The sequence below is a fragment of the Neobacillus rhizophilus genome, assembly GCF_018343535.1.
GTDB classification, from domain to species: domain Bacteria; phylum Bacillota; class Bacilli; order Bacillales; family Cytobacillaceae; genus Neobacillus; species Neobacillus rhizophilus.
On sequence record NZ_JAGYPF010000004.1, the window covers coordinates 837,721 to 895,391 of the forward strand.

Annotated in this window: 48 protein-coding genes (2 of these 48 only partly in view); 42 read left to right on the plus strand and 6 right to left on the minus strand. The window is 41.9% G+C overall.

Annotated elements, in window-relative coordinates:
• The 13 genes from KHA99_RS22230 to KHA99_RS22290 form a co-directional block, all read left to right on the plus strand.
• Positions 1-872, plus strand: partial view of an SMP-30/gluconolactonase/LRE family protein gene (locus KHA99_RS22230; RefSeq protein ID WP_213119645.1) — the 3' portion only. The gene continues 7 nt to the left of window position 1, outside the view; only the last 872 of its 879 coding nucleotides appear in the window; its start codon lies off the left edge, out of view; the stop codon is at positions 870-872.
• 338 nt (positions 873-1,210) lie between these two features.
• Positions 1,211-2,617, plus strand: a complete 1,407-nt coding sequence (locus KHA99_RS22235; protein ID WP_249366819.1) for an ABC transporter substrate-binding protein — start codon at positions 1,211-1,213, stop codon at positions 2,615-2,617.
• 23 nt (positions 2,618-2,640) lie between these two features.
• A complete protein-coding gene (locus KHA99_RS22240) occupies positions 2,641-3,867 on the plus strand; it encodes an ABC transporter substrate-binding protein (RefSeq protein WP_213119647.1) in 1,227 nt (408 codons plus the stop codon).
• A gap of 74 nt (positions 3,868-3,941) precedes the next feature.
• Entirely contained in the window at positions 3,942-4,811 is an 870-nt protein-coding gene (locus KHA99_RS22245) for a branched-chain amino acid ABC transporter permease (RefSeq protein WP_213119648.1), read from the plus strand.
• Between the two features lie 5 nt (positions 4,812-4,816).
• A complete protein-coding gene (locus tag KHA99_RS22250; RefSeq protein WP_213119649.1) occupies positions 4,817-5,767 on the plus strand; it encodes a branched-chain amino acid ABC transporter permease in 951 nt (316 codons plus the stop codon).
• A 10-nt stretch (positions 5,768-5,777) separates the two neighbouring features.
• Positions 5,778-6,554 (plus strand): ABC transporter ATP-binding protein, encoded by a 777-nt coding sequence (locus KHA99_RS22255; protein ID WP_213119650.1) that lies wholly within the window; start codon positions 5,778-5,780, stop codon positions 6,552-6,554.
• Entirely contained in the window at positions 6,541-7,269 is a 729-nt protein-coding gene (locus KHA99_RS22260) for an ABC transporter ATP-binding protein (RefSeq protein ID WP_213119651.1), read from the plus strand. The genes KHA99_RS22255 and KHA99_RS22260 overlap by 14 nt, the downstream gene beginning before the upstream one ends.
• Positions 7,270-7,297: 28 nt before the next feature.
• Positions 7,298-7,639, plus strand: a complete 342-nt coding sequence (locus KHA99_RS22265; RefSeq protein WP_213119652.1) for a pyridoxamine 5'-phosphate oxidase family protein — start codon at positions 7,298-7,300, stop codon at positions 7,637-7,639.
• Between the two features lie 37 nt (positions 7,640-7,676).
• Positions 7,677-8,177: a flavin reductase family protein gene (locus tag KHA99_RS22270; RefSeq protein WP_213119653.1), complete on the plus strand. Its 501-nt coding sequence runs from the start codon at positions 7,677-7,679 to the stop codon at positions 8,175-8,177.
• A gap of 81 nt (positions 8,178-8,258) precedes the next feature.
• The gene (locus KHA99_RS22275; RefSeq protein WP_307852133.1) at positions 8,259-8,561 is read left to right on the plus strand and encodes a hypothetical protein; all 303 of its coding nucleotides are present in this window, start codon (positions 8,259-8,261) and stop codon (positions 8,559-8,561) included.
• A 25-nt stretch (positions 8,562-8,586) separates the two neighbouring features.
• Positions 8,587-9,354: an SDR family NAD(P)-dependent oxidoreductase gene (locus tag KHA99_RS22280; protein ID WP_213119654.1), complete on the plus strand. Its 768-nt coding sequence runs from the start codon at positions 8,587-8,589 to the stop codon at positions 9,352-9,354.
• Positions 9,355-9,564: 210 nt separating this feature from the next.
• Positions 9,565-10,818 carry an NAD-dependent succinate-semialdehyde dehydrogenase gene (locus KHA99_RS22285; RefSeq protein ID WP_307852141.1) on the plus strand — a complete coding sequence of 418 codons (1,254 nt, stop codon included), beginning with the start codon at positions 9,565-9,567 and terminating at the stop codon, positions 10,816-10,818.
• A 67-nt stretch (positions 10,819-10,885) separates the two neighbouring features.
• Complete coding sequence (locus KHA99_RS22290; protein WP_213119655.1) at positions 10,886-12,106, plus strand: ABC transporter substrate-binding protein; 1,221 nt, start codon at positions 10,886-10,888, stop codon at positions 12,104-12,106.
• Positions 12,107-12,112: 6 nt separating this feature from the next.
• Here the strand turns inward: KHA99_RS22290 and KHA99_RS22295 are convergent, their stop codons facing one another.
• A complete protein-coding gene (locus KHA99_RS22295) occupies positions 12,113-12,385 on the minus strand; it encodes a hypothetical protein (RefSeq protein ID WP_213119656.1) in 273 nt (90 codons plus the stop codon).
• A 423-nt stretch (positions 12,386-12,808) separates the two neighbouring features.
• Entirely contained in the window at positions 12,809-13,375 is a 567-nt protein-coding gene (locus KHA99_RS22300; RefSeq protein ID WP_249366820.1) for an acetylglutamate kinase, read from the minus strand.
• 296 nt (positions 13,376-13,671) lie between these two features.
• On the opposite strand from KHA99_RS22300, the gene KHA99_RS22305 reads away from it, so the two are divergent.
• The 10 genes from KHA99_RS22305 to KHA99_RS22350 all read left to right on the plus strand — a co-directional run bounded on the left by KHA99_RS22305 (position 13,672) and on the right by KHA99_RS22350 (position 25,089).
• Positions 13,672-14,160, plus strand: coding sequence for a GNAT family N-acetyltransferase (locus KHA99_RS22305; RefSeq protein ID WP_213119657.1), 489 nt, complete (start codon positions 13,672-13,674; stop codon positions 14,158-14,160).
• Positions 14,161-14,278: 118 nt separating this feature from the next.
• A complete protein-coding gene (locus tag KHA99_RS22310; protein ID WP_213119658.1) occupies positions 14,279-15,457 on the plus strand; it encodes a macrolide family glycosyltransferase in 1,179 nt (392 codons plus the stop codon).
• Between the two features lie 89 nt (positions 15,458-15,546).
• Positions 15,547-17,853, plus strand: coding sequence for an RNA polymerase recycling motor HelD (gene helD / locus KHA99_RS22315; protein WP_213119659.1), 2,307 nt, complete (start codon positions 15,547-15,549; stop codon positions 17,851-17,853).
• Positions 17,854-18,070: 217 nt separating this feature from the next.
• Positions 18,071-19,105 (plus strand): alpha/beta hydrolase, encoded by a 1,035-nt coding sequence (locus tag KHA99_RS22320; RefSeq protein ID WP_213119660.1) that lies wholly within the window; start codon positions 18,071-18,073, stop codon positions 19,103-19,105.
• 42 nt (positions 19,106-19,147) lie between these two features.
• Positions 19,148-19,612 (plus strand): DinB family protein, encoded by a 465-nt coding sequence (locus KHA99_RS22325; protein WP_213119661.1) that lies wholly within the window; start codon positions 19,148-19,150, stop codon positions 19,610-19,612.
• A gap of 566 nt (positions 19,613-20,178) precedes the next feature.
• Entirely contained in the window at positions 20,179-20,625 is a 447-nt protein-coding gene (locus KHA99_RS22330; protein ID WP_213119662.1) for a hypothetical protein, read from the plus strand.
• Between the two features lie 2 nt (positions 20,626-20,627).
• Positions 20,628-20,852 carry a helix-turn-helix transcriptional regulator gene (locus tag KHA99_RS22335; protein WP_213119663.1) on the plus strand — a complete coding sequence of 75 codons (225 nt, stop codon included), beginning with the start codon at positions 20,628-20,630 and terminating at the stop codon, positions 20,850-20,852.
• A 60-nt stretch (positions 20,853-20,912) separates the two neighbouring features.
• Complete coding sequence (locus KHA99_RS22340) at positions 20,913-21,635, plus strand: DUF4386 domain-containing protein (RefSeq protein ID WP_213119664.1); 723 nt, start codon at positions 20,913-20,915, stop codon at positions 21,633-21,635.
• 633 nt (positions 21,636-22,268) lie between these two features.
• A complete protein-coding gene (locus tag KHA99_RS22345; RefSeq protein WP_213119665.1) occupies positions 22,269-23,237 on the plus strand; it encodes an NAD(P)-dependent alcohol dehydrogenase in 969 nt (322 codons plus the stop codon).
• Positions 23,238-23,415: 178 nt separating this feature from the next.
• On the plus strand, positions 23,416-25,089 hold the full coding sequence (locus KHA99_RS22350; RefSeq protein WP_213119666.1) for a thiamine pyrophosphate-binding protein: 1,674 nt from the start codon (positions 23,416-23,418) through the stop codon (positions 25,087-25,089).
• Positions 25,090-25,247: 158 nt separating this feature from the next.
• Here the strand turns inward: KHA99_RS22350 and KHA99_RS22355 are convergent, their stop codons facing one another.
• Complete coding sequence (locus KHA99_RS22355) at positions 25,248-25,874, minus strand: DUF2238 domain-containing protein (protein ID WP_213119667.1); 627 nt, start codon at positions 25,872-25,874, stop codon at positions 25,248-25,250.
• Between the two features lie 155 nt (positions 25,875-26,029).
• Positions 26,030-26,308 carry a hypothetical protein gene (locus KHA99_RS22360; RefSeq protein ID WP_213119668.1) on the minus strand — a complete coding sequence of 93 codons (279 nt, stop codon included), beginning with the start codon at positions 26,306-26,308 and terminating at the stop codon, positions 26,030-26,032.
• A gap of 192 nt (positions 26,309-26,500) precedes the next feature.
• On the opposite strand from KHA99_RS22360, the gene KHA99_RS22365 reads away from it, so the two are divergent.
• Positions 26,501-26,770 carry a hypothetical protein gene (locus KHA99_RS22365; RefSeq protein WP_213119669.1) on the plus strand — a complete coding sequence of 90 codons (270 nt, stop codon included), beginning with the start codon at positions 26,501-26,503 and terminating at the stop codon, positions 26,768-26,770.
• A 113-nt stretch (positions 26,771-26,883) separates the two neighbouring features.
• Here KHA99_RS22365 and KHA99_RS22370 read toward each other — a convergent pair whose 3' ends face one another.
• A complete protein-coding gene (locus tag KHA99_RS22370; protein WP_213119670.1) occupies positions 26,884-27,195 on the minus strand; it encodes a hypothetical protein in 312 nt (103 codons plus the stop codon).
• A gap of 303 nt (positions 27,196-27,498) precedes the next feature.
• On the opposite strand from KHA99_RS22370, the gene KHA99_RS22375 reads away from it, so the two are divergent.
• From KHA99_RS22375 to KHA99_RS22455, 17 genes are all read left to right on the plus strand, one after another.
• Positions 27,499-27,882, plus strand: coding sequence for a VOC family protein (locus tag KHA99_RS22375; protein ID WP_213119803.1), 384 nt, complete (start codon positions 27,499-27,501; stop codon positions 27,880-27,882).
• 179 nt (positions 27,883-28,061) lie between these two features.
• Entirely contained in the window at positions 28,062-28,706 is a 645-nt protein-coding gene (locus tag KHA99_RS22380; protein ID WP_213119671.1) for a TetR/AcrR family transcriptional regulator, read from the plus strand.
• Positions 28,707-28,909: 203 nt separating this feature from the next.
• Positions 28,910-29,830 (plus strand): NAD(P)H-dependent flavin oxidoreductase, encoded by a 921-nt coding sequence (locus KHA99_RS22385; RefSeq protein ID WP_213119672.1) that lies wholly within the window; start codon positions 28,910-28,912, stop codon positions 29,828-29,830.
• A 62-nt stretch (positions 29,831-29,892) separates the two neighbouring features.
• A complete protein-coding gene (locus tag KHA99_RS22390) occupies positions 29,893-31,488 on the plus strand; it encodes an acyl-CoA carboxylase subunit beta (RefSeq protein WP_213119673.1) in 1,596 nt (531 codons plus the stop codon).
• Between the two features lie 141 nt (positions 31,489-31,629).
• Positions 31,630-33,183: a class I adenylate-forming enzyme family protein gene (locus tag KHA99_RS22395; protein WP_213119674.1), complete on the plus strand. Its 1,554-nt coding sequence runs from the start codon at positions 31,630-31,632 to the stop codon at positions 33,181-33,183.
• 33 nt (positions 33,184-33,216) lie between these two features.
• Positions 33,217-33,447, plus strand: coding sequence for a hypothetical protein (locus tag KHA99_RS22400; protein WP_213119675.1), 231 nt, complete (start codon positions 33,217-33,219; stop codon positions 33,445-33,447).
• A gap of 17 nt (positions 33,448-33,464) precedes the next feature.
• Positions 33,465-34,955, plus strand: coding sequence for a sodium:solute symporter family protein (locus tag KHA99_RS22405; RefSeq protein ID WP_213119676.1), 1,491 nt, complete (start codon positions 33,465-33,467; stop codon positions 34,953-34,955).
• A gap of 89 nt (positions 34,956-35,044) precedes the next feature.
• Positions 35,045-35,503 carry a hypothetical protein gene (locus tag KHA99_RS22410; protein WP_213119677.1) on the plus strand — a complete coding sequence of 153 codons (459 nt, stop codon included), beginning with the start codon at positions 35,045-35,047 and terminating at the stop codon, positions 35,501-35,503.
• 25 nt (positions 35,504-35,528) lie between these two features.
• Positions 35,529-37,085, plus strand: coding sequence for a class I adenylate-forming enzyme family protein (locus KHA99_RS22415; RefSeq protein WP_213119678.1), 1,557 nt, complete (start codon positions 35,529-35,531; stop codon positions 37,083-37,085).
• A 40-nt stretch (positions 37,086-37,125) separates the two neighbouring features.
• Positions 37,126-38,682 carry a long-chain-fatty-acid--CoA ligase gene (locus KHA99_RS22420; RefSeq protein ID WP_213119679.1) on the plus strand — a complete coding sequence of 519 codons (1,557 nt, stop codon included), beginning with the start codon at positions 37,126-37,128 and terminating at the stop codon, positions 38,680-38,682.
• Between the two features lie 40 nt (positions 38,683-38,722).
• Entirely contained in the window at positions 38,723-39,892 is a 1,170-nt protein-coding gene (locus KHA99_RS22425; protein WP_213119680.1) for a CaiB/BaiF CoA transferase family protein, read from the plus strand.
• 172 nt (positions 39,893-40,064) lie between these two features.
• Positions 40,065-41,237 carry a DUF2515 family protein gene (locus KHA99_RS22430; protein WP_213119681.1) on the plus strand — a complete coding sequence of 391 codons (1,173 nt, stop codon included), beginning with the start codon at positions 40,065-40,067 and terminating at the stop codon, positions 41,235-41,237.
• Positions 41,238-41,277: 40 nt separating this feature from the next.
• Positions 41,278-44,772 carry a DUF6603 domain-containing protein gene (locus KHA99_RS22435; RefSeq protein ID WP_213119682.1) on the plus strand — a complete coding sequence of 1,165 codons (3,495 nt, stop codon included), beginning with the start codon at positions 41,278-41,280 and terminating at the stop codon, positions 44,770-44,772.
• The gene (locus KHA99_RS22440; protein WP_213119683.1) at positions 44,769-47,504 is read left to right on the plus strand and encodes a hypothetical protein; all 2,736 of its coding nucleotides are present in this window, start codon (positions 44,769-44,771) and stop codon (positions 47,502-47,504) included. Before KHA99_RS22435 ends, KHA99_RS22440 begins: the two co-directional genes overlap by 4 nt.
• A 111-nt stretch (positions 47,505-47,615) precedes the next feature.
• Complete coding sequence (locus tag KHA99_RS22445; RefSeq protein WP_213119684.1) at positions 47,616-53,447, plus strand: FG-GAP repeat domain-containing protein; 5,832 nt, start codon at positions 47,616-47,618, stop codon at positions 53,445-53,447.
• 36 nt (positions 53,448-53,483) lie between these two features.
• Entirely contained in the window at positions 53,484-55,304 is a 1,821-nt protein-coding gene (locus KHA99_RS22450) for a hypothetical protein (RefSeq protein ID WP_213119685.1), read from the plus strand.
• 250 nt (positions 55,305-55,554) lie between these two features.
• Positions 55,555-56,319 (plus strand): SDR family NAD(P)-dependent oxidoreductase, encoded by a 765-nt coding sequence (locus KHA99_RS22455; protein ID WP_213119686.1) that lies wholly within the window; start codon positions 55,555-55,557, stop codon positions 56,317-56,319.
• 216 nt (positions 56,320-56,535) lie between these two features.
• On the opposite strand, the gene KHA99_RS22460 is transcribed toward KHA99_RS22455, so the two are convergent.
• A complete protein-coding gene (locus tag KHA99_RS22460) occupies positions 56,536-57,459 on the minus strand; it encodes a LysR family transcriptional regulator (protein WP_213119687.1) in 924 nt (307 codons plus the stop codon).
• Positions 57,460-57,611: 152 nt separating this feature from the next.
• Here KHA99_RS22460 and KHA99_RS22465 point away from each other — a divergent pair, with 152 nt between their 5' ends.
• A protein-coding gene (locus tag KHA99_RS22465) for a class I adenylate-forming enzyme family protein (protein WP_213119688.1) crosses the window boundary here: on the plus strand, positions 57,612-57,671 show its beginning. It continues 1,506 nt past the right edge of the window; 60 of the gene's 1,566 nt are visible here — the first part of the coding sequence; the start codon lies at positions 57,612-57,614; the stop codon falls past the right edge of the window.

Below are 57,671 nucleotides of genomic sequence, written 5' to 3' on the forward strand. Positions count from 1 at the left end.
AAACAACGGTCCTCTTAGAAAATATCTACTTTGGGGAGGGGCCAAGGTGGAAGGACGGTCAGCTTTGGCTATCTGATATCTTTGATAACAGTGTTCTTAAGGTAGATGTTTCCTCTGGTTCAACCAACAAAATATGCGAGGTTGATGGTGAACCATCGGGGCTGGGCTGGCTGGCTGATGGAAGGCTGCTAGTTGTCTCAATGAAAAATAAAAAGGTGATGCGCTTAGAAGATGACGGCTCTCTTGTTGAGCATGCTGACCTATCTGGTATTGCTGATCATGATACTAATGACATGGTTGTTGATAAAACCGGACGTGCATATGTAGGGAATTTTGGCTTTAATTTACAAGCATTTATTAAGGAACATGGCAGGGAAGCTGCCTTAGCTCCAAATGCTAGTTTGCCTACAGCTAAGCTCGCTTGTATTTCACCTGATGGAAACGTTAGTGTAGCGGCGGACGATTTGGTATTTCCAAATGGTTGTGTTTTGACAGATGAAGGTTCAACTCTTGTTGTTGCGGAGACTTTTGGACGACGGCTGACAGCTTTTGACGTGGCATCTGATGGAAGACTTTCTGGTAAACGAATCTGGGCTGACCTCGGCGACGTAACGCCGGATGGAATATGTCTAGATGCTGCAGGAGCCATTTGGGTTGCTGATTCGGGATCAAATAGGGCTGTTCGAGTAGCAGAGGGTGGTGAGGTACTAGCAAGAGTCGAAACAAGTCAACGGTGTTTTGCGGTAGCATTAGGCGGCAGGGATGGCCGTACACTTTATTGCTGTACAGCGCCAAGTTCTGTGGCTTCGGACCTGCTTCATGCACGACAGGGAAAAATCGAACAAATTCAAGTGGAAGTACCCGCCTACTAGTGATGTTTACCAGTTGTTCATTCAGGGACTAAATGGAAATTAGTAAATAGTTTTATTGACATGTTCGATACCTCCTTGAAACAAGAACATTTTCTTAAAGATAAAGTGTAAGAGATTTCAAGGAGGCTCATGTTTTATTTTTCATCGAGAGAAATGACAAAGCAGGTTTTCTACGCTAGGGGGATTCCAAAGTAATGTATAATAGTAGATTTCACTTTTTCCCAATCATGTTCCTCTTATTATCTTTGATGTTAGTTATCGCAGGTTGTTCCTCAAATTCAGACAAAAAACCTTCCAATACCGTAAATAGTTCACCCAAAAAAGGTGGAGAAGCCGTATTGGCGTATAACAATGGATATAGTAGCTTAGACCCGATGACATCATCTTCTGGTAGTGATCAGGCCATTCTTTGGCCAATCTTTGACACATTAATTACCTTTACCCCTGATTTGCAGCCAAAGCCAGGTTTAGCTAAATCATGGGAGTTCACTGACGATCAGACACTTACCCTTCACCTTCAAGAAGGTGTTAAATTCCATGACGGAACCAGCTTTGACGCTGAAGCGGTGAAGTTTAATATCGTGCGAATGAATTCAAAGGATTCCAAGACATCAGATTTGAAAAATGTTGAAAATGTTGAGGTTGTCGATCCGTCGACGGTTAAACTTCATTTAAAACAGCCAGATTCCTCTTTAATACTGGCATTATCGGATCGAGGAGGTATGATGGTTTCACCGACAGCTGTTAAAGAGAAGGGAGAAAATTTCTCTCAAAATCCAGTAGGCGCAGGTCCTTATAAGCTAGTCAAACAAGTTCCTAATGGTGAAGTCGTTTATGAGGCATTTGAGAATTATTGGCAAGAAGGATTACCGTATCTCGACAAAATAACGGTAAAAATCATGCCGGAGGAAAATACACGAATAAATTCCCTAAAATCAGGAGAAGTAGATTTTGCATTCGATATTAGCCCGGGCAATGTCAAAACTTTAAAAAATAACCCCAATATTGAAATGACAGAGATTTTACCACTTTTAGGCACAAAAATGTATATTAATTCATCCATGGAACCTTTTAATAATAAAGCAGTCAGACTAGCAGTTCAACACGGGATTAATCGTGAAGCGCTCATTTCTGCGCTTAACTTTGGCAGCGGAGAGCCTGCAGCGCAAGCGTTTCCAAGTGACTATTGGGCAGCCGATTCCTCCATGAAAATTGAATATGATCCGGAAATGTCCAAGAAACTCTTGCAGGAAGCAGGTCTAAAGAATGTTTCCTTCACCATGAATCATTTTGCAAAATCCTATGAAACTAGATTAGCCGAAGCGATAAAGAGTCAATTAAAAGATATTGGGATTGAAGTGAAGCTTCAACCTTTGGAAATTACAGCAGCGGCTGCAAGCTTTTATTCTGAAAAGGAGGTTCCTGCCTATTTAGCAAGCTGGTCAGGTAGAGCTGATCCACAAATGACAGTCAGCGGACTATATTCGAAAAATAGTTTCTTTAAACCAGGTGGTCATAGCAGACCAGATTTAGAAGAACTAATTTCAAAAGCTGCTTCCACCTATGATCAGGATCAACGAGCGGAGCTGTATAAAGAGATTAGTAGAATCGCCGTTTTAGAAGAAGCGGAATCAATACCACTCTTTTTTACGCCAATGGTTGCTGCAATGAACAAACAAATAAAAGGGTATGAACACAATAAATTAGGTAAGCCCATTTTTTCAACACTTTGGTTAGAGGAATAAAAATCTAAAAAGGGGGTTTCATGATGAGAAAATGGTTGGTGAATAGTTTAATTATGATCATTTGTCTTGTATTGGCAGCTTGCGGCGGAACCAATAGTTCCACCACATCAACAAAAAATGCTAAAGAAAAGTCTTCAGTTAAAAATTCTCAAGGGGTAACGGATGACGAAATTCTGATTGGGGGCTGGGTACCACAATCTGGCCCAGCAGCACAATGGGGGATATTAGCAGAGGTTTACCAGTCTTATTTTAATAAAGTAAATGCAGATGGCGGCGTTAACGGAAGGAAACTTAAATATATTGCCATTGATGATGAATATCAGCCTTCCAAAACTGTCGCAGCAGCGAAGAAATTAGTGGAACAGGAAAAAGTCTTTGCAATCTTGGGAACCACTGGGACAGCCCATAATAAAGCGGTCAAGCCCTATTTGACCCAAAAAGGAATCCCTGTTGTCGCAGTTGCTAGCGGAGATAGCGCCTTTGTTAAACCAGCAGTAAAAAATTACTTCGCTTTGCAAACTAACTATGATATTGAAGCGCGGATTTTTTCAACCTATGCAAATAAAGAACTTAAGGCAAAATCAGTAGGGATCTTTTATCAAAATGATGATTACGGAATTGTTTATAGAGATGCAGCCGTGGAGGAATTGAACAAACTTGGAATAAAAGTTGCTGCACAGGAATCCTACAATCCTACAGACGTTGATTTCAGCGCACAAGCACTATCAATGAAAAAAGCAAGTCCAGATGTTGTGTTTTTATTTGCCTCTCCTAAACCCGCAGCTTCCTTCTTAAAAGAATTTGACAAAATTGGTGGTTCCGCCGAAAGAATGCTGACTTATACTAGTGCGGATTCAACCATGATTGATTTAGCTGGTGCAGATGTTATGGAAGGGGTCTTATCAACAACCTGGGTAAAATCTTTAAAAGATAAAGACAATCCTTTAATAAAGGAATATGTTGATCAAATTTCAAAAGACATTCCCAAACAGGATCCAAATTCCGTTTTTATGCGATCAGCTTGGGCTTATGCACAGGTGTTGGTGGAAGGCTTAAAACGCAGCGGTGATAATCTTACATGGGAAAACTTTATTAAACAAATGGAGACCTTGAAGGATTGGGACGGTTCACTAGCCTATAACGTTACCTATACCTCTGATTATCGGTATGGCCAAACGTCGGTGAAAATCAGCCAATTTAAAGGTGGCGAATTAGTAGATATTTCAGATGTTATTAAATACGAACCATAAGAATGCGATTTGGACAACAATAACAGATATTGTTGTCCAGCCAAATTAATCTACAGGAAGGTTGTGAATGACATTTGGCAGGACAGATTATAATAGGCGGTTTAGCTGCAGGAAGCTTATATGCCTTGGCCGCCTTGGGGCTTATCCTAATCTTTAAAACCTCTGATATTGTTAACTTTGCTCAGGGTGAAATGGCCATGCTCATCACGTTTATAAGTTTCACGTTCTTAACCGTTACTAAACTTCCGTATTTTGTTTCGTTTCTGTTATCTTTAGTGATTGCGTTTATTTTTGGGATGGCTGTTGAACGTATATTTATGCGCCCTGTCCAAAAGGCGCCAATTCTAAATCAAATCATTTTAACGTTTGGGTTGTATATGGTATTTCGCGGAGTAGCTGGAATCATTTGGGGTTATACCCCTGTCGGCTTTCCAGAGGCTTTGCCTAATAAACACTTTAATTACGTAGGTATAACGATAACGATAAATCAGATTTTCATTTTTGTTGTCACTACCATCCTGATGCTTGGATTCTATTTATTCTTTAAACATACAAAAATCGGGTTAGCCATGCGTGCGTCCTCTCAAAATATTGCTACTGCGAAATTAATGGGTATTGGGGTTTCCTCTGTATTTACAAGAACTTGGGGAATAAGTGCCATATTAGGTGGTATTGCTGGAATTCTAATCGCTCCTGTTACCTTTTTAGATCCAAATATGATGGGGGAGGTTGGCATTAAAGCCTTCGCAGCTGCGATACTTGGAGGGTTCACAAGCTTACCTGGAGCCATCGTTGGAGGCTTATTAATTGGAGTTTTCGAAGGATTAATTGCAGGTTATGTATCGTCAGAGCTGAAATCAGTGTTTGTTTTTGCGTTAATTATATTGGTTTTATATGTTAAGCCTACCGGTATTCTAGGTGAAAAGATCACGAAAAAGGTGTGACGAAGATGAAAATAAAGCGACTTCAAATACTATTTATCAGCATTTTATTACTGGGATATCCTTTATTAGTTGGTTTCTCTAGTTACTTCATTTATGTAGCAGGTTTGTTTATTATTTATGCCATTATGGCCATGTCTCTCAATTTACTTACAGGATTCGGGGGTCAGATTTCAATTGGACACGCGGCATTTTTAGCGATTGGTGCGTATACCACAGCTATTTTAACTTTGAAGTTAGGACTTCCTTTTTGGTTGAACCTGCCATTATCAGGTGTGATAACAGCCATTGTCGGGTTTCTTATTGGTCTGCCGGCAGTGCGTCTAAGCGGTCACTTTTTAGCTATTGCCACTTTAGCTTTTGGTCTAGCGATTCCAGAAATCATGTTGAAGTGGGAAGGTTTAACAGGGGGATTTGCAGGATTGTTCATCGAAAAGCCTAGTTTATTTTCATCTGATACAAGTTTCTATTATTTTACGACCGTGATAGCCCTCATAATCACATGGTTAATTTTGAATCTTTTAAAAGGAAATTTTGGCAGGGCCTTTGTTGCTATTAGGGAAAGTGAGATTGCTGCCGAGGCAATGGGAGTAAATGTATCATTATACAAAACATTAATGTTTTCAATAAGTGCTTTTTTTACAGGGATAGCGGGAAGTCTCTATGCCTATTTTGTTGGTTTCATCAGTCCGCATGATTTTAATATGAATATATCACTTATAGTGTTGGCGATGATTGTTTTAGGCGGGTTGGCGTCGATCACTGGTTCTATTTTAGGTGCGTTTATTTTAACAATTATTCCTCAAGTTGCTGACCGTTTTCCGGGCTTTACAATTACCATTACGGGCGCGGCTTTAATTCTCACCATCTTATTTTTGCCGAACGGTCTTATCAGTCTATTTAACTATAAATGGAAACGGAAAAAAACAGAAAATAAACAATTATCATTGGAGGGGTGAATGATGAATCATGTTATTGGAACTTAAAAAGGTAACTGTGTCTTTCGGGGGCTTAACGGCGGTTAATAATCTAGATCTTCAAGTTGATGAGGGAATGATCTTTGCCATTATTGGACCGAATGGAGCAGGGAAAACTACAATATTAAATTGCATCAGCCGCTTCTACACACCATGCTCGGGCCAGATTAGTTTTAAAGGAGAGAATTTATTAACAAAAAAAACACACAAAGTTTTAGCATCTGGGATTTCGAGGAGCTTCCAAAATGTTGAATTATTTTCAAAAATGACTGTTTTGGATAACTTGTTGGTCGGACTTCATCCTTCTTTAAAAAGCAGTTTGTTATCAAATGCTTTTAAAACAAAAAAAAATAAACAAGAGGAAGAAGCAGCGAAAGAAATTGCATTTGAAATTTTAGAGCTATTTGATCTGAAACACCATGCCAATGAAGAAGTTAGAAATTTACCTTTTGGTATTCAAAAAATGATAGACATTGGTAGGGCTATTATTTCAAAGCCCAAGTTACTGCTGCTAGATGAACCTGTTGCTGGTATGAACATTGAAGAAACCAAAAAGAATGCTGAATTAATTACGCGTCTGAGAGATGAATTCGGGATTACGATTTTGATGATTGAACACGACATGTCATTAGTCATGAATATTTCTGATCGAATTGCTGTTATGGATTTCGGAAAAAAGATTGCCGAAGGTACGGTAACGGAGGTCCAAAATAATCCAAAAGTCATTGAAGCATATTTGGGTGAGGTGCAAGAAGATGTTGGAACTTAAACAAATTTCTGCGTTTTATGGGAATATTCAAGCATTGGACCGAATTTCTATACAGATTCCTGAAGGATCCATTGTTACATTATTAGGAGCAAATGGTGCGGGAAAATCTTCTACACTTAAAGTTATCTCTCAATTGCTGCCAATTAAAAGTGGCACTATGGTCTATAAAAATGAAGATATAAGTAACTTGGAGCCAAATGAAATCGTAAAACGGAGAATCATTCATTGTCCAGAAAATAGGCAGGTTTTTCCGAAACTTACAGTCGAAGAAAATCTAATCATTGGTTCCTATTTACGTAGGGATAAAGATCAAATAAAGAAGGATCTGAGTGATATCTTTTCTTACTTTCCCATCTTAAAAGAAAGATTAAAACAGTATGCATCAACATTAAGTGGCGGAGAACAACAAATGTTAGCCATCGGGCGGGCTTTAATGGGTAATCCAAAAGTTCTCCTATTGGATGAACCATCACTTGGGCTTGCTCCAATAATTGTGAATCAAATCTTTGAGATCATCCAAGAAATTAATCGGAAAGGCACTTCAATCCTTTTAGTGGAACAAAATGCGAATCTGGCTCTTCGCATTGCTGATTATGGGTACATTCTAGAAAATGGAAGAATTGGTTTAGAAGGAAGAGCTGAATTCCTGCGGAATAATGATGAAATCAGCAAGTATTATTTAGGTGGAAAATCACACGCTGCAAATCTGTATTGAGTGGGGAAAAATGAAAGGAGAAACACACATGAAAGAAATATCAAACGAATCCCTAAAGAAAACGTTAAGTTCCTCTGATCATAGAGTGTATATAACTTGTGTTGGAGAAGAGGGATACCCAAATGTAACAGTGCGCAAAGTAAAATTGGTAGAAGATACTAAAATAGAGTATTCCGATAATGCCAATAGCCGAACTGTACAATTAATGATGAAAAGTCCGAAGGTAGTGGTTACAGTAATAAATACGGATGACCCCTTTCATGGATATAAGATCAAGGGAAATGCTAGTTTCCACCAAATTGAAGAGCACGATAATACGAATAAAGTCATGAAGATTTCGATTACATTATCAGATGGTTTTTTGTATTAAATTATCTGAATATTTTGTATCTTGGAGGAGAGATAGTATGACTAGTTCAAATAAAAAAGATATATTCAAAGAAATTATGAGAAATTATCCAACAGGAGTGACAATCGTAACAACAATAAACCCTTCTAATCACCAACCAGTCGGACTTACAATCAATTCATTTACCTCGGTCTCATTAGATCCAACCTTGGTTTTATTCTGTGTTGATAAAGCATCTTCATCCTTAAGTTCATTTAGAGACTCAGGAAAATTCGCAATTCACGTGTTGGCCAGTGATCAAGTAAAAGTGTGTAATGTGTTTGCAAGTAAAAATACGAATAAGTTTGATCTCGCGAATTATAAAATTTCTGATAGGGGCTTACCTATTGTAGAATCTGCGTTAGGTGTTATGGAGTGCAAGTTAATTAACGAAATCGAGGCAGGGGATCATTTTATCTTTGTAGGAGAAGTTGAACATATTTCATTATGTCAAAAAGAGCCTTTGTTATATTTCCGTGGGAAAACAGGAGCAATTTCTAACGAATGGGTTTGTAGTTAATCGGCGTTACACTTCTACCCTTTTAATTCTTATACGTAAAGGAACAAATCTAATAAACTGCTTTTGTGAGGAGAATTGATTGTGACGGTTGAATCCAATGAAATTCACTATACTGATTACTCCTTTCAAAAATTATGCGAAATGAAGTTTGGCATAAATCGTGGAGTATACAACACAATAGATACTTGGTTTTATCATAATGGTGTAAAGAATATTATCTTTCGTCGAAAAAAAGTATTAGAATTTCTAAGTTTAGCGAGGATTCACAACGAGAACCCAAAGCTAAAGTTTGGAAAAGGAGGGCTAATCAGTAAATTAAATGAGTTTTGGACAGTTGAAAACACCACAGACAAGAGGGTTTCGAGAATAAAGATAGATTTATAAATTCATATTTCTGGAGATGAGTTGAGTGAGACTAAAGAATAAGGTGGCTATTATCACTGGTGGAGCTAGCGGTATTGGAAGAGAGACGGTTAAAAGATTTCTGGAAGAGGATGCGATTGTTGTTTTTACAGATATCAACGAAGAAATGGGAAGAATGACGCTTAGAAGGTTCCAAGAGAAGTATGATACTGTTGCCTTTTTAGTTCAGGATGTACAAAAAGAAGAAGACTGGATTAGGGTAGTTGAAGAGGTTTTAGATAAATATGGGAAGATTGATATCTTATTTAATAATGCCGGCGTTTATAAAAAGAAAGCCATTAATGAATTTACCGTTGAAGATTTCGATTTTATGATGGCTATTAATGTCAAAGGGGTATTTCTTGGAATGAAGCACGTGATTAACGTTATGAAGAGGCAAAGGAACGGTTCCATTATCAACACTTCGTCAATCGCCGGGTTAAAAAGTGCACCTGGCCACTCTTTTTATGGGGCAACTAAAGGCGCTGTCAACATCATGTCAAAAGGAGCGGCGCTCGATGTGATTTCGAATAATATTAGAATAAACACCATTCACCCGGGTACAATTGCAACTGAAATGGTTGATAATTTTGTAGCATCTCAAAAGACAATTTCAATAGAGTCCTTTCATAATTCTACACCAATGAAAAGAATGGGTACTCCAGTAGAGGTCGCTAACGCGGTTGTATTTCTGGCATCTGATGAATCAAGTTTTATAACGGGCAGCGAATTGGTCATTGATGGCGGAACTACGGCAACCACTCAAAGAACGTAAGAATTTTGAACGTAAACTTTATCAGGGAAAGGAACTTATGCATGGATAAACTAATGTATATTAATGGAGCTTGGACCGGGGGGATTTAGAGAAAACGGAAGTAATGAATCCTGCAACTGGAGAACGCAAGGTTCCGTTCCTCGATGAGGAAAGAAAGAAACAAAGGGTGCAATCGCGGCGGCATATGCAGCTTTTCCTGAATGGTCTAACCTGACAGCCTATGATCGGGCTGCATATTTAGAGAAATTATATATTCTTATGATGGAGAAGGCCGACGAAATTGCTGAACTGATGACAAGCGAAATGGGGAAACCTCTTGTTGAATCGAAAGGTGAAGTTCAATATGCCGCTTCGTTTATTAAATGGTATGCCGAAGAAGGTAAAAGGGTTTATGGGCGAACCATCCCCGCTCATGTAGATAATAAACGTATGCTTGTAACCAAGCAGCCAATTGGAGTTGTCGGGGCTATCACTCCATGGAATTTTCCCGCTGCCATGATTACAAGAAAGCTTGGGCCAGCACTAGCAGCAGGATGTACATTTATAGTGAAACCACCGAACCAAACTCCACTCACTGCCATTATGCTTATCGAATTATGCGAGCAAGCTGGCATCCCGAAAGGAGTTGTCAATCTAGTTTCAGGAAATTCTTCCGAAATTGGCGAAGAGCTACTAACAAATTCCCATGTAAGTAAAATAACATTTACCGGCTCGACAGAAGTAGGAAGAGAACTGATCAAGGAAGGCGCATCTCAAGTGATGAAAATGTCGATGGAGTTAGGCGGGCACGCACCCATTATCGTAATGGATGATGCAGACGTTGAAAAAGCAGTTAATGGCATCCTTGCATCGAAGTTTCGTAATGGTGTTCAAACCTGCATTTGCGGGAATCGTATTTATGTTCAAGAAGGCATCCATGATGAATTTGTGGAGAAATTTGCAGCAGCAGCTTCTAGTCTCAAGGTAGGAAACGGCCTTGATGAAGGAATAAATATTGGCCCAATAATTGACAAAGCTGGCTATGAGAAAATTGATAGTCATGTTCAAAATGCGGTTAGTAAAGGTGCAAAAGTGGTGTTAGGAGGGTACGGAAAAGCTGAAAATCATACCTATTTCTACGAACCTACCATTTTAACGGATGTTCATCCCGATATGGTTATTATGCATGAAGAGACATTCGGCCCTGTAGCACCAATTCAAAAAGTAAAAACAGAAGAAGAAGCAATTGAGTTTGCTAATCAGACTGAATACGGACTCGCTGCGTATGTATTCACGGAAAATTATAGTAGAGGAATCCGAATTGCAGAGCGTTTAAATTATGGAATTGTCGGCTGGAACGATGGTGTTCCATCCGCAGCACAAGTACCTTTTGGCGGTATGAAACAAAGCGGTATCGGTCGTGAGGGAGGGAGTGAGGGCTTAGAAGCGTATCTTGAGACAAAGTATATTTCAATAGGTTTGTAATCACCTAACTTAAAATGTTTTGCTTAAAATAAGACACTACTAAATAGTTTAGCTGGGGGTAGAAGGTATGAAAAATGTACTGAAAAGGGTAGGTATACTTATCCTTAGCATTTTGCTTCTAAGCGCATGTAACAGCAGTAAAGATGTATCTAAAACAAGTGAAGCCACTAAAAATAAAAACGCTCAAGGTGTTACAGATGATGAGATTGTCCTAGGTGCATGGGCACCACTAAGCGGAGCTGCGGCCCAATGGGGTACCTTGGTAAAAGGAGCACAATCATACTTTAATAAAGTAAATGCAGAGGGCGGAATAAACGGTCGAAAAATAAGATATGTCGCCTATGATGATGAATATCAACCATCCCGAAGTGTTGCAGCAGCAAAAAAACTAGTTGAAGAGGATAAAGTTTTTGCTATTGTAGGAGCGCTTGGGACTTCACATCACAAGGCAGCCCTGCCATACCTTACTAAAAAAGGGATACCGGTTGTAGCATTTGCATCCGGTGATAGTTCATTCGTTAATCCTCCTATTAAAACGTACTTTGGGTTACAAACAAATTATGATATTGAATCCCGTATTTTTTCGCAATATGCCGCAAAAGAATTGAAAGCTAAGACAGTCGGTATTCTTTTTCAAAATGACGATTTTGGAAAATCATACCTAGCTGGAGCACAAAAAGAACTCAAAAAATTAGGAATTGATATTGCAGCTGAGGTAGCTTATAACCTCAATGATGTTGACTTCAGTACACCGGCCATGCAAATGAAAAAGGCTAATCCGGACGTCATTTTAGTATTTGGAGCGGTTAAACCTGTTGCTGGATTTTGGAAAGAACTTGATAAAATTGGTGGAAAGAAACCGGCGATTTTCAACTATGGAAGCGGCAGTGATATGACAATATTTGAATTGGCGGGAAATGATGTAATGGAAGGTGTGATGAGTTCAACATGGATGACATCTGTTAGTGAAAAAGACAATCCAAAGATTCAAGCGTATCTAAAACAATTCACAAAAGATTATCCTGATGAGGACCCTTCTGCCAATGGGCCAATGTCTGGATGGACTTTTGCGCAGGTTATGGTAGAAGGATTAAAACGCTGTGGAGATGATTTATCCTGGGAGAACTTTATCAAACAAATGGAGACCCTCAAGGATTGGAATGGTTCATTAGCCTATAATGTTACCTATTCACCCAAAAATCGTTATGGACAGACATCCATTACCATGATTCAAGCAAAAAATGGGAAATTAGTTAAAATTTCTGATGTTATAAAATATGAACCATAATATTCTCTATGAATACGATACGCTTTCTTGGCGAATTGCCGAATGCATCAATTTTCTCACAAAATGGCCTTTGAACAGGTAATGAGAGCACCAAGAAAGCGCCCGCCAAGTCTTTGGAAAAATTCCAATTGGATTATTTGGATTGTTACTTAATCCATCATCCGGATTAGCGATGTATTTGGGTCTTGTCGTACGATGGAGGTATTGTACCATAAGGATAAAAACAGAGAGATGGTCAACAGCAACTTCCAAATGGTAGTAAACGATTTGATGACTCAAAATATAATCGTTCTACTGTTTATCAGATTGAATCCCATACGCACTGTCAGTAAATCGAAATTGCCAATTAAAACAGATCATTATGTTTAATTCGGGTCCTAGCACCCGTTTGCTGAGGGAAGAAATAAAATATTCCAAAATGAAGTGCTTGTTTCTATCGCGAAAAAGAATATTAAATCCTTGAGTCAGGTGGTTTTTTACGGTGTTTAATTAAAAGGGAAGTAAAAGGGAAAGACGAGGAATAGGCAATATAAATTATGACAGGAATAAAAGCGGCAGGAAGCTAAAAAAAGAATTAGTAATTTTATATCTAAATTAAAAAATAAGGCATGATGAAGAAGATTAGCGATTTGGCCACAGGGACGGTTCCCGTGGCTTTTTCTTTCTTGAAAAAGCACCACCTGAACCGTCCCCATGGTCTATTTAAAACTTCCTAGGGAATTGTTTCACAATTGCAAAGGTGATGGTGTCCGCCATTTCTAAAGCTTCCAACTCAATTTTATCAAATATTGCAATACTTTCTTTAAAATTTTGTTGGAGTATTAATACTGCTTCCCTTTCAGTAAGGGCTAGATGTTCGAAAAACATTTCTTGGAATTCTTTTCTTGATATAAATGGATTGATCTTACTTAGGAATTCGGCAATTTCTGCTCCATTTGCATACCATCTTCTCCGAGCATCTGCCACAGCTTTTTGATTGCCTGCTTTCGCAGCTGTAACCAGTTCTGCAGCAATGACCAGGTGCTCCCTTATTAGGTTGGCGAACTGTGCTGCTATTTTATTTCCATAGAAAGGCTTTAATAAATTTCCCATATCTGTGGCATTCCGGAGAAGTCGTGCAGTATTCGCGGCTAGATCAGGTAAATTAAAAGCTATGCTATTGATCACCAATCTTGTCCAAAATACGTGCTGTTCCCAAACCATACGCATGGAGCTTTTCAAACGATCTTCCCGTTCGCTAACACCATCAGTGTTGAACCACGGATTCATAGTCTCACCCCCAAACACTCAAACTCAGTTTCAGTATATTCCCATTTAAAAAAAGTGCCTGTACAATTTTGTATGCACAGGGACGGTTCTTTTGTCTCATTTTCTAGTGAAAGTGATGCACGAGAACCGTCCCCATGACTCATAAATGTAAAACTTTACTTTTGTTCTGAACAAAAACCTATTATAGTAGTAGATGGAGATAAATAATAATTTATAAAGTGGAAGTCTTATATATTTTGTAGGGGCAGATGGGAATTAGCATCTAGAAGTTATTGGAATTTGGAGGCAAATTGAAAATGTTGAATATCCGTAATGTTAAAATGGAAGATCTAACTGAGATTACTATCATTGAAAGCCTGTGTTTTCCAATAGAAGAGGCTGCGACGAAAGAAGCATTTGAAAAGCGGATTCGTTTAATACCAGATAGTTTCTTTGTGGCTGAAAGGAAAGGTGCAATTGTAGGTTTTGTTAATGGACCCGTGATCGAAACACCATATATTACAGATGACTTATTTCGAGAAATCAAAGCTAATCCACTGACAGGTGGACATCAAAGTGTTCTTGGAATAGCGGTTACTCCGCATTTTCAAACCCGCGGTGTAGCGGCAGCGCTTCTTGCTCATATCGAAGAAGCAGCGACTGCCAAAAAACGTGAGACCATCACACTTACTTGTAAAGAAGACTTAATTGTCTTCTATGAAAAATTTGGATATGTCAACATGGGGGATTCAAACTCAGAGCATGGTGGTGTAATCTGGTACAATATGGTTAAAATATTATCATAATGGTTTTACTCTATTATGGAGTGAATGAAACATGGGGACGGTTCTTTTGCCTCGCTTTGGTCGATAAAGTGAGGCAAAAGAACCGTCCCCATGCCTCATTAGCTAAGGAGTGTTGATAATGGCACGTGTTTTGTTTATTAATGGTGGTTCTGAAGGTCATGTTAATCCGACTCTTGGAGTTGTAAGGGAACTTGTTTCGCGTGGAGAAGAGGTAGTATACTTTACAATAGAGGCTTTTCGAGAACGTGTTGAGAAGACGGGCGCTACTGTAAGAACGTTTGATGGTGAGAAATTTATAAAAGCTTTTATTTCAGGTGGAAGAAATTATTTACTGGAAAGAATCAACGGTCTTTTGCGTACGGCGGATATCATGATTCCTAGTGTTCTTGAGCAAATTGAAGGAGAACAGTTTGATTATATCATCCACGATTCCATGTTTGGCTGCGGACGGATACTAGCACAAATACTGAAGCTTCCGGCCGTTAATTCTTGTACTTCTTTTGCACAGACAAAAGCATCATTTGATCAAATGCTGGAACATCTTTCACAAAATATCCCAACCGAAATTCGTGATGAGTATCAAAACCTCACAAAAAAAATAAAAGAAAAATATGATGTGGAGATCCATTCTCCTTACGAAGTTTTTTGTAACCCGGCACCAATTACAATCGTTTATACAACAAGGGAATTTCAACCTTTTGGAGAATCATTTGACCAGTCGTACAAATTTGTGGGTCCATCCATTTCTTTACGAGCAACCCAAGAAAACTTTGACCATATTCCGATCAAGGGAAAAAGCCTAATTTACATTTCACTAGGTACTGTCTTTAACCAAGCAATAGATTTCTATAAGCTTTGTTTTAAAGCATTTGGAAACACTGATCATACTGTAGTCATGTCTATTGGGGAAAAAACGCAACGATCCGATTTAGGGGAGATTCCTAAGAACTTCATTGTGAAAAATTACGTTCCACAAACAGAAGTATTGAAATACACGAGTGTTTTCATCACCCATGGTGGAATGAACAGTGTCCATGAAGGTCTCTATTATGGGGTTCCGCTCATTGTCATCCCTCAAAGCGCGGATCAGCCAATCATTGCCGGGCAAGTTGCCAAACTCGGAGCCGGTATTACACTACAGATGCAAAACCTGACTGCAAATCAACTCAGTGAAACTTTGGATCAAGTGTTAAAACAACCTTCTTACCAAAAAGCTGCTGCAAGCATCGGAGAATCTTTTCAAAAATCGGGTGGATACCACCAAGCTGTGGATGAGATTTTCAAATATAAAAATTGACGCATGGGGACGGTTCTTTTGCCTCATTTTCTAGAGAAAGTGAGGCACGAGAACCGTCCCCGTGTGTCACTTAGTGAGGTGACTATAGGATGGGTACTAAAGATCAAGTTTCTGTAAGTGGCCATAAAGATTATCAAGCAGAACTGGAGCGCTTAGAGTTTACGAAGGAATATATCCGGACCGTTTTGGAAATTTCGCAGGGGAATAGAGAATTCTTCGTTGAAAATATGAGGCAATCCTTTGCTGAACTGAATTCTAAGGATAGCAGTACGAGCTACACCGATCTCCTCGCGAATGCAAGCTTTCTTGAATTAGCGGAAAGTGAATTGAAACGGTTGGAGAGTGTGATTGGCAAACCATATTTTTCAAGGATTGATTTCACAAGCGATAGTACGAAAAAAGAAGAAATTTTGTACATTGGCAAGGTGTCGTTGTTCGACCGTGTCACACAGCAGCCGATTATTGTGGATTGGCGGTCGCCGATTGCCAATGTTTACTATGATGGTCGGCTCGGAGAGGTGTCCTATGACGCCTATGGGGAGACACAAACTGGTTATCTATCCTTAAAGAGGCAATATGACATAGTCGATGGATTATTAAAAGAAATCAGTGACATCGATTTAACCACACATGATGAACTTTTGCAAAAGTCTTTGTCTGGTAAAGCTGATAATCGCTTAACAGAAATCGTGGCGACCATTCAAAACGAGCAAAATGAAGTAATCAGGGCATCTCTGAAGCACCCTATTATTGTTCAAGGAGCGGCGGGAAGCGGGAAAACAACAATCGCACTCCATAGAATATCCTACTTTCTCTATTCCTTTGGCTTTCAATTTCCTCCCGAAAAATTAATGATACTCGCGCCAAACCGATTGTTTATTGATTATATTTCTGCCGTCTTACCAGAACTCGGTGTCAACAAAATCAATCAAACCACCTATATCGATTTTATGAGAAACTGTTTAGGCCAGAAAATAAAACTTTTTTCACCTAACTCCAAGCTCATGAAGTTCCTTGAAAATAACGGATCCAATAAATCGATGCAATGGGTCTCTAGTTATAAAGGTTCACTTGAATTTAAAGAATTAATCAATCGATACATCAAGGAATTGGAAAGCAATCTTGCCCCAGAAGAGGATTTTGTGATTGAAATTTCCGTGCTCATGAAAGGGAAAAAGCTTAAAAGACTATTTTTAAAAGAATATACGTACTTACCAATCTACAAAAGGCTAGGAAAAATAAAAAACCTTTTAGAAGATGATCTAAAAAGGAAAAAATCCATTATGTTATCAAAACTGAACAAGAAATACGAAGAAGCACTCGAAAAGGTCCTTTATAACTGGAGGCAGGATCCAGAAAAAAGAAAGCAAAAAGTGGTCACCTTAATGGAGAGAAAAGAGCAACGGATAAAGAGGATTGAGCAGGAGGCAAAAGTCGCTGTAAAAAAATATATGGGTGCATTTGACATGAAAGATATTTTTACCTTGTATAAGGAACTAATGACTTCTCCAGATATGCTTCAAAAGCATTCCACCACTCTAACAGAACAAGAATGTAAGGTTCTAAGTAAATATTGTCAGCGTATCTTTGAACGGGGTGCATATGAACTGGAGGATTTAGCACCGCTATTTTATATGAAAGCAAAGCTAGAAGGCATCGATGATAAACATAAAATGCGCAGTATTTTCATTGATGAAGCGCAGGATTATAGCTATTTTCAATTTGTCGCATTAAAGGAAGGCTTTGAAACAGATTTGTTTACCATCGTGGGGGATTTGGCCCAAGGCATTCATTCCTATCGCGGCTTGAATAGCTGGACACCGGTTTTGAAGGAGATCTTCCCAAATGCGAATTATCAAGCATTGCAAAAAAGCTACCGAACAACCGTCGAAATCATGAATTTGGCAAATGATATCCTGATGTTAATAGATCAAGACTTGCCAAAGGTCGAACCCGTCATTCGTCATGGCCAAAAACCATACTATAAAAAGATTGATCCTGTGAATCTGGAACAGGTTAGGCTGCTGCTGGAACAGGATATATCCTCACTCAAAAGTGAAGAGCTGAACTACATCGCGATTATTGGCCGTACCGATAAGGAATGCCAGAGAATTCAACAGCTCTTGGAAAACAGCCAACTTCCGATTCAGTTATTAGAAGAAAAACAAGAAATGAAGAAGGGGCATATCGTGATTTTGCCTTCATATTTATCAAAAGGCTTGGAGTTTGATGCTGTTTTGCTTGTCTGCTTGGATGAACCATATTCACAAGCGGACCTGGACATCAAATTGTTGTACGTCTCGATGACAAGACCGATGCACCGATTATATCTGTATGGGAGAGACCAGGCGGACTTTTTATTAAATAGGGCGGAGTCATTGCATTTTGAAAATTGAAGCATGGGGACGGTTCTTCTGCCTCATTTTCACTCCGAAAATGAGGCACGAGAACCGTCCCTATGTCTCAAAACTGCTAGAAATATTCTAGCAGTTTTTTGTGTTCAGGATTTCTCTCTTTTGTTGGAAAATATTGCAATCCAGATAATGTAATTAGGTTATAATCAGCTTATAAGATTTATATTTTATATGAATGAAAAAGCGGGGGAACATACAAATGAAAATTTTTAAAAAAAGTGATTATACGATCACGAAGAACGGAATCAGTCAACTTGAAACCATTCCCATTGGCGGTATAAAACAAAGCATTCTTATTCAGACTGAAAAACCAGGAAGTCCAATCCTGCTCTTTATTCATGGAGGTCCCAGTATGCCTGTTCCTGGTGTCTCAAATCGAGGCACTGATTACACATTGGTCATGACCACCAAAGAATTAATTAAAAATTTTACAGTGGTTTTTTGGGACCAACGCGGTACAGGAAAATCCTTTTCCAAAGATATACCAAAAGAAACCATGAACTTGAAGCAATTTATCGATGATGCCAAAGATGTCACAGATTATTTAAGATCTCGGTTCAAGCAAGACAAACTCCATCTGGCGGCTCATTCCTGGGGAAGTGTGATCGGATTAAACCTTGCGTACAAATATCCGGAAAAATACTTTTCTTATACGGGTTTTTCTCAGATTACGAACTGGGTTGAAAATGATAAGTTAAGCTATAAGTGGTTGATTGAGATGGCCGCTGAGACAAACAACAAACGTGCGTTAGCGGAGCTTGCGGCGGTAGGAGAACCTCCTTATACGAAGGATTTTAAACAGTGGTCTGTTATCAGGAAATGGCAGTTAAAATATCGTACTATGTTTTATGATGCGGGTGACAAAAAGTCTGCTTCCTTTTTTTCGGGGTTAAAAATCATGTTGCGTTCGCCGGATTATTCTCTTATAGATATATATAATTCCCTTTTGAGAGGTTTTAAGCTTTCCTATACAGATGCATTGATCCACGATATCAATACATTTGATTTTTTCAGTGAGGTGCCAGCCTTAAATGTACCTGTCATGTTTATCCATGGTAGCAAGGAAAAACATGTCATGCCTGAACTCATCACTCGTTATTTCGAAGATCTTGATGCCCCTAAAGGAAAATCATTACATTGGTCTGAGAAATCTTCCCATGTTTTTCATTTTGATGATGCAAGAGAAAATGAGCAAAGACTTATCCGACATTTATTAGAGACGCAATGTAATTAACTTACCCACCAAGAACATTAGAGTTAAGAAGTAGGAGGAAAAATGAGTAAAGATCAAATTATTAAAGAAAAAATAAGTTTAATAGAATGGGTTGCTTCTTTAAAAGAAATTTCAAATGATCTTTGGTTTAACCCTTTTAAAGAAGGGGCATGGGGGATTGCAGATGTCATTTCCCATTTTATTTCGTGGGACAAATTTCTAATAACCAATAGAGTATCCTATATTTATCATAATGAGGAATTTCCGGAGGTAAATATAGATGTAGAAGCTATTAATAAAATGGCATCACAATATGCTAGATCAGGTATTTCTAAAGAGGAGCTTATTAGTGAGTTTATCACTGTTCGAAAGGAACTTGTGTCTTTGTTGCAAAAAATCCCAGAAGAAACATTTTCTGAACCTTATCCGGGAAGAGAAAACATGACAATAGGAGAGTACTTTGTAGGGATGATCGAACATGACTTAAAACATAAGGAACAAATAGTGAAGCATATTAAAAAGGAATGAAACACAGGGACGGTTCTCATGCCTCATTTTCTAGTGAAATTGAGGCATGAGAACCGTCCGTGACTACTGAAAAACACAAAGCAGTCCTACTCTTCCCGTGAGCGCAAGAAAATAGCGCTCCTGGTAAAAAGAAGCCCACTATTCGGCCCGTGGGGACAAGAAAAGCAGCACACCGGTAAAAATAAGCCGTTTATTCGGCTCGTGTGTATTATTTGTGTAAAACAGAAGTTTGCGACCATTTATTTTAATAAAAGGAGGATTCTAAAAAAATTAAAGATTATTGTAGTGTTCACTATTAACCATACGGTGATTTTGTCACACGTGTGGTTTTTTGTTTTTTCATATGTTCAAAGTGATGATATGAAAAAAGCGGACGCGATTCATTTAAATAGTCCTAAGCATCTTTAGAACGACAGCAACATATAAGAGGACCTGCCGGAACATTGCCCATTTAGCGATATCCGGGTTTTTTTTGTAATATACACTTTACTTTATGTAAAGTTTATATTACATTATGTATAACGGAGTTTACCAAATATAGAAGAAAATAAAATAAGGGGGAAACCATGACCTATCAAGAAAAGAAAAGCATCGTATCGTTGATCAGCGCCGTAGTTATTTTCGGAACTTATTGCTTGTACATGTACCCACGTCACCCTGAAGGGGGGCTGGAGTCGCTGGAAACCTTTCGCTATTGGGGTTCATTCGTCCTCATCCTGACTTTGCTTTCAATTGTCGCCCACATCATTATCAGCATTCTTTTCAACATCCTATTTAGAATGACAACTGGAGAAAAAGAACCAACATTCGCAGATGAACTGGATAAGTTAATTGACTTGAAAGCGAACCGAAATTCCTTTTTTGTCTTTATACTCGGCTTTTTACTTGCAATGGGATCTCTGGTTATCTTTCAGCCGTCACAGTTCATGTTCATGATTTTGATCATTTCGGGGTTCATTTCCGATGTGACTGGATCCGTTACGAAACTTTATCACTATCGGAAAGGAGTATAATAATGGGCAAACATCTTGTCGGCAATCATATCAGACGATTACGATTTGACCATAATGAAATGACCCAGCAGCAACTGGCTGACAAGGTAGGCGTTACAAGACAAACCATCGTGGCCCTTGAAAAAGGAAATTATTCCCCATCCTTAGAACTTGCTTTTCGCATAGCTCTCGCCTTTAACTTACCGCTGGAAGAGGTATTCTTCTATGGGGAAAACACTAATAAGTAAGAACTATTCTGGTTTTTTGCTTTACCGTTTTTGAATTTATGAAGAGAAGGGGATAAGTAAATGAATTCAAATAAAAAAGCTGCGAAACTTGTAGGAGCATTGTTTATTCTTGCGGCAGTTACGGCGGTAATTGGTCTAAACTTATATAATCCTATCCTAAAAGGTCCTGATTACCTGATAAAAGGTTCTGAACAAGCCAACCAAGTGATAACAGGAGCGCTTATGGAGCTAATACTTGTCGTTTCAGCTGTTGGTACAGCAACGATTATGTTTCCTTTTTTACGAAAGTACAATGAAACGATTGCTCTCTGGCATGTTTGTTTCAGATTTCTTGAAGCGATTATCATCACGGTTGGTGTAATAAGCGTCCTGTCCCTATTAACCTTAAGCCGGGAATATACAGCAGCGGGTGCTCCGGATATTGCCTCTTTTCATGCTTCAGGCACAGTACTAATAGCAATACATGACTGGACATTTTTGCTTGGTCCGAATTTCATGCTGGGCATTAATACGATGATGTACAGTTATATATTTTTTAAATCGAAGCTCGTACCAAGATTTATTCCCATCTTGGGTATGACAGGGGCTGCACTTGTTTTTATCGCAGCATTGTTAGAAATGTTTGGAGTCATTCAACAACTTTCGATTTGGGGTGCATTACTGTCGCTGCCAGTAGCGGCTAATGAAATGATTTTAGCCGTATGGCTCATCTTTAAAGGATTCAATGTATCTGCACTTGCTGCCTTGTCTACAAAAAAGAATACGTTTGGAAGCTCCACTTGAGATAATGCGGTTCCGAAACAATTAAGATAGCAGACTTAATTAAGAACTGATAGTTTGACTACCTCATAATGTCATTCAAATTGGTGGCAAAAGCTTATTAGTAAATAAGCAGCGAGGATATTTTCCAAAAAGGTCCAAAACGGGTTCAAACGAAGTACCGGTCACGTAGGAATGATCTACGTGCCCAAACCGGGTCTGAAACAGAGAAATTGGTCACGTAGGAATGATCTACGTGACCGAACCTGGTCTGAAATAGAGTAATTGGTCACGTAGGAATGATCTACGTGACCGAACCGGGTCTGAAACAGAGAAATTGGTCACGTAGGAATGATCTACGTGCCCGAACCGGGTCTGAAACAGAGTAATTGGTCACGTAGGAATGATCTACGTGCCCGAACCTGGTCTGAAACAGAGTAATTGGTCACGTAGGAATGATCTACGTGCCCGAACCGGGTCTGAAACAGAGTAATTGGTCACGTAGGAATGAACTACGTGACCGAAATGGGTCTGCAACAGAGTAACTGGTCACGTAGGAGTGTTCTACGTGATTGTCAAGGTGTTATATATTTTAATAAAAGAATAGGTTTTTAAAGGAAGAAATTTGATAGTTTCGAAGGATGTGGAGGAAAATCAATGAAAGCCATCGTTTATAACAAATATGGTTCACCCGATGTTCTTAATCTGAGAGAAGTAGATAAACCTATTCCTGAGGACCATCAGGTACTGGTAAAGATACATGCAGGATCCTTGAACTATGGTAATCTAGTGCTTCTTAAAGGAGAGCCCTTCTTAGCCCGTTTTGCCTTCGGTCTTCTAAAACCAAAATACCCCATACCCGGGGGTGACATTGCGGGCCGGGTCGCAGCAGTTGGTAAAGATGTTAAACAGTTTCAGCCAGGCCAAGAGGTATTTGGAGATCTTTCCAGAGCTGGCTGGGGTGGTTTTGCTGAATATGTATCTGTTCCTGAGAGCGCATTGGCGTTAAAACCAGAAAATATCACATTTGAGGAAGCTGCTGCGGTACCAATGGCGGCAGTTACAGCCTTACAGGGTCTAAGGGATAAAGGCAAGATTAAGGCGGGACAGAAGGTTTTGATAAATGGTGCATCTGGTGGTGTTGGGACTTTTGCGGTACAAATTGCCAAAGCTTACGGAGCTGAAGTAACAGGTGTTTGCAGTACGAGAAATTTAGAAATCCTTCGTTCCATCGGGGCAGATCATGTAATTGATTATACAAAAGAGGATTTTACCGAAAAAGGACAGAAGTATGACCTGATTCTCGGTGTGAATGGGCACCATCCGATTTCAGCTTATAAGCGATCCTTAAATGCTAATGGAACTTTTGTTCACGTTGGAGGTTCGGGTGCACAGCTGTTTCAAACAATGACCTTAGGGCCTTGGTTCTCGCTCACTGGGAGGAATAAAATGTCTAGCCTATTACAAAGGCAAAACCAAAATGATTTAATTTATATAAAAGAACTCCTTGAAGCCGGAAAAGTAAAACCAGTTATTGATAAAACTTTTAAGATGAGTGAAGTGGAAGAAGCTTTCAAGTACTTTGAACAAGGGCACGCTCAAGGAAAAGTTGTCATCACAGTATGAAAACTTTTAAGGAATCATAACGGATAGAATAAAGACAGGCGATACTGTGTGTGGTATCGCCTTTTCTAATCAGCCTCTAATTTTCTCGTATTTTTTAAATATATAAAAATTTCAAAATTTTGTAGTATAATATTTTCTGAAAAGAAAAAACTACTAAAATGTGTAAAGGGTGAGAGAGATGCTTGCTAGAGATTTTATTTTAAAGACTTTTCAAAAATATGAAGTAGAGTATTTGTTTGGAAACCCTGGGACAACTGAATTGCCATTGGTTGACGGGCTGGTGAACTATCCGGATCTTAAGTATATTCTTTCCTTACACGAAGATGTGTGTGTTGGGATGGCTGCAGGCTATGCCCAAGCAACTGGTAAACCAGGCGTAGTTAATCTTCATGCTGCCCCCGGCTTGGCTCATGGATTGGGGAACATTTACAATGCCTATCGTGCGGGGGTACCGCTAATTGTCACCGCCGGCCAGCAGGATACCAGACTCGCTATCCAGGAACCAGCACTTTGGGGAGATATGGTAAGCATGGCCCAAAATTACACAAAATGGAGCTGGGAAGTCAAAAATGCGCAGGAATTACCTATTGTCCTACATCGGGCCTTTAAAGTAGCCCTTACCGAACCGATGGGTCCTGTTTTTCTTTCTCTTCCTTCGGATGTGCTTTGGCAGGAGATTGAAGCAGAAACAATCCCACTTACCATTGTTGCTTCCAATATCAGGGGAGATCTTGAAGCAGTGCAAAAGGCGGCTAGTTGGATTCGGCATGCCAGCAACCCTGTCTTTATGGTCGGGGATCACTTGGCAAGCAGCCAAGGAGTGAATGAGATGGTTCGACTTGCGGAGAAGATTGGTGCTCCAGTATATGTAGAGCATCAGGCCTCCAGATTAAACTTCCCTTATGGTCACCGTCAATACGCGGGAAGATGCCTGCCAAACGGGCCCTTTATCAAAAAAGCCCTTTCTGAAGCGGATGTTGTGATTTTCGTGGGAGTCACAAGTCAAGCCCCGCTCCTTTACTTTGACCAGCCGATTATCCAAGAGGGAACCAAGGTAATCGCTATTGACAGTGGTGAATGGGAGCTTGGCAAGAACATGCATGTAGATATTGCCGTTTCGGCCAACCCAAGAATCGCCATTAAAGAAATTGCAGAATTAATTGAAACCCAATCAAATGATGAGGATAAAGCCCGATTTGAGAGTTTAAAAGAAAAGACTCTAAAGAAGAAAATACATAGTGATGAGCTGCGTTTAAAGGAACTGGAAGAAACTAGAGGCCAATTTCCTTTATCTCCTGCCGAAGTCATGTATGAATTAAATAAAGCACTGCCGGAAAATGTTTTAGTTGTGGACGAATCCGTAACTTCCGGAAGATATACCCACAGTTATTTGGAACTGAACCAGCCTGGAAGCCTTTTCGCATTGAAGGGCGGTGGTCTCGGGTACGGTATGCCGGCCTCCCTTGGCGCTCAGCTGGGGCGTCCTGATCAGAGGGTTGTCAATATCATTGGGGATGGTTCTTCCCTTTACTATATTCAATCATTATGGAATGCTGCTAAGTATCAACTCCCAGTAGTCTTTGTGATTATGAATAACCAAAGCTACATGATTCTTAAAGGTGGAATTCTTAATATCAAAGGGGAATCCGCCAAGCACAACGTTTTCCCGGGGATGGATTTAAACGAACCCCCAGTAGATTTTGTTAATGTTGCTAAAGGGTTTGGAATTGATTCTGTCAGAATTGAAAGGTCCGAGGAACTTCAACCGGCATTTGAAAAAGCCTTTCAAGAAAAAAAGCCGATTTTGCTGGATGTGGTTATTGATTCAACCGTTAAAGTTTATCTTCAGTAAAACTATTAAAGTTAACTTGATTTGTACAAGGCAGTATAGAAGTATGAAATAAATGCTGGATGATTTTAATCACAAAATTAATATTGTAATGAAGCACGGGGACGGTTCTTCTGCATCATTTTCTGGCGAAAATGAAGCATGAGAACCGTCCCCGTGTATCACTTTCCTAATTCTTTTCGCAACAACCTATTATGCAGTTTGGAAAGAAATAGTAAGGAAATGATGGTACCAGCTAAGGTTAATACCATATCCCATTGTACATCCCATATATCACCTTGGTTCCCTAGAAAGTTTTTAGCTGTTTTTCCTCCCTTGAGTATAATAAAACTTATCCATTCAATGATTTCATACATAGCAGAAATGGCGAGAGAAATACTTGTCACATTCCAGAATAACCATTTACCTTTTTTCAATGGGGTTTTCCTTAATAATAATTCTCTAATTACGATAGCTGACATGCCTTTTAAAAAATGTCCAAATCGATCGTAGTGATTTCTTTTGAAATCAAAAGTATCTTTTATCCAATTAAATAGAGGAACCTTTGAATAGGTGTAATGGCCGCCGACAAACATCAAGATCGCCATAATAGCAATAATGACGTAAGAGAGGGTAGTAAGACGAAACTTTTTGTACGTTAATAGTGCGATTATTAATATGATGATGGCAGGAGTGGCTTCCAATGTCCATGACATGAAGCTTGCAGGTTTGATAAGTGACCAAATTAAAACGGCGATTACAACCAGTAATAACAGAACATGAATCGTCTTGACACTTTTTCCTTTCATTTCTTATTTCACTCCTATAGGCTTTCCAGGATCACTTTTATCATTTGATCTCATAAACCAATTACTGATAAGAGACATTTCAAAAAAGCTCAGCTTGATATCCAATAGGTTCAAGCAGCTGAAAAAAGACTGTTGAACCTATTTTTTCAACAGCCCTAAATAGTTTGATTATTTTGGTCTAAAAGGTTGGAAAGGATAACCGAGTTTTCTTGGTCGGCATCATATTGCACAACATCATCATACTCAAATAAACGAAAGCTATCTGGGAAATGTTCGCGCATGTATTTCACAAATGCATGCGGATCATTATTTCCTCCACGTCGAAATTCCATCATAATGGCCCGAAATTTATGCGGTGGCAATTCGGTTTGGATGTGATAAGAGTTAGTAAATCCCAATTGATCCGAACTGTATAGGTTATAGGTATAAAACATCCTAAGACCCTCTTTCTTTAATATTCAGTTATATTATTTTGCCCTATTTATTGATTGTTATCTGTGAATATTTTTGCAAATCAATTAAAAAATAAAAGGGTGAAACATGGGGACGGTTCTCGTGCCTCATTTTCGAGCGCTAATGAGACACGAGAACCGTCCCCATGCATCTAAATAGGGGAGCGAACTTAATTGAACGTTGATAACACGGGAAAATTTACATTTAGACTGGAGAATGACGAAGGGGAGGTGGAAGTTGAAGGTGAAATCAATGGGAAAAGCGAAATCCCATTTTTTGATGATTTAAAGTTTAAAGCAGTTATAGGGCTGCTTAATTCAATTGATAAAAAGAACTTTAGTGATTCAGGGAATCATCAAGTATTTAAATATTTTATCAGGGAAATTGAAGAGACGATTCATGAAATGAAAAAATATGATCAATTTCAAGGAAAACTTAAGTAAATCAAATTGTGGTCTAATTAATAAATCAAAACTACCTCAAATCACACTAAAATACGATTAAATACAGACTAGGAAGGGGGAGCGGTTCTTCCCAGGCTGTATTTATTTGTATACTATTTTCGCATATCATGCCATTTTTGAAATTGACCATGTTCAAAGTGGCCCTTGTGTACTTGGTTAAAGTGATGTTCTGAATGGGTTGCCCTACCGCCGCTAAAGCCAATCAAAACACCGAGTGCAAAGACACAAACAGAATATATAATTCGATGCTTTCTTTTCTTGCGGGATTGGGTGAATTTTTCTTTTAATTCATTTCTAATTTCATTTTTAATCTCATCTTTAAGAGTTTTGATGTTTTCTTGATTCCGTTCTAAAGGTTGCTTTTGAGGTTCTTCATGAGGAAGCTCTCGTGGTTCATCTGACATTCCTGCTCACCTCCTTTTCTCCTAATATATAGGAATCGCAATTTATCATTTCTTAACAAATTGTTAAATTTTATGGAAATTTTTTTTCGCTTTTACTGGACTATAATTTGGTGTTTGGGACCTAGTAAATCTTTGATAAAATCGCACTTTTGGATTAAGGACAAAACCGAGGCAAATTTCTATATTGGCAGCTGGAAATATTTGTGATATTTTTGAGCTACCGATTGTTAAAAGAGTATTTATATCAACATCGATTCAGTACGTCTTTGAATAAAATTAATTGTTTTTAAGAGGGTGAGCGAGATAAATATTAAGGGGCTAGACCATTTAGTTTTAACAGTTAAAGATATTGAAGTTACATGTGAATTTTACTCTTCAGTAATGGGAATGGAGGTTCAAACCTTTGGTGAAGGGAGAAAAGCACTTAAATTTGGAAATCAAAAAATAAATTTGCATCAAAGTGGGAAGGAGTTCGAGCCAAAAGCAATACAGCCTACACCTGGCTCAGCTGATTTATGTTTTATTACGGATACTCCAATAGAACAAATAGTAGAATACTTAGAAAAGCATGGAATTACCATTATTCAGGGTCCTATAGAACGAACTGGTGCGTTAGGAAGCATCAATTCAGTTTATTTTAGGGATCCGGATCTTAACTTAATTGAGGTTTCTAATTATATTAGGTAAAAACATTATGTGGACTTAATCTCATAAAGAAACACGGGGACGGTTCTTCTACCTCATTTTCTAGCCGAAATGAGACACGAGAACCGTCCCCGTGTCTCATTATTGACAATATATTTGTAAGCCATTATCATTTTAGTTACTTTATAGTAACAAAATCTTGCCTTTGGGAGGGAGTAAGTGTGGAATTCTTATATGAATATATATATGACGAAAAGCCTGAAAATGTAAGTGAAAAAGTACATCAAAATAGAATGAATCAAAAAAAGGAAATCATTAAGACTGCTTTTAGGCTTTTTGGCCAAAAAGGTTATTACAAAACAACCTTGGAGGATATCGGCCACGAGATTGGAATTACCAGAGCAGCCCTTTATCGCTATTTTTCATCGAAGGATGAACTATTATTTCAATGTCACAAAGTGGTGTATGAATTTGCCTTGAATAATCTGAAACAGCTGCAAGACATTCAAAGTCCTTCTGAACGCATGACAAAAATGTTAGAATCTCATATTCTTAGTTATTTTCACGAAGATTTTCCCTTATCGTACCCAACTTTGTTGTCGCTTTCCTCATTTCCTGAAGTATATAAAAACCAGGTAAAAGAATATAGAAAAATGGTTGAAGAACCATATTTTAAATGTTTGAAAGATTGGCGGTGTGCGAGCCCCGATCAGCTTAAGGATATGGATGATAGGATTATCATTAATACTTTTTTCAACGCAGCAAATTCAGTGCCTAGATGGTGGGATGGAAAAAGTGACCCAACCAAAATTGCAAAAAATGTAGTAGCGATTCTGGTAGATGGAATTAAACATGTATCGAGCTAACACTAAAAAAAATTTATATTCTGAAAATTCAGTTGACTTTTTGTTACTATGGAGTTACTATATTTTTGTAACTCAATAGTAATTTTTTTGTGCAAAAAAGTATATTTATAAGTTGTACATAACTTCATCTAAAAGGTTCCAAACTCCATGAGCTTGTAGGATAGTTTTTAAGAAATAATACTTTGAATGGAGGCATTAAATAAATGGACAATAGACCTATTTCCAACCTTAAACTCCCCGCAATCGTTGCACCGATGTTTAGAGTGTCGGGTCCTGATCTTGTCATTGCGGCTTGCCGCAGCGGTGTGATTGGATCCTTTCCAGCAATAAATCCTCGCACGACAGAAGAACTAGACCATTGGCTGACTCAAATTTCAACTGCACTTGAACATACCCTAAACCCAGCGCCATATGCAGTAAATATAGTTATTCGCAGTGAAAAATTATCAGAAGAACTAGATGTTGTGAAACGTCACAAAGTTCCGATTGTGATTACGAGTGTTGGGTCTCCAGAACAAGTTGTACCACATATTCATTCCTATGGTGGATTGGTTTTATCAGATGTTGCAACACTCCGGCATGCACAGAAAGCAGTGGAATTAGGGGTAGATGGGTTAATTTTGCTATGTGCAGGAGCAGGAGGCAATACCGGTTGGTTAAATCCATTTGCCTTCGTTCGGGCAGTAAGGGAGTTCTTTGATGGAATCGTTGTCGTAGCGGGCTGCATTATGGATGGTGCTTCCATTCGTGCAGCGGAAGCCCTAGGTGCAGACATGGTGTATATGGGAACGAGATTTATCAGTGCAAATGAGAGTATGGCAGTTGATGAGTATAAATTAAAGCTTTTGGCATCCAACATAGATGATGTAATGACAACGAATAAAATTTCCGGAATGCCAGCGAATTTTATTCGCTCAACCATTGAAGCAGCGGGTCTAGACCCTAAAAATCTACCGCCCTATGAAGAATTTAATAAGGGGGATATTCGAAAGCAAAGATGGAAAAACATTTGGTCCGCAGGTCAAGGCGTGGGGGCAGTGAAAGAGGTCCTTCCTACTGTACAAATAGTTGAACAGCTATATTTAGAATATACCGTTTCCGAAAAACAAAGAAAGACACTCTAAATTATCTTGGATTCGACATTATTTTTCTATTTAAAAAAAATGAAAAGGCGGGAGGACAGCAGATGAATTCAGATGTATACCGACGAGTACATGTAACTGAAAAAAAACAAGGATATATGGATGATTTACTTAGGGAGTTATCCGAGAAGAAGAGCTCTAAACTGGATGAGCAAAGAGAAGAGGCCGTTCAAAAACAGCACTCCAAAGGAAAATTAACTGCCAGAGAAAGAATCAATCTGCTTCTGGATGAGGGCACATTTATTGAATTTGGCATGTTAGTTCAGCATAAGGGTATGGAAATGATGGAAGGAAAGGATGCCCCAGCTGATGGTGTTATTACGGGGATTGGAGAGGTTGAAAGCAGAACGGCTGCCGTATGTGCCATGGATGTTACTGTACTGGGTGGATCAATGGGGCGAAAGGGTATGCAAAAAATAGAACGTATCATTAAAATGGCTAAGGATTCAGGATATCCCGTCGTTCTTTTAATGGAAGGCGGAGGGCATCGGATCCAAGAGGGATTGGATGCACAGGAGTTTGCTATAGAAACTCATTTAACTGCATTTGCAGATTTAGCTCTGATGTCAGGATGGGTTCCATTAGTTTGCGGCATTATGGGACCTGGGTTTGCAGGTCCGGCTAACTTTGCTTCTTTATGTGACTTTGTTCCAATTGTAAAAGATGGAACGATGGGAATCGCTGGCCCCAAATTAGTGAAGGCTGCAATAGGTGAAGATTTATCGAAGGAAGAACTGGGTGGAGCCGTTTTTCAAACACAGCGAACAGGGATGGCCGATTTGGTCGTGGAAAATGAAGAAGAATGTATAAGAGAGATTAAAAGATACTTAAGCTACCTTCCTTCAAATGCAAGTCAAAGTTCTCCGAGAGTACCAAATCAGCAGTTGCTAAATCAGGTGAATCCTGAACTGTTATCGGTGATACCTGAATCGTTAAACAGAGGCTATGATATGCGGAAAATTCTCAATTTTATTTTTGACAAAGACAGCATTTATGAATTAAAACCTCAATATGCCAAAAATATCATCACCGCTTTTGCCCGAATCGATGGCAGGACTGTTGGGATTATCGCGAATCAGCCTCGTTATCTAGGAGGAATTATGGATGCAGCTGCTTGTACAAAGGCAGCAAGATTTGTTAGTTTGTGTGATGCTTTCCACCTTCCTTTGATCACCTTCATAGATGTTGCAGGGTTTTTACCGGGGCAGCAATCTGAATTGGCTGGTTTAGTCCGTAAGTCTGGAAAACTTCAATATGAAATTGCCCAAGTGACAGTACCAAAAATTTCGGTTGTGGTTCGAAAAGCGTATGGGTTTGCCTATTTAGTTTTGGCCAATCAATCAAATTATCAGATTGCCTGGCCGACTGCGGAAATCTGTGCGATGAGTATCGAAGGTGCAGTTGAGGTAGCTTATTCTCGAGAATTAGAAGGTGTAGAAAATAAAGAAGAAAAAAGACAGGAATTAATAAGTAAATTTCGATCACAAACAGGGGCAATACGAGGGGCAGAAGGTTTTGGTGTAGATGATGTTGTGAATCCACTAGATACCAGATATTTTATCGCCAAAACACTCGAACGATTGCCTCAGCAATTACCATTACAAGTACCACCGAGAAAACACGGGATTAGTCCGATTTAGAAGGAGAATTTTCTCTAGAAATATCGGAATATTCAGTATAAGTGAGTGTCTTCCTATTAATTCAAGGAGGTGGTTCAGGCATATCATCTTTCAGCATGTGAAACAGAATGAAGAAAACAGGTCAATAATGGAGGTAGTCGGATGCTTGTAAAACATAATACGTTTACCGTAGGTGAAATTCCTCAATTTTTTGGAGAGAGATTTGATACAAAGAATAAATTAGCAGTGAAGTCCAATGACGGCTTTTCCATCACTTGGGGCGAGTTGAATGAGAGAAGTAATAAAATAGCCAGATTAATAACGGAAGATTTTCAGTTAAAAAAAGGAGATTCCGTTATCACCTTTTTGCATAACTGTGGTCAATACCCGGAAATTATTTATGGAATTGGAAAGGCTGGGCTAATAGTTGCCCCCATTAGCTTTCGTTTCGTAGCACGGGAGCTTAAATATGCTATTGATCATTCTGATGCAAGAGCTATTATTTTGTCGGAATCTTTGTACGATGTCTTTAAGGAAATAAAGGATGATATCCAAATACCCCCTGAAAATGTATTAATTATCGGAAATGGAGAATTAGCCAACTATGATAATAGGATCAGCCAAAAGTCCGGTCAAAATGTTCAGATTACGGCAGAGGAAGATGATTATTTCTGGATGGGACTTACTGGCGGTACGACGGGATATCCAAAGGCTGCATTAACAACACACCGAAGTATGGTTGAGCACTGGAGAAGAATTACGATTGAATTTACCGTACTGGAAGATGACTATGAATTAATTTGCGGTGCCTTTTATCATGGACTTGGATTTTTATTAGGACTTCAGCAATTAAGTGTTGGGGGTTCACTGTACATTTGCAATACGTTTAATCCTTCGTTGGTATTAGAAATTATTGAAGAAGAAAAGATTACCGCCACTCCGATGGTTCCAACTATGTACAATGATATCCTGAATTATCCTCAGAAAAAGGATTTCGATGTGACATCGATGCGAGTCCTTGTATGTGCCGGCTCGGCATTATTGACAAGGACAAAAAAGGGTACTATCGAATATTTCTCGAATGCAGGTTTATACGAATATTATGGTTCTACCGAACATGGATTCTTCACTATCATCAAACCAAAGGATCAATTGAGGAAAAATCGATCCTGCGGACTTCCTTTTTACTGGATGCAAATAAAAATTCTCGATGAAAATGGGAATCCTGTTCAGCAAGGCGAGGTAGGTGAAATATATAAGAAAGGCTTGCTCCTTGGGAAGGAATATTACAAAAATAAGGAAGCAACGGAACAGAATTTTCGGGGAGATTGGGCATCCTCCGGTGATATGGGGTATCTGGATGAAGAAGGCTTCCTTTACATTGTCGACCGGAAGAAAGACATGATTATCAGCGGGGGTGTAAATATCTTTCCTACGGAAATCGAGGAAATCCTTCAATCACATCCTTCAATAAAAGAAGTTTCAGTTGTGGGACTGCCTGATGAGAAATGGGGAGAAGTTGTAAGCGCTTTTATTGTCAAGAGTGATCAAGACGAATTGACCCAAGTAGATATAGTAAGTTATTGCGATGGAAGGTTAGCGAATTATAAAAAACCAAAATACATTGAATTTCTTGATTCACTTCCTAAAAATGCAGCCGGAAAGATCTTGAGGAGAGAATTGCGAGATTTGAAATCTAAATCTGGTATTGTGTAATGATACTCAATGAATCCAAATGGAGGGATTAGTATGTGGTATAAACTTCCAAGCAAAGCGGCATTTCTATTAATCTGGTGTTTCGCAACGATTGTAGTCATTTATGGTCCATGGGGTGGAGATCCAGAACCTGGTAAATTCTCTTGGGTTGCTATATCATCTGGAGCTACTTTAATTTTAACACCATTACTCGCTATTTTCTTATCAGGAGGCAGCAAGGAAAAAGAGACGATGATAGATCAAGATAAAAATCAAAATCTATAAATATAGGTGGTGTTTAAATGAAAATTTTTGAAACGTTGTTAGTTTGTGCGTTCTTTTTGGCCTATATTTTAATTGGTGTGTATTTTAATAGGAAGGCTTTGGATAACCGTAGTGATTTTTATGTTGCTTCAGGAAAAGTAAACCTGCCAATAAATACGTTAGCTACCTTTGCGGCTTTTGCTAGTGGTGGTTCCTTCTTGGGATCGATTGGAGTAGCCTATTCTTTTAGCTTAAGCTATATTTGGTCAGCCATTGTTGGGTCGGTTTCTGGCTTTATCATTGCTTCTGTATTAGTTGCCCCATATTTAAGTTCGATGAAGCTCAATAGTTTGGTAGACTTTTTTAAAGAAAGGTATAACAATTGGAAAGTTCTAAGAATTGTTGGCGGTGCAATTGTTGTTGTGGCATTCACTTTATATCTGGTATCACAGTATAAAGCGGCAGGGATTACCGCAGAGTATTTATTAGGCTGGGACTATGTTTGGACACTTTTACTTGTGACGATTATCTTTGTGTTCTATACCTCGATTGGAGGTATGTGGGCTGTAACGATGACCGAGGCCATACAAGCCGTACTTATGTTTATCTTCATGATCCTTCTTCCAATATTTGCAGTCATTAACTTAGGCGGACCAGCCAAGATGATTTCTAAAGCAATTGAAATTAGCCCGAATTGGTCTGCATTAGGTGTACCTCTTACCACTGCGATCGGTTTTGCTCTTGTATGGACGTTTACCGTTTCCTGTTTTCCGCATATTTCAATGAGAATTCTCGCCTCTAAATCCAGCAATGTCGCACAAAAGACGATGGGGTATACTGGCCTTCTTTACGGAATCTTTTGTTTGGTAGGCTTTATTGGGGTTAGTGCAGCAGCCCTAAACTTATTTCCAATTGGCACAGAACAGGCATTAAAAGATCCCGACTATGCTTATATTGCTGTAATGGAGCAATATTTCCCTCCCGTTCTTCAAGGTTTTGCGACTGCTGCCATCATCGCAGCGGTTTTGTCAACAACAAGTGGATTATTACTGGCTATATCCGTTGCTGTAAGTAATGACATTTGGTCTTCCATTTTTCCAAATACTAAGGAAAAAACAGTCCTGCGGATTGGAAAGATATCCATCTTTGTAGCAGGGATTGTTTCAGCACTGTTTGCACTAAATCCTCCTGCACTATTGGTCATTTTGTATTCACAGGCAACTGCGATGATGACATCGGGATTCTTTGGTCCTCTAGTACTTGGTATCTGGTGGAAGAAGGCTACAAAGCAGGGGGCATTGGCAAATATGATTGTTGGAAGCGGAGGCTTCATCGTTTTATATGCCCTCAATTCGTTAAAAGTGATTGCCCTTCCAACCTTTGCAGAGTTCTTAATCGCATTGCCGCTAGGTTTAATTGCTAATATCATCGTTTCGAATGCTACCTTTAACGCGGCATCAAGTGAATCACAGGAAATGATTCATAAAATGGATGAAGTTCATAAGAATGCACAATCCGTTGTTGGATAAATAAGAAAAACCTTGATATGGAGAAATTGTCCCTTCACGTTTTTTCATATCAAGGTACTTTTTCTTTACGTAAGGAAAGGAGGGGGCTTATGGCAAAATTCAAAAGCATTTGGAAAAACTTTTTGGCCTATGACATAGAAAAGTTTAGGAAAGACATAACTCATTTTTTTGAAGTTAATAGTGTAAAAGGAAATTGGGAAGAAAATTCAGGATCCTATGTTCTTAGCAATAAAAAGGGGCAAACCTTTATAGCCAATCATTCCACTCCATTTAAATTAAGTCTAATCAAAGCGACGGCGAGTCCGGTAGAGCGGTTGTTGATTAATTTTACTGGAAATAGCGATAAATTGGAGAATGTTTGTTTTATCATCATTGAAACAGTAGATAAAGAAGACTTCCGTAAGGTAAAACAATTATTATCTCAATTTTTCAATCAATTAGATAAGAAACCTTGGGATCTTAAAAGTCACCCCATGTTTCAATTTGCCTGGATATTAAGGCTGAATGTAAAAAGGCGCTGGAAAAATTTTTTGATTATAGAAAATTAATGGATTGATTTTGGAGGGATATTTGATGTCATTGCGACATGACCAATTGACTGTAGGGGAAATCCCATACTATTTTGCCAGCAAGTTTGATACAAAAGATAAGGTCGCTGTTAAAACGAATGAAGGCTTTGAATTGACGTTCACACAACTTAATAATAGAAGTAACCAGGTTGCCAGATTGATGATCGAGGATTTTCAGCTTAAACAAGGTGATACCGTCGTCACCTTCTTAACCAATTGCGGACAATATCCAGAAATCATTTTTGGGTTGGCGAAAGCCGGAATCATTATTGCCCCGGTAAGTTTTCGGTTTGTTTCGAGGGAGCTGAAATATGCGATTGAACATTCGGACACTAAAGCCCTCATTTTATCAGAAGAATTATGGGGTATATATCGTGAAATTGAACATGAGGTCCCAATTCCAAAAGATAACGTACTAATCATTGGAAACGGAGCAATGGCAAACTACGAATCTAGAATAAAAAAGAAAGATTATAAAAATTTTGACGTTTATGTTCATGAAAATGATAATTTCTGGTTGGGTTTAACTGGCGGTACGACAGGTGCCCCTAAAGCAGCTTTAACAACCCACCGATCGATGATTGAACATTGGAAGAGGGTGGCCATTGAATTCACAATGCTGCCGGACGATTTTTTATTAATTTCCAGCCCTTTTTATCATGGTCTGGGATTTTTGTTTGGGCTTCAGCTGTTAAGTGTTGGCGGCTCATTGTACATTACAAAAACATTTAACCCGAAACTGATTCTTAGCATTATTGAAGAAGAAAAAATTACGGTGACGCCGGTGGTACCGACCATGCTTAGTGAGATTTTAAATGATTCTGATAAAGATAACTATGATGTTTCCTCTTTACGTGTATTGATCTGTGGGGGAGCCGCTCTATTGACCAAGCTTAAGGAGGATACATTACAGTTTTTTCCTAAATGCGGATTATATACCATGTATAGTTCAACTGAACATGGTTTTTATACCTTGCTCAAACCAAAGGATCAGCTTAGAAAAAATAGGTCCAGCGGATTGCCATTTTACGGGGTAAACATAAAAATTCTTGATGAAAATGGGAATGAAGTGAAACAGGGTGAAGTGGGAGAGGTCTATAAAAAAGGGTTATTGCTAGGAGCGGAGTATTACAAAAATTTAGAGGAAACAAGAAAGTGTTTCAGAGGGGAATGGGCATCTTCTGGAGATATGGGCTATGTGGACGAGGAAGGTTTTCTTTATATTGTAGATAGAAAGAAAGACATGATTATTAGTGGTGGAGTAAACATTTATCCCACTGAGATTGAGGAAATCATTTTGACCCACCCGTCCGTCAGGGAAGTTTGTGTTGTTGGGCTTCCGAATGAAAAATGGGGTGAAATCGTCAGCGCATTTATTGTAGGAAAGGATGGTTCGACATTATCTTCCGAAGATATCCTTCGTCATTGTGATGGGAAAATGGGTAATTACAAAAAACCGAAATATATTAGGTTCATCAATGAACTTCCAAAAAATGCAGCGGGAAAAATCCTGCGCAGAAGTTTAAAGGACATTTACGCAGATCCAAACTTGATTGTATGAATTTTCGTTCCCGCTCAAAACGACGATTGGAGGAATCCTAATGAATATCGGACAGACGTTACTGGTAACAAGTTCCCGTTACCCTGCTAAAACAGCTTTAGTAGATACATTTCAAAATATTAAGCTATCATACAAAAATCTCAATAACAGAGTAAACAGATTAGCAAATGCCTTATTATCATTGGGAATTCAAAAAGGTGATCGAATCTCAATTCTATTGGAAAACTGTTTTCAGTACGTTGAAATCACGTACGCAGCGGCCAAACTTGGCGCTATCATGGTACCGTTAAATTACAGGCTAAACGAAAAAGAGATTAAGTTCATCATTCAGGATTGTACTCCAAAGCTATTTATTGTTGGCAATGAATATCGTGAGATTGGCCAAAATTGTTCACTTGAACAGGAAGAACTAGACCTTATCATGGTGAATGGGGACGACTGCAACAGCCAGTTTCTACATTATGAGAGATTGATTCAAGCCGCCGCACCTGATGAACCTAAGGAAAACATTCAGGAACAGGATATTTTTGGACTTATGTATACGAGTGGTACTACTGGCATTCCGAAGGGGGTTATTCACACCCATAGGAGTTTAATTGAGATAGCTGTCAGATTTATAATAGAGGCCCGTGTCGAAGAGAAGGACCATACATTAATTGTTTCTCCTCTTTTTCATCTTTCAGGATTTGGGACATTACTGCCATCCGTAATTCAAGGTGCCCAAGTCATCACCATGAAAAATTATGATCCGGAATTATTTCTAAAAACCATTAGTGATTACAAAATCACCTTTTCACTGCCTGTCCCCACGATGATTACAAAAGCGCTGGAAGTGAAGGATCTACAGCGGTTCGATTATTCCAGTCTACGCTTGCTTATGTACGGTGGAGCATCCATCCCCACGAAGACATTGACAAAGGCGATGGAAATTTTTAAATGCGATTTCTTGCAAGGGTATGGATTGACAGAAGGGACGCCATTATTGATATTAACTCCAGATGATCATCGGTATGCACTGGAGCATCTGCCAAAGCTTTTGGAGGCAGCGGGCAGGTCGGTCGTCCTTGGTCAAGTGAAAATTGTCGATGATAATGGAAATGAAGTAGGGCCTGGTGAAATGGGGGAAATTATTGCTCAAACTCCACAACTGATGAATGGATATTGGAAGCGAGACGATGAAACTAATAAGACTTTAAAAGATGGCTGGCTTTATACTGGAGATATTGGAATAAGGTACGAGCAGCAATATATTTATATCATGGATCGGAAAAAAGACATGATTATAAGTGGGGGAGAGAATATATATCCCGCTGAAGTTGAAAAGGTCATTGAAAAAATACCTCAGGTGCTTGAAACCGCGGTTATTGGCGTGCCTGACAGTGAGTGGGGGGAATCGGTTAAAGCGTTCGTTGTTTTCAAGGAAGGTCAGCAATTGTTAGCTTCTGAGATTATTGAATATTGCAAAAACAATATCGCTAGTTATAAAAAACCATCTTCTATTGAAATCTTGCCCACTTTGCCAAGGAATGCCGGTGGAAAGGTCTTAAAGAATCTTTTAAGAGAGCCATATTGGAAAAATCGAGTTAAGCAAGTATAGAGGGCTTTTTATTTTACTTGAAGATGAGGTTGATAGAGATATGCCATTAAAATCATTGCGTATTTTGGATTTAAGTCGATTGCTGCCAGGTCCTTATTGTTCGATGTTTTTTTCGGATTTTGGAGCCGAAGTGATTAAAGTGGAAGAACCAGGATTAGGAGACTATGTCAGATGGTTTAACCCCAAAGTGGATGACAATAGTGCTATTTTTCATTCCCTCAACCGCAATAAGAAAAGTGTCACATTGAATCTCAAATCTGAAAAAGGAAAAGAACTATTCAAGCAATTAGCAAAAACAGCGGATATCGTCATTGAATCTTTTCGTCCAGGGGTAATGGAAAAACTTGGGTTAGACTATGAAAATCTTAAAAAGATAAATAAGAAACTCATCTATTGTGCCATTACAGGCTATGGCCAGGAAGGCCCTTATTCTCAAATGGCCGGACATGATATTAATTATTTGAGCTATGCAGGGTTATTGGGCTTGCAAGGGGATTTTAAAGGCCCGCCAAAGTTATCATCAGTTCAGATAGCGGATATCGGTGGTGGTGCGCAAATGGCTGTCATCGGCATCCTGATCGCCTTACATGCCAGAAATGTAACTGGGGAGGGCCAATTTGTCGATATTTCAATGACTGACGGAGTCCTATCCTGGATGCAATCTATTTTCCCTGATTATTTCACCAATCAAAAGTTTCCGGAACGAGGTAAGCTAAGGACTGGTGGAGGAAAGGCTTGTTATTATATCTATGAAACGTCTGACCAACGATATTTGTCCGTAGGTGCCTTGGAAGAAAAATTTTGGAAGGTCTTCTGCCATGTAATAGGCGTTCCGCATTTAATCCCGCGTTTAAATGATGATTTTGAAGGTCAGCAGAAAATGATAGAAGAAATTGGATTGGTCATAAAGAAAAAGACATTACCAGAGTGGATATCTTTATTTGAAGGGAAGGACGCTTGTGTATCCCCGGTTTTGAATTTGGACGAAGTTCTTGACGATCCCCAATTCCAATACCGTCAGATGTTCATTGAGCCAGAACTTGAATCAAAAACAATCAGGCACATAGATGTGCCAATACGATTATCCAGCACGCCAGGACGAGTAAAAAATAGTGCTCCAGGTATTGGAGAACATAATGAAGAAGTATTTTTGGAATTAGGTTATTCAAACGAGGATATTGCAGGTTGGAAAAAACAGGGCATTATGTGAATCACGGGGACGGTTCTTTTGTCTCGTTTTCTAGCAAAAACGAGGCATGAGAACCGTCCCTTTGCCATAGAATTTTTAGAAAATTATAAAAATAGGAAATTATTACCTTTCGGTTAATACAAAGGCACTATACAATTTGGATTAGTGAGTTCGATGAAGGAGGACAGTACCTATGTCATGGCCTGGTTTAGAGACAGTAAAGGCAAAAATCCTCTCCGAGCGTTTGCTGGGGAACTTTAATAATGTTACCCGGACCTGGTATTATCTCAAGGTTTACGAGAAACATCCGGAACTGGCGTGGTCACTGCTTGCACATCTGGTTTCACGAAACGCAGGGTATCAGATGAGCGACTTGAAGCGTTTTGAGTACTGGAAGACATTCATCAACGGGGCAGCACAACCCCCTATATCGGAGCCGTTTCGGACCATTCTAAAGGAGGCTTTGGATCATTTTGAGACCGTTGAAATCCAATCCATCTTTGCCTTTCTAGAAACAGGCAATTACCTGATTTATCATGACGTGTGCCCGCAGTTGGAAGCATATGATTGGGCTAAGCAATATCCAGATCATGCGGATGAATTGTTCGATATGCTTATTAGTCCTCCATTTGATTGCGATAGGTTTATAAGGGATAAGTGGAAGGAGTTCTATCACAATGCAAAGTCTCAAGGTTGGTACCCTGAGTGGTGGTTTGAGCCTGCGGTTGAAAGGCATAGCTTCGCATTGATCATTAATGAACAAAACCAAATCGAAGATCGGCTGGTCCATGACCCCCATAACCGATATTTGGGCAAATTGGGTGCTGTGATCGGCCCACAGCGCATCATTGAATTGATAGGCAGCCGAGGTAAAACGAAACTCCTTTTCCCTGTTGCAAAATCTCTGTCAGATTCCAGCCCTGACCATCTGCTTATCTATACAGTTGATGACTTCAGTACCTTAGGATCAAGAATTGATACTGGCCGCGATTTGTTTGTTGGGTTGTTTAAGCAGACAGATTTACAGCGTAATCTTATCGAGCGTTGGGTGATGTCACATCCTCTACATATGGGTACCCGAACCAATTACAACCCATTAAATTACAGCACAGACTTTTCGGCTCTGTGGCCAGGGGGGCAGACTTTCAGCCCGCCAGTGATCCAAACCTCTACTTCTAGCCATGGATGGCCGCGATTCCCTGGAGCAACATTGCGGTATGCCCACCTGCATCTGAAACCAGTTCCGCTGCCCATCTCTGTAATGGACAGATCTGGTGCTGACGTGCTTCGCTGGCTCAGTACACCATCATCACCGAAGCCGCTTGTATCAACGCCGCTCAGTGAACAAGACGAAATTTTTCTTTAAAAGGGATGAAGATTCTTAAAACAATATTGGGAGGTTAAACATGGCCAACCCTACTTTTTTGCTCTCCTTGATGGAAGAGTTGAATCTTGTGTTGGATCCGCTCCGGCAAAGTCTTGAAAGTGCGGAGAAATTCTCTCAGCTTCTCGAGAAGCACGGCTGGCAAACCGCCTCTGGCGCATTCCTAATCGAGGATGTACGTTACCTTTTTGCCGTGACACAGGATTTTGAAGAAGTCCAATTGCTAATGGATCAGGTACTGACAGGGGATGCAAACTCTCTTGTGGATATGGCAGAGAGGCTTTTTCACCTTCTTCCTGGGATCGTGTCAAAGATGCGTACTCTCACTGATCTGAATGTGCAGGATCTTGCGTTTCCTTTCAATCAATCTAAATTCTGGGAAGAGTTTCCCGGGGAACTTATCGATGATTTGTTTGTCACCTATCTGCATGGGTACCGGCCAATTTTGTATGGCCCACTTTCCTTGCTGGGAATCGTCGAAAAGGAATTGGTCAATGTGGGGATGACCACAGGACGCATCAACTATACAAAGTCAGTCATCCGCTGGGATCGGCTTCAGCTGGCTCTCACTCGCCCAGCGGAGTTAATCGAAGCGGTTTATGGGTGGGGGACGCCGGTGTTTGACGCGGAGCGCTTATTGCAGGGCCTCAAAATGTTCTTGGAGGTCTTAGGTTACTCAGCAGACCTTTATTTCCCCAATCCCGCCTTACTTGATGAGTATTTTGACAGCTCCAACGCCTACCGTTCTGCCGTAAAGGAACTTCGCCTGCCAATACTTGGAGGCGCCGATTTTTCCAAGCAGCTGTTTGAATTTGGGTTTTCTTTCCTCCCGATCACGCCGGAGGGCAACCGGGGAGCAGCTCCTGTCGGTTTGGCTGTAGGACCTGCTATCAGCGGCACTCTTCCCACCTTTGATTTTGGTGAACTTAGTCTTAGTCTTGTTGGGGGTTTCAGTTCAGACCAGGGGATCCGCCTTGAGGTTCGCCCTGGTAAGGTAAAGGCACGAGCTTCCGCTGCCGGCACACTTGGTGATGCGGAAGCTGCGCTAAAGGTCAATCCGGAAAACCCGATTGTCTTGCTTGGGACGGAAGAGTCACATCGCGTTGAGCTCTCTGACTATACACTCCGCCTCCTAGTAAAAGGCTCAGCAGCAGATGCCGATTTTGCCTTTGAAATTGACGTCAATAATGTTGAACTGATTATTGATCTTTCTGATGCCGATGGCTTTCTATCCCAAATTTTGGGCAACGATCCGCAAAGATTCAAGTTTGGAGGTTCCCTGACATGGTCTTCAAAATCAGGCCTTACTTTTGGCGGACGTGCCGGTTTGATCCGCACCCTTCCGGTGAACCAGACGATCGGATTGGTAGAAATCCAGGACTTGCTTTATGGAATCGACGCTTCTGAAAATAGCATTGATCTGATCCTGGCAGTCAGTGGAAAGTTCACGCTGGGTCCGTTTGCGGCGAGCATTGCAGAGGTGGGAGCCAAGTTGTCCATGGTTCCTCTTGATGATGACGAGCCGCCGGGCACTTTCGGCAACCTCGATTTGCGGTTTGATTTTAAACCTCCAACCGGGATTGGCTTGAAAATTGATGCAAGCGTAGTAGCAGGGGGCGGTTATCTGTATTTTGACCATGCAACTGAGCAGTACGCTGGCATCCTGCAGTTGGAAATCAAGGGTGGCATCTCCATCAAGGCGATTGGCCTTTTGACTACGCGTTTACCGGAAGGTTCCAAGGGCTTCTCGCTGCTTGTCATCATCGCTGCGGAATTCCCGCCTATCCAGCTTGGATTCGGGTTCACACTGAACGGGCTCGGAGGGCTCTTTGGGGCGAACCGCACGATGTCGCTCGATGTCTTAAGGGCAGGAATAAAGAACCGTGCGCTCGATTCCATCATGTTTCCGCGTAATCCGGTGGAAAATGCCCCCAAGATTATCAATGATCTTAAGTCAAGCTTTCCACCTGCACAAGGCCGGTTCGTGTTTGGCCCGATGGCGAAGCTTTCCTGGGGAACACCGCCTGTTCTAACGGCTGAATTGGGTATTCTTCTCGAGCTTCCCAACCCGGTACGGCTGGTGTTGCTGGGTCGGATGAAGCTAGTGCTGCCTCATGAGGAAGCGGCCGTTGCCAAGCTTCAGATGGATGTCGTGGGCGCCATTGATTTCGATAAAGGTGACGTCTCTATTGATGCCACGCTGTTTGATTCTCGCCTTGCTGCCTTTGTGATTACCGGTGACATGGCGATGCGCTTGAACTTTGGCGCCAGTCCGTCGTTTGCGCTCGCGGCAGGAGGATTTAATCCTCGTTTCCAGCCGCCTCCAGGTTTCCCTAAGCTGAACCGAATGACAATCTCGCTAGCCGATTCGGACAATCCGCGACTCCGGCTTGAAGCTTACATGGCCGTCACCTCCAACACTTATCAAGTCGGTGCCCGGCTGGATTTATATGCTGAAGAGGACACGTTCGCCGGACGGTTCAGTGTCCAGGCGTACCTTGGCTTTGATGCCCTGATCCAATTTGATCCATTCGGCTTCACCGTCGATATCGGAGGGGCAGCTGCCCTGAAGCGAAACGGTGACAGCCTATTCGCGGTACAGCTGGAAATGACACTTTCAGGGCCAAAGCCTATTCATGCTCATGGAAAGGCTATGTTCGATTTTCTAGGGAAGCGGGAGATTGCCTTCGAGGTAAAAATCGGGGATCCACAGCCCTCTCCCGCACTGCCTCCGGTTGATGCGCTTGCCTCTTTGCAAACCGCATTGGCGGACCAGCGTAATTGGAGCACCCGGCTTCCAGGCGATGGCCGAATGCTCGTGACAACGAGGGAGCTTTTGCCAGGGCCGGAGGTGCTGGTGCACCCGCTTGGTGAATTGTCAGTGAGCCAGAAGGTGGTCCCACTTGGACTAGAGATTACGAAATTTGGCAATGCCAAACCTGCTGGAGGCAGACAAACCTTTGCAATTACCTCGATGTCATTTGGAGATTCCGTGGTTAACCAGCTCACCGCTGTCAAGGACGCGTTTGCGCCAGCTATGTTTATTGAAATGAGCGACACCGAGAAGCTCTCTAGGCCCGCTTTCGAGCAGCTTCAGTCCGGCGTCCGGGCTCAGCTTCAGGATCTCTCGTTCGGTACGGCAATGACCGCCGATTTTGAATATGAAACAGCTGTTATCGACAAAACGGATAAGGTTGCCCGGAGTTTGGGACGCCACACACTGGATCCAGGAACCTTCACGATTCTCACTGAGCTTGGCTCTGCCGCGAATTCTCCAATGAACCATACTGGTGAGGGACGGTTTGCTGGGCCTGCTAGAAAAATCATGATGAAAGAGCGGGGGTACAGTGTAGTGAACGCCGATGATATGAAAGCCCTAAATGGTTCATTATTTGGAACCGCGAGCAAAATCACATATACCGAGGCAGAGGCTGCTCGGGTTAAATACAATACGACCAGCTCCAGCCAGAGCACGCGAGTTCAGGTGGTCGGAAGCCATGAGGTGGTGAAATCATGACAGGATATACCTTTTTGCCATGGATGAGGGAAGGCTTGGCAAGTTATATCCCCAAAGAAGATTCGTTCATCGGTGCGATGGATAGCCGCGTAAAATTGCCTGTCAGCCTGCAAGTAAACCATACATTGACGGCGAGTGTACAAGTACGACTTTATGGGCCTGGTGATGTGACCGGATTTGACCAGCGCCAGGTACTGCGGACAGACCCTCCGCATCTTACGACAGGTTTTGAGGCGAATTATTTTGCGTCAATTGAGTTTGACCGTCCTGATTTTCCCTGGATGTTTACACCTGCTGCCGCCAAAGGCAATCGCCTGCGGCCGTGGATTATCCTGATTGTTCTAAGCAAACAAGAAGCGAAGCTGGAAATGGCTACATCTCAATCACTTCCCATTCTAACTATAAAGTCTCCGTATCATGAAAAGCTGCCTGATTTGGGCGAATCCTGGGCATGGGCGCATACCCAGGTGAATGGTGAGGCGGCAGGCGATCAAGGCCTGAAGGGCATGTTGAAAGGAGATCCGAAGCTGAACCTTTCACGGCTCATCTGCCCGCGTTATCTGCTTCCGAGTACGTCCTATATCGCCTGCGTCGTTCCTGCTTTTGACATTGGCGTGAAAGCGGGACTAGGCGAGCAGGTAGATGAAAACGGCAGTCTTCTGCCGGCCTGGGATGTAAAAAACACTTCAGATACAACTGACCTAAGGCTTCCGGTCTACTATCATTGGGAGTTTGCGACAGGAGAAGCCGGTGATTTTGAGTCCCTTGTATGGGCACTTGAGCCGCGTCGGATGGACCCGGATTTGGTCGGGGTAAGACCGCTAAATGTCACCGGTCCTGGCTACAATCTTCCTTCCTGTAATGTTCCTGGTCTGGAGGGGGCGCTCCGTGTTTCTGAAGGAACCTCCCCTGGCTTGAATGGTATACCTAAGAATTTTAGGGAAGCCCTAAAAGATTTGCTGAACAAGCCACAAACATTGACGACCATATCAGACTTGAGCGATTCCGTAATCGTTCCGCCGATTTACGGCAGGTGGCATGCAGCAAAGAAATCTATCGATTCAACCTCTAGGCCATGGCTGGAACAGCTGAATCTGGATCCGAGACTTCGTGTTGTAGCAGGTGTGGGTACCAAAATTGTTCAGGAAAAGCAGGATCAGCTAATGGCTTCAGCCTGGGAACAGATAGGCGAGATAGACCGAGCTAACCAAGCTCTCCGTCAGGCACAGCTGGGCCGTTCGGTCGGCACAGCAATTCTTAAAAGCCATTTGAGCAATCTGCCCGCAGAATCGCTGCTCCAGTTAACCGGAGCTGTTCATTCGCGCCTTCTTTGGGAGGAGCAGACGATCGTGGCCAAAGAACGGGGGACTACACTTACTGAGGTCCCTGCTTCCGCCGCATTCCGCAGGATTACCCGTCCGAACGGGCCTGTCGCCCGACGGGTCACCGGTGGCGGGAGTAGTCAGAAGCTAGATCTGATCAAGGGAATAAATTCGCTTAAATATAGGCTGAATCAGCCGCTCAAGAGCCTTCGCGGCGCTGCCGTGCTAGAGGGTATTACCGACAGTAGCGGAGTTAGGAGAAGATTAGAACAGGCCAATAAAGAGGCATTGAGTAAATTGGATGCAAAAAAAACATTAGAAGGGTTTAAGGATGCTGCCATTATCATTCAGGAAGCCATTCTCCGTACAGTGGATCCGATCCTGCGGGACCCGAAGGATCCGCCAAGATTGCCGATTGAAGAAGGAAAGAAAATTTTATTAGATAGGCTTGACCCAGAGAAGACGGTCACGAATCGGATGCAGGCGCGTATCGTCAATCCTGACCCAATGTGGCGGCCCGCGGATCCTCTCGAGCAGATCATGGTAGCGCCTGAATTTCCAACTCCGATGTACCGAGCGTTGGCAGATCACTCACAGGACTGGCTTTTACCGGGGCTCGAGCATGTGCCCCCTAATACCCTGACGCTATTGGAAACCAATCCCCGGTTTATCGAAGCTTTTATGGTTGGACTTAACCATGAGATGAGCCGTGAATTGCTTTGGCGGAGATATCCAACCGATCAGCGCGGTACGTACTTCCGTCAGTTTTGGGATGCAAGAGGGCGCATCCCGCGGCAAGCTTCGACGAAGGATATCCCGCCAATTCACGAGTGGGTCAAGGCGCTCGGTGACCATATGTCAAATACGATGGCCCAGGAGCAAATGGTGCTCCTGATACGGGGGGATTTGCTACGCCGATATCCGAACGCCACCATTTATGCAATCAAAGGGGAGTGGATGACGGTTAACGGTAAAAAGGTACGCCAGCCGAAGTCTTCCCCGTCGACGGATGAACAAAAGTTTCCCCAATTCTCCGGGAAATTGGAACCGGATATTACTTTCCTGGGGTTTGATTTGTCTGCGAGCACAGCCCGAGGAAATGACACAACTGATCCCGGCTGGTTCTTTATCCTGCAGCAGCAGCCTACCGAGCCTCGGTTCGGTTTGGATGTGTCTCAGTCATTAACCGGAATGCCGTTGACATGGCGGGATTTATCTTGGAATGACGTCCATCTATCAGAAGGGCGTTATGTCCAGCTCTCAGGCGGTTTGAAGAATAGTTTTCAAAAGCCAGGAACGCCTGCAAACATTGACTGGAACACAGCTTCAAACTCTGCAGCTCTGGCCTATATTACCTTGCAGCGTCCTTTTCGAATTGCGGTACATGCAAGTGACCTGCTGCCAATTTAGAGGTACAGAATATTGCCAGAAGGAATCTGACTGTTGATTATTTCCTTTGAGACATAGCAGCGGCTCGCTGTAAAAATCAACTATTCCAATGGTTTACCACAGGAGGTTTTTATGCCGAATAGTGAATTACAAGTCTTACGAGAAGAATTGTTTCTCGCGCGAAAATCCGCGGGTGCCGCGGCTGAAGAAGTGGCAAAGCTAAAGGAGCCAGTCAAGCTTGCGGAAAAGGAAGCTGATGCTGCAAAAAAGGCCGCTGAGGATAAGCAGCTGCGTCTTGATGATTTGATAAAACAAACAAGTTTGCTCCCTTCCTTGCAATCCCGCTTTCAGGCAGAGCAGGCGGAGGCAGATCGATTGGCTGCAGCCGTTAAGGCTGCTACAGCTGAGCTGGCCAATAGAAGAGCGGCAGTCAACAGATTGCCCCCCATTTTTCGCCAGCAACAGCTTATGCAGCTTATGGAACTGGAAAAAAAACTGAAGGAGCTGCAGGCTCAGGCTGATGCGGCTGCACAGATAGCAGCGAATACCAAACAGCAAATAGACTTGCTTTCGCTGCTTTTGGGGCAGATTCCTGTTGCAGAAGCAGAGGTAAAGGCAGCCCGAATGGTAGAAGCTTCAACCGCACTAAAGCTGAAACAACTGCAGCAAAAGCTTTCTGATGCACAGGGACGCATTGAGGCTGAAAAGGATGCCATCCAGCGCTATCATGACAAGTTGGAACAATTGCTGCGGCAATTAAAAGCAGACCTGCCAATCGCATTGTTTCCCGTACGGATTGAGACACGATTCGTCATCACCGTAGACGGCACTGACTTGCTCGTGCGTATCTACCCGGATGATATCGGTCAGGACAGCCTTCGCCGCGAACTGACACCGGTTGAAATAAACTGGGGTCAAGCGTTTTGGCAAAAGGCAGACGAAGCCGAAAGCGAGGAAGAGACAAAGCAGGCATGGGCCGAACTTGCTCAGCGATTTGGAGGAGAGCGGGCAGCTTGGATTAAAGAGAAAACCAGACCAGATGGAAACGGGCCCGGTAAACCTGCAGCCTCTGCCTGGGGGAGTGCTGCCAAAGCTGCTTTATTGCCCGACAGATGGACAGTATATTTGTACAAGGGAGAAAAGAAAGCGTTGGTAGCCCGGAGCAACCCCATTATCGATACCATCGCGACTTCTCCATCCTCGGAATCAGGCAAGCAGCTTGGAAATAGCGGACTATTTCTGGACGAAGGCATCTTGTGGATGGCAGACTTTGAGCAAGCCATCAAGATCGGCATGGCGCTGCGTATTCGCCTGACAACGGAGCTGTTGTCAGGAATTGACCGGCTCGTAGTGTTGGGCGTAAAGGTTTCGCTGAATGAACAGGAATCTGCAAGTGATTTGGCCGCTCTGATGGATGCCCATCATTATACCCACGGTTTGGGATTTATTCCGACTGGCACCCCATCGAATAATACAGAAGAGGTTCAGTCTGGTTATGGCGAGCAGGATACCGGACATTGGAATAGCTTTGCTGCGGAATTCAACACCTCGTTAGTGCCGGAGGCAAATGGTTCGTTAGCGGCTTCCGCTTTTGGCATTCCGGCTGCGACATTTCAGCATGTGCCTTATGCAAACGGGGTGGATCAGATTGACGCAAAAATCATCAATCATGTGCTTTGGCCGGCTACTTGGGGTTATTTTCTGTTCCAGATGATGGATGGAATCGAAATGGAGAATGATCTTGAACGGTGGCGCTCCTGGTTTGCTGATTATGTCAGGGCGCGTGGTCCGCTCCCAGCACTCCGAGTAGGGAATCAACCTTATGGGCTGCTTCCTGTCACCTCGCTTGATAAGTACAGGCCACTATTTGAGCCGGATCTCCTTATGGTTTACGTGCCGGAGGGACAACTGCAGCTGTTGTCTCGCATCGGATGGAATGTAACGCTGGACCGCGGCGTCAGTCACTGGTCGGATCAGTATAAAATTCCCGTTAATCTGTCTTCCATTTTTTCTCGAACTACCCTTAACAGCAATGTTAGGCCTGTATTGGCACTTACGGCAGCCGATGTGATGGGAACCGGTCTATCTGATCTTATTCTTTTTGCTTCTGTTCAAACAATTCTAGGACGTAATGAAGCATATCAGATTGGCTGGCAGGTCAATGAACAGGGGATTGCAAAAAGTTGGAGCAATGCTCTGACGGTACCGAACGGTCCGGCAGGAGACGTGGTTGCCAGTGCTGTAGTATGTGCCGATCTAAATGGAACAGGCAAGCCTGATTTGTTTATCTTGCGGGTAACAGTTTCGAGAGGAATCAGGAATGCATCTTACTGTATTGGCTGGGAATTGGATCAAAGCGGCAAGCCGGCCAGTTGGAGCAACGTGATGTCAATCAAGATACCAATCACAAGCAATAGCGTTCACATTGCTGCCGCTATTGCTGATCTCGACCAAAACGGTCGTCCGGAGCTGATCATCGTGACCGCGCCGGACGATGGAAGCGGACCAGCCCAATGCCAAATCGGTTGGGATTTGACGGACAATGGAGTGGTTACCCGGTGGACGAATCAGCAGATTATCCGTGATTGGCCAACCGGGCAAGTAAAAGGTCTCTGCATCAACGTAAATCATGCAGGAGTCATACCGGAAGTGAACGTCGTTTATTTGGCAGAATCCGATGCCAGCACTGTCTCTTATCTTCATCAATTACGCGGTTTTGACCGGGTGAGTGGTGCCATTAATGAATGGGCCGTTCGCCTTCTGACTAACGGGCCGGCTAACCAAAAAGGGGGCAGTTTGGCTTTAGCCCTTGCCGATGTGGGCAGGAGCAGCCGTGTCCACCTTGGTACGGCAAGCGGACGCGCAAACCTGCTAAGTGCTTTGCGCAGCATCTGGCGTCGTTCGCTGACGAACGTGCCTTACTATGGAAGGACCATAAACGGCAATAAGGACCTGGTGGAGATGCTCGGTATGGACGGAGTTTCTGGGAGCTATACAGTCCGTCCGGTTATGGGTCCACTTTATACAAATGAGCTCTGGAATTTTATGCAGAGGCCCCTTGACGATTTCTGGTGGAAGAACCATCTGGCAGCGGCCGAGACAGGGCTCAAGCTTATTGGCTTAGCAGGGAAGCCGAGGCTGGTGGAAATGGTGTTAGAAAACGAGGCCGCACAGCTTCAAACAGCCCTTGTACAAGAAGGAATATCGGGGAAAGGCCAAGTTAATCCCAATTATATCGCCGAAATTGCTGAACTCGATCCTCTAACCCTGCAAAATTCAAAGCCGTACCGGTCCCTTTTATATCTACTTTTAAAGCATTCCATGCTGTGGGAATATGCGGGTGCAGCCATAAGAGCGGGGTTTGTCAAAAAGGAGCAGATGAAGGAGCCCGAACTGGTCGACATCCCCGAAAGGACCACGATGACTCCGCTGCGCTTGCTTCAAAAACCGGCACCGCCGGAACCGGGCATAAAAATAGCGGACTATTTGCACAAGCTTAGCTACAAAGATCCTGCTCATCAAGATATTGCTGCCATTGCCGAGCAACGGGAGAAACTGCAGTATTTGGCAGAGCAGTCTGTGGACGTGTTGGAAGAGCTGCTAAAGGAAAGTCTTGATCTCAGTTCGCATAGGCTGGATGCCTGGATAACAGCTTGTGCATCTGAACGTCTTAGTGATCTTCGCAGAAAAAAGCCTCAGGGCATCTATACTGGTGGTTACGGCTGGGTTGAGAACTTGCGTCCATCTCAGAGAAGTGCCAGCAATGGCTATATTCATGCTCCATCGCCGGCACATGCTGTAACAGCGGCTATTCTACGCAGCGGTTATCTTGCCCACTCTGGCACAGGAAATGGAGATCTGCTTGCAGTAGATCTGTCTTCTGAGCGCGTACGGCTAGCACTATGGCTTCTTGATGGCATCCGTCAAGGACAGCCAATGGGTGCCCTACTTGGCTACCGCTTCGAACGTGGCTTGGAGGAGCGTTCACCGGGTCAGCTGAATAAATACATTAAGGTCTTACGTAATCTTGCTCCTTTGATAGCCAATAAGCTGATTCCCAAAACCGGGAATGTGGAGGTTACAGCTGCAACCAGTGTTGTGGACGGCCTTGCGCTGCTGCGGCGTTGGCAAAAAGGAACGGAAAACGGAATTTGGGACATAGACACCGTGCCATTTGATGTTCTGGGAACAATGCTGCCTGCGCGTGGAACTTCCGATCATGCTGCGCTGGAGGAAGAGTTAAAAAAAATAGCCGATTTAGTAGACGCTTTAAGTGATCTAGCTTTAGCAGAGAGCGTTTACCAAACGGTTCAGGGAAACCCTACTCGAACTGCCGCCAGCCTTGAGGGATTATCTAGAGGGGAGTTGCTGCCGCCTGAGCCGGAGGTCGTCCAATCCGCACGCAGCGGGATTGGTGTTACGCATCGGGTAATAGTGATGTTGGGAGATGTTTTTACAGACGATAAGTATCTGCAAAGTTGGGATTATGATGAGGATAGACAGATGCGCGCTAAAGCCGAACCGGCTTTGAATGCCTGGGCGGCCAGATTATTTGGCGACCCGTCCCAGGTGATTTGCAGGGTACTATTTGAGGATCCAAAAACCGGAACGTTTGAAGAAGATACCATTACGTTGAAACAGTTGCGTTTGTCGCCGCTAGATGTTCTATATACAGCCATTCCTCAGAAGCCTGAACCGGTTTTCGGGTCTCAAGATTACAGGGCCTCTGCATCTGAGATTGAACAACGGACTCTACTTTTAGCAGAAGAGATGCGTCCAGGCATGCTTGTGACGTTGCTGCTTGACCGTGACGGCAGTTGGGGAGCAGATAAGCTCAGTTTTCCTGAGCTCTTCGAGATAGTTCGTTCAGCCCTTGCCGTTATTACTGCGGCCCGTGAACTTGAACATAGCGATTTGCTAGAACCTCGTGAGGCTGTTCGTGCAGATGTTGATCAAGCCAATGAAATTGATTTAGACGATTTCAAGAAAAGAGCGGACCAAGCAGTCACCGAATTGCAGAATCGCGTGCAATTGTTGGGGGATTTGACCACGAGTCATCCGTTATTAGTGGATTTGTATCAAGCGCTCATTCAGCTTTCTTACTGCATAGGGGATGCGGTTCCTATATCTGCAGGGGGAACAGTTAATGAAAAGATAAATCAGCTTCAACAGCAAGCATCATGGCTCGTAAATGATCTGTCCCAACTGGTCGATCAGTTGACAAACCTGGAGGCTGAATTCGACCGTGATAAGGCCTCGAGGGCCGACAAGGTAGAGCATGACCGGAAGCGGCTGCAAGCCATTTTTGGCGCAGACTTTCGCGTTCTTCCAAAATTAAAGTCGAAAAACGCTGCCCTTCTCAAAAATTCATTCGATGACAAACTGGGAATTCAAGAGGTAACCCCATGGTTTCAACGAATCGCCAAGGTACGCAAGGAAGTTGGAAATCTGGAGAGGTTGCTGCTTTATGCGGAAGCTGCTAGTGGCGGCAGGGCAAGAATCTCCTTTGATGTCGCTCAGTTGCCTTATCAGCCTGGTGATAAATGGGCTGGAGAAAAGAGTGCCCAGGGCGAAAAACTTGGTGGGCAATTGTCCCTTGTCGCTCATCGCCCTGGTGGATTTAACAGAAACGATTGGGTATCAGGTTTGGTGATTGACGAGATAGTTGAAGTGTTTCCTAATAAAAGGGAAACAACGGCGGTCGCCTTCCACTATGATGCTCCAGGTGCGGTTGCACCCCAGGCCGTACTGCTTGCAGTGGCGCCGGACGTGAATCGGCCTTGGGATGAAAATACGCTCGAAGCCATTCTGCTAGAGACACTTGAGCTTAGTAAACTGCGGGCTGTGGATTCAGCTGCCTTGGGGGATTTAGGACAATATCTGCCGGCACTTTACTTTGCATTTAACTCCGCGAACGAGACGATCGGGATGAATCTGTATGATTTTTCTAAAGAAAAGTCTTGAATAATTACTAAAAAAAGAATGTGAAAGGAGAATAAGATGCCCTCAATTACAACTTGGACCCGTCTCGAGCCGCGGACCCGTAGTGAAGCTATACAGGCAAGTCTGCAGGCCAGGGTTTATGATCCTTTGTGGATGCTCGCCCGTCAGTGGCAGTTTGGCGAATTTCAAGGTGAGGATAACGGCTCCCCGGTGGCTGTTCAGTTGCAAGCCGAGCAAAGTCAGTTAAGCATGTTTTCTCCAGGAAGACCGCAGCCGCTTCCAATTAAAACTGATGCGCTGCCTTACGACAGTACGCTGCTGCCACTGGAGACAATGGTGGAGCGAGAGAACGGAACCGTTCCACCCACTGAACACTTCCGAAATCAGGTTGAATCAGGCCTTCATTTTTTACGCTTGCTTGGCGATACACTGAGTATGAGATACCGAACGAAGTATCTCGATGCATATCCTCTCGATCCCTTGACCCCAGAACAGCGGCACAGAATGGATGGGGAAAGCATCCGCTATCATGATGTGTTCGCAAGGCGTACGGTCAACGGTAGCAGGTTGTACACAGATATGAAAAAAGGGATGGATACCAGTACGGGAGTCCTGAAGAAGCTTCCTGCTCAGCCGATTATCGATCCAGCAGACCAGCCTCAGGTGATAAAACTGGCGACGGAATGGCTTTCTTGGTATGAATCTATAGTCAGCCGGCCAGATCCATCCCAGCCTGCTGATACGTGGAAAGAGGAGAGAATGGAATACGACTTTGCCACTGCAGCGGCGATATCCGCCTCACCAGGGGTTCCGAACGGCCAACTTGTTATTGTAGCACCGGAATACTGGGGAGGACGTCTTGACTGGTATTCATTCTCCGTTGATCATCAAGCTTACTTGTCCGTCCCAGGATGGTCTCCATCCGTCAAAACGATCAATAAGTCAGTTCTGCCTACTCAAGTAAGCTTCCCTGGGATGCCGTCTTCCCGTTGGTGGGAATTCGAGAATGCCAATGTTAATATCGGCGCGATTGACAGTCCGCCTGATGATCTCGTGCGAATGCTCATGATGGAGTTCATGTTGGTCTATAGTAACGATTTCTTTTTGATTCCAATGGATTTGGACGTTGGATCCATCTGTCAGATTTCCTCTGTTCGAGTTTGGAATACGTTCGGTGAAGAGGCACTGATCGATCCGGTCAGCAAAACCGAACCTGCTGGCAAGCCTTGGCGCATGTTCCAGCTCTCACAGGATACTCGCGGCAATTTGTCGGTTCCTAATGATCCTCTTAATCTATTCTTCCTGCCTCCAGTGCTTGGACCAAGCCTTGAGGGGTCCCCGTTGGAAGAGGTGCATCTGTTAAGGGATGAGACTGCTAATATGGCATGGGGAGTCGAGATGGTCGTTGAAAGTCCTGCAGGTCTGCCGCTTAATCGACACGAGGACTACCAGGACGTGCTCCGCCGGAAGGAGATGCAAAAGGAGATCAAGTCTTCTGGTGTGACTGCAACTCGTTCCGGTCCGTTGGAGTATCGGGTAAGTACGGTTGTACCAGATCATTGGGTGCCATTCGTTCCAGTTCGACCGCCAGGATCTACCGAGGAAGCCAGAACGATTGGGCTTAAGCGCGGTACAGTCCTCCATCCCGAAAGTGGCCAACTAATCCAGCCAATCGGTAAGATACTTGCCGCCGATCCGCTGATTATCAAGGAGGAAGAGGTTCCACGAGAAGGAATCAAGGTCAGCAGGGCATACCAATATGCCCGGTGGATAAACGGCGAGCCCTACCTCTGGATTGGACGCCGCAAAAGCGTTGGGCATGGTGAAGGAGGAATTGGTCTTAGGTTTGATGTGGCAGAGCCAGGGGAGCAGTTCTAATGGCTTCGTGATAGGTCAGGCGGAAGGTTCTGGAGGCTCCTGGAACGGCGGAATCTTTATATTTTTTCAAAGAAGTAAAAAATCAAAAAAAGATATTATCATAGCCGAATGTAAAAGGATTTCTATACCATGTGTCGAATAACGAATAATATTAATAATAAATCTATGCATGAACAAACCAGATTCAGAGAACCATTATTTCGAATCAGATTTTACTAGATTAATAAAAAATCGGAAGCAGGGAATTTACATGTTATTTGATTTAACCGGAAAAGTAAGTATTGTTACAGGGGCTAGTAAAGGGATTGGTAAAGCAATAGCTGTAGGTTTGGCTGAAGCTGGCAGCCACGTTGTTCTCTGCAGCCGCACAAAAGTTGAGTTGGATGAAGTTGCAAAAGAGATTGAACAAAAAGGAGTGGAGGCCTTAGTTATTCCGTGTGATGTTTCGAATCCTAAAGACATTCAAAATGTAGTAGATGAGGCAGTTAAAAAATTCCACCAAATTGACGTACTAATTAACAATGCTGGAATAACCGCGAAAAGGCCGGCAGAAGAATATGACCTAAATGATTGGAATAAGGTTATCGGTGTTAATTTAACAGGTGTATTTTTATTCGCCCAGGCAGTCGGCCGTCAAATGATTAAGCAAAAGAAAGGAACCATCATAAATGTTTCCTCCGTTGGAGGGGAAACGGCGCTTACTGGGTCAATAGCTTATTGTGCTAGTAAGGGCGGCGTGAATATGCTGACCAAGGTATTGGCGGTTGAATGGGCTCCTCATGGCATAAGGGTAAATGGGATTGCACCTGCATATATTGAAACCCCTTTGGTAAAGGCCATTAAGGATCAACGAACTGAGTTTGCCCAAAAGGTGGAGGCAAGAACACCACTAAATCGATTAGGAATGCCTGATGAATTAATAGGGTCAGCTATTTTCTTAGCCTCTGATGCTTCATCTTATATTACAGGTGAAACCTTAAAAGCTGACGGAGGTTGGACAGCTTTAGGGCTTTAATGCATATGGCAAAAAGACACGCCAGGGGACCTTTCTCCTGGCTTTTTTATGCTGGCAGAACCGTCCTCTTGGCTCCGCCTGAATACCTTACCGATGATGGGTTTTTTTGATTTTGTTAGAATTGTTAATCTATACAATAAATATAGTGTGTCACTTTAAAAACTGTAGTTTTATTGATATGTCCCCAATTATAATCCTAAATTGAATACCTCCAAGTTATCCCTGCTGATAGTCAAACTCCACATTTAAATTAGAATTGTTCTTGAACATTTCATCAAATACATCAAGAAAAGTGGTTACTAATGGCGAGTCCTCATTTTTTCTCCATACCAAAGAAAGGTCCATTTTTGCATTGTCATCTAAAATAGGTCTAAAAACAATGCCAGAGTTCCCATATTCGAGTGTTAAATTGGTAACAAGCGATAATCCCATCCCTGTTGAGACAAGGGTTAGAATGGTGAAAATGCCTTCTGCTTCCTGGACAACCTTAGGGCTAAACCCGGCACGATTGCAAATAGAAATGATTGTATCATAATAGCCCGGTTCGTTTTTTCGATGAGCCATGATGAAGGGTTCACTTTCCAATTCTTTCAGACTTAATGGTGATGTATCCCTTGCAAGGGGGTGAGTTGAAGGAATGGCCACTACAAATGGTGCATAGCCGACTAATCTTGAATTCAATGTACTGCTTTCAATTGGCGGACAAACAAAACCGAGTTTTATCTTATTTTCGTATAAAGAGCGAATCTGATTGGCAGAAGACAAATGTTGTAAAACTACCTCAACTTTTGGATATCTTGAACGATAGGTACGAATTAATTGTAATAGTAACTTACTTAGGATTCCTGTGTATCCGATATATAATTGGCCTTTTTCACCTTGGTATATTTTTCGAACATCCATACTGGTTTTTTCAATTTTATTTAAGATTTCATAAGCTTGTTCTAAAAAATACTTTCCAGCAGGTGTTAATTCTGTATGGCGTTTTGTCCGTTTAAATAATTCAACCTCTAATTCTTTCTCTAATTGTGCAATTTGCTGACTAAGGGGCGGTTGGCTCATATTTAGACGTTGAGCAGCTCTGCCAAAATGAAGTTCTTCCGCAACGGCAATAAAATAATGTAAATGTCTTAACTCCATAAAATCCTCTTTTATTTTCAGAATAATATTTTTTAAATATTAAAACGATTATAACATGTATTAGACCCGTAACTATGTAAAATGGTACCCTTTTACTAAGAATTAAATATTATTCAAATTTTCAAACAATTAAACAAAGGGGGAGGAGTAAATTGGATTTTTCCATTCAAACTGTAAACGATTTATTAAACAATTTGTTTGTAAATCATGCT

What these genes read in the sequence shown, in the direction of transcription:
- KHA99_RS22240 (WP_213119647.1), top strand. Translation starts at nt 2,641, where the DNA reads ATGAGAAAATGGTTGGTGAATAGTTTAATTATGATCATTTGTCTTGTA.
- KHA99_RS22250 (WP_213119649.1), top strand. Translation starts at nt 4,817, where the DNA reads ATGAAAATAAAGCGACTTCAAATACTATTTATCAGCATTTTATTACTG.
- KHA99_RS22255 (WP_213119650.1), top strand. Translation starts at nt 5,778, where the DNA reads ATGTTATTGGAACTTAAAAAGGTAACTGTGTCTTTCGGGGGCTTAACG.
- KHA99_RS22260 (WP_213119651.1), top strand. Translation starts at nt 6,541, where the DNA reads ATGTTGGAACTTAAACAAATTTCTGCGTTTTATGGGAATATTCAAGCA.
- KHA99_RS22265 (WP_213119652.1), top strand. Translation starts at nt 7,298, where the DNA reads ATGAAAGAAATATCAAACGAATCCCTAAAGAAAACGTTAAGTTCCTCT.
- KHA99_RS22270 (WP_213119653.1), top strand. Translation starts at nt 7,677, where the DNA reads ATGACTAGTTCAAATAAAAAAGATATATTCAAAGAAATTATGAGAAAT.
- KHA99_RS22290 (WP_213119655.1), top strand. Translation starts at nt 10,886, where the DNA reads ATGAAAAATGTACTGAAAAGGGTAGGTATACTTATCCTTAGCATTTTG.
- KHA99_RS22300 (WP_249366820.1), bottom strand. Translation starts at nt 13,375, where the DNA reads ATGAATCCGTGGTTCAACACTGATGGTGTTAGCGAACGGGAAGATCGT.
- KHA99_RS22305 (WP_213119657.1), top strand. Translation starts at nt 13,672, where the DNA reads ATGTTGAATATCCGTAATGTTAAAATGGAAGATCTAACTGAGATTACT.
- KHA99_RS22310 (WP_213119658.1), top strand. Translation starts at nt 14,279, where the DNA reads ATGGCACGTGTTTTGTTTATTAATGGTGGTTCTGAAGGTCATGTTAAT.
- helD (WP_213119659.1), top strand. Translation starts at nt 15,547, where the DNA reads ATGGGTACTAAAGATCAAGTTTCTGTAAGTGGCCATAAAGATTATCAA.
- KHA99_RS22320 (WP_213119660.1), top strand. Translation starts at nt 18,071, where the DNA reads ATGAAAATTTTTAAAAAAAGTGATTATACGATCACGAAGAACGGAATC.
- KHA99_RS22325 (WP_213119661.1), top strand. Translation starts at nt 19,148, where the DNA reads ATGAGTAAAGATCAAATTATTAAAGAAAAAATAAGTTTAATAGAATGG.
- KHA99_RS22330 (WP_213119662.1), top strand. Translation starts at nt 20,179, where the DNA reads ATGACCTATCAAGAAAAGAAAAGCATCGTATCGTTGATCAGCGCCGTA.
- KHA99_RS22335 (WP_213119663.1), top strand. Translation starts at nt 20,628, where the DNA reads ATGGGCAAACATCTTGTCGGCAATCATATCAGACGATTACGATTTGAC.
- KHA99_RS22340 (WP_213119664.1), top strand. Translation starts at nt 20,913, where the DNA reads ATGAATTCAAATAAAAAAGCTGCGAAACTTGTAGGAGCATTGTTTATT.
- KHA99_RS22345 (WP_213119665.1), top strand. Translation starts at nt 22,269, where the DNA reads ATGAAAGCCATCGTTTATAACAAATATGGTTCACCCGATGTTCTTAAT.
- KHA99_RS22350 (WP_213119666.1), top strand. Translation starts at nt 23,416, where the DNA reads ATGCTTGCTAGAGATTTTATTTTAAAGACTTTTCAAAAATATGAAGTA.
- KHA99_RS22355 (WP_213119667.1), bottom strand. Translation starts at nt 25,874, where the DNA reads ATGAAAGGAAAAAGTGTCAAGACGATTCATGTTCTGTTATTACTGGTT.
- KHA99_RS22360 (WP_213119668.1), bottom strand. Translation starts at nt 26,308, where the DNA reads ATGTTTTATACCTATAACCTATACAGTTCGGATCAATTGGGATTTACT.
- KHA99_RS22370 (WP_213119670.1), bottom strand. Translation starts at nt 27,195, where the DNA reads ATGTCAGATGAACCACGAGAGCTTCCTCATGAAGAACCTCAAAAGCAA.
- KHA99_RS22385 (WP_213119672.1), top strand. Translation starts at nt 28,910, where the DNA reads ATGGACAATAGACCTATTTCCAACCTTAAACTCCCCGCAATCGTTGCA.
- KHA99_RS22390 (WP_213119673.1), top strand. Translation starts at nt 29,893, where the DNA reads ATGAATTCAGATGTATACCGACGAGTACATGTAACTGAAAAAAAACAA.
- KHA99_RS22395 (WP_213119674.1), top strand. Translation starts at nt 31,630, where the DNA reads ATGCTTGTAAAACATAATACGTTTACCGTAGGTGAAATTCCTCAATTT.
- KHA99_RS22400 (WP_213119675.1), top strand. Translation starts at nt 33,217, where the DNA reads ATGTGGTATAAACTTCCAAGCAAAGCGGCATTTCTATTAATCTGGTGT.
- KHA99_RS22405 (WP_213119676.1), top strand. Translation starts at nt 33,465, where the DNA reads ATGAAAATTTTTGAAACGTTGTTAGTTTGTGCGTTCTTTTTGGCCTAT.
- KHA99_RS22410 (WP_213119677.1), top strand. Translation starts at nt 35,045, where the DNA reads ATGGCAAAATTCAAAAGCATTTGGAAAAACTTTTTGGCCTATGACATA.
- KHA99_RS22415 (WP_213119678.1), top strand. Translation starts at nt 35,529, where the DNA reads ATGTCATTGCGACATGACCAATTGACTGTAGGGGAAATCCCATACTAT.
- KHA99_RS22420 (WP_213119679.1), top strand. Translation starts at nt 37,126, where the DNA reads ATGAATATCGGACAGACGTTACTGGTAACAAGTTCCCGTTACCCTGCT.
- KHA99_RS22425 (WP_213119680.1), top strand. Translation starts at nt 38,723, where the DNA reads ATGCCATTAAAATCATTGCGTATTTTGGATTTAAGTCGATTGCTGCCA.
- KHA99_RS22430 (WP_213119681.1), top strand. Translation starts at nt 40,065, where the DNA reads ATGTCATGGCCTGGTTTAGAGACAGTAAAGGCAAAAATCCTCTCCGAG.
- KHA99_RS22435 (WP_213119682.1), top strand. Translation starts at nt 41,278, where the DNA reads ATGGCCAACCCTACTTTTTTGCTCTCCTTGATGGAAGAGTTGAATCTT.
- KHA99_RS22440 (WP_213119683.1), top strand. Translation starts at nt 44,769, where the DNA reads ATGACAGGATATACCTTTTTGCCATGGATGAGGGAAGGCTTGGCAAGT.
- KHA99_RS22445 (WP_213119684.1), top strand. Translation starts at nt 47,616, where the DNA reads ATGCCGAATAGTGAATTACAAGTCTTACGAGAAGAATTGTTTCTCGCG.
- KHA99_RS22450 (WP_213119685.1), top strand. Translation starts at nt 53,484, where the DNA reads ATGCCCTCAATTACAACTTGGACCCGTCTCGAGCCGCGGACCCGTAGT.
- KHA99_RS22455 (WP_213119686.1), top strand. Translation starts at nt 55,555, where the DNA reads ATGTTATTTGATTTAACCGGAAAAGTAAGTATTGTTACAGGGGCTAGT.
- KHA99_RS22460 (WP_213119687.1), bottom strand. Translation starts at nt 57,459, where the DNA reads ATGGAGTTAAGACATTTACATTATTTTATTGCCGTTGCGGAAGAACTT.